Source organism: Streptomyces sp. NPDC093071, assembly GCF_044754545.1.
Taxonomy (GTDB): Bacteria; Actinomycetota; Actinomycetes; order Streptomycetales; family Streptomycetaceae; genus Streptomyces.
Genome location: NZ_JBIVPH010000008.1, coordinates 171,479 through 226,661, shown reverse-complemented (window position 1 = coordinate 226,661; position 55,183 = coordinate 171,479). Strand labels below are relative to the sequence as shown.

Sequence of the window (55,183 nt, the reverse complement as noted above, 5' to 3'; positions counted from 1 at the left end):
TCGGGCGGATGCAGCGGCAGCAGAAGTTCGTGGCGGCGCTGGTGGAGCGGGTGACGAGCGGCGGGGTGCTGTTCAACCCGGTGCGGTTCCGGGCGGTGGCCACCGGCATGTTGAGCTCCGTACGGGCCGACGAGGGGTTCGGCACGGACCAGATGCTGTCGCTCTCCAAGGCGATGCGCGGCTTCACGCCGGCGTCGTCGGAGTTCGTGTCCGTGCCGGTCGGGGACATGAGCTTCCCGGTGAAGGGCATCGGCTCGACGGTGAAGTGGGACGCGGCGAAGGCGCAGCAGCTCTTCCAGGCGCTGCGGGAGGACCGGCCGATCGCCGCGCGGAAGGAGGCGACCTCGGCGAAGGCGCCGAAGGACGTCGTGGTGGACGTGGCGCCGGACACGGTCCGGGTGCAGGTCTACAACGGGACCCGGACGGACGGCCTCGGCCGGAAGGTCGACGACGCGCTGCGCGGGACCGGCTTCGCCACCACCCGGACGCCGAGGACGGCGGAGGGGGCGGAGCGGGAGCGCACGGTCGTGGAGTACGACCCGCGCTGGGACCGCTCGGCGAAGTCCCTGGCGGCGGCCCTGCCGGGCGCGGAGCTGAAGGCGGTGGCGGGCAGGGGCGGGACGCTGCGGGTGGTCGTGGGGGCGGACTACAAGGGCGTCCGGGCGGTACGGGCGGAGGAACCGGAGAAGCCGTTCGAGGCGGTGACGGGCGACCAGGTGGTGTGCCCGTGACCCGAGGGGCGGGCGCGGGCTCCTGACCGGGGCGGGTCCGTGACCGGGGCGGGTCCGTGACCGGGGCGGGTCCGTGACCGGGGCGGGTCCGTGACCGGGGCGGGTCCGTGACCGGGGCGGAGTGCGAACGTCGACGGGGCTTGGGCCCCTGAGCGGGCCGGGGCCGGAGTCCGGCCCCGTGCGCCCCGGTCCCCGTACGTCTCAGTCCTCGTAGCCCTCCGCCACCCGCCGTTCCCGCAGTTCCTTGATCGCCTGGCGGCGGGCCAGGCGGTGGGTGCGGCGGATCTGGGCCTCCTGGTTGCGGCGCTTGTCCTTCTCCGTCTCCGGGACGACCTGCGGGACCGGGCGGGGCTTGCCCTCCGCGTCGACGGCCGCGAAGACCAGATAGGCGGAGCCGACCTGGGTGGCGGGCGTGGACTCGTTCCAGCGCTCGGCCATGACCCGGACGCCGACCTCCATGGAGGACCGGCCCGTCCAGTTGACCTGGGCCTTCACGTGGACCAGGTCGCCGACCCTGACGGGCTCCAGGAAGACCATCTCGTCCATGGAGGCGGTCACGGCGGGCCCGCCCGAGTGCCGGCCCGCGACGGCGCCCGCCGCGTCGTCCACCAGCTTCATGATCACGCCGCCGTGCACCGTGCCCAGGAGGTTGGTGTCGTGGCTGGTCATGATGTGGCTGAGGGTGGTGCGGGAGGCCGAGGTGGGCTTGCCCGGGATATCGCCCTGATCTGTCATGCCCTCCACCTTATGCCGGACCTCCGTGACGCCCCCATTCGGTCCGCTTTGCATCAGCTTGGCAACAGCACCGCCCCGATCCTCCACCCGCCCTGTCGCCGGGAAAGCCCTGCCCGGCACACTGTTCCCCATGAATGACTGGCCCGATGACGGCGGATACGGCCGCGGCCCCGCGAACCCCCAGCCCGAGGGTCCTCGCAGGATGAGCCACGTGCAGCGCCCGCAGGTTCCGCAGCAGCCGCCCCGTTACGACCAGGGCTACGACCCGAGCTTCACGCAGGCGCAGGGCACCGGCTACGACTCCGGTTACAACACGGGCCAGGTCTACGGCGGCGCCCAGGGCGGTGCTCCCCAGGGCGGCGGTGACGGCCGGGGCGGCATCCCCCCGCAGTACACCCCCCGGGGCCCGGGCGGCTCCGGGAGCGGTCCTGCCCCCGACTGGCGCAAGCGGATCAAGGTCGGCTCGATCGTCCTGGTCGTCGGCGTCCTCGCCTGGGGCATCGGCACGTACGCCTGGGCCAGCTCGCAGATGCGCAACGAGGTGGACCTCTCCAAGGTCATCGAGCGCCCGTCCGAGGGCGACTGCACCACGTACCTGATCGTCGGCTCCGACAGCCGCGAGGGCATGTCGGCCGAGGAGAAGAAGAAGCTGCACACCGGCTCCGCCGAGGGCAAGCGGACCGACTCGATGATGATCCTCGCGGCCTGCTCCAGCGGGAACACGATGGTCTCGCTGCCGCGCGACTCCTGGGTGACGATCCCCTCGTTCGTCGGCTCCGAGTCGGGCAAGAAGTACGGGGCCCGCGGCGGCTCCAAGCTGAACGCGGCGTACGCGATGGACGGCCCCGAGCTGCTCGTGCGGACCGTGGAGTACAACACCGGGCTGCGCATCGACCACTACGCGGAGATCGGCTTCGCCGGCTTCGCGAACATCGTGGACGCGCTCGGCGGCGTCGAGCTGAACATCGAGAAGGGCTTCAAGGACAAGAAGTCCGGCGCGGACTTCCAGGCCGGCACGCAGACCCTCAACGGCGAGCAGGCCCTGGCCTTCGTCCGCACCCGGTACGCCTTCGCCGAGTCGGACCTGGCGCGGACGAAGAACCAGCAGAAGTTCCTCTCCGCCCTGGCCAACCAGGCGGCGACGCCGGGCACGATCCTCAACCCGTTCGCGCTGTACCCGACGCTGGGCGCCGGTCTGGACACGCTGATCGTGGACAAGGACATGTCGCTGTACGACCTCGGCACGATGTTCTTCGCGATGAAGGGCATCAGCGGCGGCGACGGCAAGTCCATGAACATCCCGATCGCGGGCACCGCCCCGCAGGGCTCCCTGAAGTGGGACATGCCGAAGGTGAAGCAGCTGGTGGAGCAGATCAGGAACGACCAGAAGGTCACGGTCGAGTCGAACCGCTGACCCCGCGGGACGGACGGGCCGGGGCACGGCCGAGCCCCCCACCAGGGCACGGCTATGCTCGGGCAGGCATTCCGCCCGACCCCTCTGGAGTACCGCATGGCCCTCAAGATCACCGTGATCGGCACCGGCTACCTCGGCGCCACCCACGCCGCGGCCATGGCGGAACTCGGATTCGAGGTCCTCGGCCTCGACGTCGTCCCCGAGAAGATCGAGCTGCTGTCCTCCGGCCGGGTCCCGATGTACGAGCCGGGGCTCGAAGAGCTGCTCGCGAAGCACGTCGCCGGCATCGAGGGATCGAGCGGCCGGCTGCGGTTCACCACCTCCTGGGAGGAGGTGGGCGCCTTCGGCGACGTGCACTTCGTCTGCGTGAACACCCCGCAGAAGCACGGCGAGTACGCCTGTGACATGAGTTACGTGGACGCCGCCTTCACCTCCCTCGCCGGGGTCGTACGGGAAGGGGCCCTGGTCGTCGGCAAGTCGACCGTGCCGGTCGGCTCGGCCGAGCGGCTCGCGGCCCTGCTCCCGGCGGGCGTCGAGCTCGCCTGGAACCCCGAGTTCCTGCGGGAGGGCTTCGCCGTCGGCGACACCCTGCACCCGGACCGGATCGTGGTCGGCGTGCGCGGCGAGCGGGCCGAGAAGCTGCTGCGCGAGGTGTACGCGGTGCCGGTCGGGGAGGGCTCGCCGTTCGTGGTGACCGACTTCCCGACGGCGGAGCTGGTGAAGACCGCCGCGAACTCCTTCCTCGCCACCAAGATCTCCTTCATCAACGCGATGGCGGAGGTCTGCGAGGCCGCCGACGGCGACGTCGCCAAGCTGGCGGAGGCCATCGGGCACGACGAGCGGATCGGCTCCAAGTTCCTGCGGGCCGGCATCGGCTTCGGCGGCGGCTGCCTGCCGAAGGACATCCGGGCGTTCATGGCCCGGGCGGGCGAGCTGGGCGCCGACCAGGCGCTGACCTTCCTGCGCGAGATCGACTCGATCAACATGCGGCGGCGCGGCCAGATGGTGGAGATGACCCGCGAGGTCCTGGGCGGGAGCTCCTTCCTGGGCCGCCGGGTCGCCGTCCTCGGCGCCACCTTCAAGCCGGACTCGGACGACGTCCGCGACTCCCCCGCCCTGAACGTGGCCGGGCAGATACACCTCCAGGGCGGTCAGGTCACCGTCTACGACCCGAAGGGCATGGAGAACGCCCGCCGGCTCTTCCCGACCCTGGGGTACGCGGACTCGGCCCTGGAGGCCGTGCGCGGGGCGGACGTGGTGCTGCACCTGACGGAGTGGCGCGAGTTCCGCGAGCTGGACCCGGCGGAGCTGGGCGAGGCGGTGTCCGCCCGGATCGTCCTCGACGGCCGCAACGCGCTCGACGCGGCGCGGTGGCGCGGGGCGGGCTGGACGTACCGGGCGATGGGACGTCCGCGGGCGTAGGGCCCGGGGACCCGGGGGGAAGAACGGCGCATGAGCACCACCATGGGCGGATTCGTGCGGACGATGGCCGCCGTGGCCGTCGGAGCGGTGCTCGTCACCGGATGCGGCGGCGGGTCGGAGGGCGGCGCGAAGGGCCCGGCCGCCTTCGGGAGGGAGGCCGCCCGGGCGGACCTGGACGCGGCCGGCGAGGCCGCCGGGCTGCCCGGCGAAGCGAAGCCGGAGTCCCCGGAGCCGGAGGACCCGTCCGACGGTCCGGCCACCGAGGAGGAGCGGAAGCGGAAGGACGTGGCGGACCGGATGGCGGCCTGCTCGACCGCCTGGTCGGCCCGCGACCCGAAGCCCGCCGAGGCGGAGCGGCAGTTCCGGGACGTCCTCGCGGCCCTCGCGGAACGCGGCTGGAAGGAGCACAAGCCCGTCGAGCGGGTGACGCTCGACGAGGACGGCTTCGTGCTGACGGCCCAGTACAAGAAGCAGGGGTGGACCCTCTTCGCCCGGCACACCGACGCGGACGTCTTCCGCATGACCACGATCACGGCCACGGAGGACGCCTGCGCGGCCCGGTTCACGGACGCGGAACTGGAGCTCCTGGAGGGCTAGCCGGGGCCTTGCCGGGCGTCGGAGTGGGTAGGCGGGACAGAAGAACACTCCCGCTTCCGCGGAATCCGCGCGGAGCCCCCGCGAAAGAGGAGAGCCATGCCCGTCGCCACCCTGCGGTCCGTCGTCCTGGACTGTCCCGACCCGCTGTCCCTCGCCACCTTCTACGCCGGGATCCTCGGCGGCTCCCCGCAGGTCTCGGAGGATTCCGAGGAAGGGGACTCCTGGGTGGTCCTCTCCGGGCACGACGGCACGCGGCTCGCCTTCCAGGAGGTCGCTGGGTACGTCGCGCCGCGCTGGCCCGAGGAGGACGGCGGGCAGCAGTTCCACCTGGACCTGACCGTGGACGACCTCGACCGGGGCGAGGAGCAGGTGCTCGCGCTCGGCGCCAAGCTGCTCGACGCGGGCGGACCCGACCGCGACTTCCGCGTGTACGCGGACCCGGTCGGGCACCCGTTCTGCCTCTGCGTGGACCTGTAGGCCGCCCGACCGTGACACGGACACGCCCGCGACCCGCTCCGGCGGGGGCGGGCGTCCGCGCGTCGGGCTTCCCCGTCGTCGCTTCCGGCGGCTAGGAACCGTCCCGGAGGCTGATGGTGCCTCGCCTGCGGTTCGGGCCCTCGTCGAACAGCGAGCGGTCCACCACGGGCCGGGGCGCGGGCCGTGCGGCGAGCAGTCTGATCGTGTCCCGCCCGGCCAGCGCGACGCGCCACTGCCCCAGGTCCGGCCTGGTGCCGTACGCACCGCCCGCGAGACCCCACAGACGGCGCACGGCCGTCTCCCGCCGCTCGTCGAGCACCCCGCCGACCGGTGTCAGCTCGTGCTCCGGGGTCAGATAAGGCTCTTGGGCGAGGACCCGGCCGATCATCAGGGCGGCCTTGTAACGATCGCTGTCGACGCTCACCGTCCCGGGCGGCGCCTTCGGGTCGAGCCAGTCCGGAGTGTCCGCCTGGGCGAGTACGGGGGCCCGGCCCGTGATGCGCACGCCGTCACAGTCCAGCAGGTGCACGGCCGGATCCGGATCGAGCGACCACAGGACGTTCGCCTGCGAGAGGTCACCGATCACGAGCCCCATCGTGTGCAGTCGGTCGACCAGCTCCACCAGGCCCACCACCAGGGCGTACCGCTCGGCAGGTGTGGGCTGCCGAAGAGTCCGGGTGCCGGCCTTCGGCGCCCGGAGCAGGAACTGCAGCTCGGTCAGCTTGACGTCGCCCTTGGCCGAACGCCAGGTCATCGAGTCGGGTGCCCGGCGCATGAGGAAGCCCACCACCCGGCCGCCGTCCAGCACCCGGCACAGCGGCCATGCGGCGCTGCGGTCGAGCTGCTGTCGGTCGGCCGGAGCGAGCCCCAGACGCAGGGCGACGAGAGCGGCGAGAGCGGTTCCGTCGGCCTTGTGCGGCTCCAGGTACCTCTTGAAGAGAAGCCGCCCCGGCCCGCCGACCTCGTGCACCCGCCCCTGGCCGCCGGTAGCGAGCTCCTTCCCCAGCGCGAGCCGTGTCTGCTCGACGTCCAGACCGTCGTCCGCCGTCACTGCAGCGTCTCCCAGAGCACGACCGCGGTGCGGTCGTCGTCGTACGACTTCACCCGGTACTGGAACTGCCAGAGGAAGTCCACGGGCCCGGGCACGACGTCACCGCCCCAGGCGGCGCCGAGGAACTCCCGCATCTCGGGCTCGCCCGCCAGCGGCGAGGAGAGGCCGTCGGTGGAGAGGACCAGGACGTCGCCGGGCCGGGTGGTCAGCAGTCGCGTCACGGGAGTGCGGGTCAGGGGGAGCGCGGCGGTCCGGGTGTCGATGATCCCGTCGTCCGTCTCCCTGACGGTCCCGCCGGGCGCCAGGTCCCACTTCCCGTCCCGGAGCAGGGCGGTGCCGCCGTCCCCGATCGTGACGAGGCCGCGGGTGCGGACCTCCGGATCGAGCGGGACGAGGAGCACCCGGAGCGTGGTGGAGTACGCGGCGGGGTCGGTCTCGCTTCCCACGGCGATCTGCTGCAAGCGGGCCGCGATCCGGGTCGTCGTCTCTTCCGCCACGTCGGCGAAGCGGTCCGCCCGGCCGGCGGCCAGGGCCTCGTACATCTCGCGGGCCCGTAGATCGAAGGCCCAGACCGCGAGCCGGCACGCCTTGTACGCCCCGACGTGGGAGAGGCGCTGCGAGCCGACCCCGTCGGCCACGGCCAGCATCAGCAGTTCGCCCCCGGCCTCCTCCCCGAGCAGGGCCATGATGACCGAGTCCTGCCGGGGCTCGCCCGTATAGCGGTGGGAGTCGCCCCGCACCGAGGCCGCGCGCACGGTCAGCGCGCCGAAGGCGGCGCCGTCCAGCACGATGTCCGGAAGGATCGCGGCGGCCTTTCCGTCCGACACCCGCTTGCGGCCCTGGGGCACCGACGGATAACTCGGTGGTCTGCGGCCGCTGTGCGCGGGGGCCCCGAGGAGCGGAAGGTCCGGGACGGCCGGGTCGGCCCGCCTCCCGGGTTCGGGCGAGGTGTCCGGGGCGGGGCCGGACGGAACGTCCCGGGGTGTCGGGTCCGCTGGGACGGCAGTCGCCACCGACGCGTCTTCGGCCACCGGTCCGTGGAACGGCACGGGCTCCGCTCGGTTCTCGTGTTCCATCGCGTCGTCCGTCCTCAGAGCTTGTCGAGCGACACGGTCGCGAAGCCGGGCACGGTCTCCTCCACGGAGAGCGTGAAGTCGGAGTTGCCGTCGGAGGCGATGCTGGTGGCCGACCGCACGATGGACTTGGTCAGGCTGGAGGCGAACTCCCGCAGGGCCGCGGCGGGGGACACGTTCTGGTCCTGCTGGATGAAGGCTCGGAAGTTCGCCACGTGGGCGATGGTGGACTTCTCGGCGTCGCCCACGCCGAAGGCGATGATCTTCGGGCAGTAGCGGGACTTCGTCAGCTCGTCGTACGCCTGCTGCCAGTCGTCGTCGGTCGGGACGCCGTCCGACATGAAGAAGGCGACCGGCCGGTACACCTCGTGTCCCTCGGCCTTCAGCGCGGCGACGTCCGTCTCGATGCAGCGCAGCAGGGTACGGAAGGCGTTTCCGAACGAGGTGAGGCCGCCGGCCGCCAGGGCGGGGACCTCGTCGATGTCGCTCAGGTCGACCAGGGGCTGGAGCACGTTGGCCTCGGTGGAGAAGCCGATGAGGCAGAACCGGGTCTTGTCGGCCACGGTGGGGTTGGTGCTGATCTCGTCGTGCAGCTTGGGCAGTGCTTCGTTGAGGGCGTCGACGTTGGAACCCGCCATCGAGCCCGACTCGTCGCACAGCAGGTAGAACGGGAGTATCTGCATGGGTGCTTCCCTCCGGTGAGGCGGTCGGTGGCCGCTCAGTACGTGTAGAAGTAGATTTCGAGGTCGGCGTGCCCGCCCGAGGGGGCGCCCTTCCAGAAGTCGCGCGTGGTGGCACCCCTGAACATGTCCGGGCGGGCCTTGGCCAGCTGCGAGTTGACGTCCGTGGCGTAGTCCCCGCCGAGGCCCGGTTCGGGGTGGTGGCCGAAGGTGAGGACGAAGGCCGCCTGGCGTCCTTCGTACCGCGCGGTGATCTTTCGGAGCTGTTCCCGCATGGTCGCCCGGTCCCCGGGCGGTGCGTCGAGGGAGACCTTCACCGGAGTGCGGGTCACCGCACGCGGTCCCTTGGGCGCGGGGGTCTTGGACGGGCCGGGCTTCGGACTCGTGGTCGCCTTGGGGCCGGTGGGCGCCTCGGCCGCCAGCGGGTCGCCCTGGTCTCCCATGGCGACCAGGGCGAGGACGAGCAGCATGTCCGCGAAGAGCCAGCCCGCCAAGTGCAGCGGATTGAACCGGGGGGCTCTCACCGGACCTCGGCCCGGCCCGGCGGGACGTCCTGTCGCCGCGGTCCGGGCAGGGCGTCCCCGGGGGCGAGCCGTGCGAGTGCCTCCGCCAGGGTGTCCGAGGCTCTCCCGAGCCGCTCGGCGACCCCGGTCAGGACGTCCGCCTGATCGGCGAACCTGCCGAGCAGGGCGTGGGTGTCCGCGCTGTTGCGGGCCGAGGCGGTCACGATCTCGGTGAGCCGGTCGAGCACCTGGCCCGACAGGTCCCCGGAGACCTCGATCCCCGTGGTGAAGGCACGCTGTGCCGCGGCCAGCATCAGGACGGAGTCCTCCACCCGGGTTCCGGCCTTCTCCAGGACGTCCCGCACCTCGCCGCTCATTCCCCGTACGTCCTCCAGAGCCTTGCGCACCATGACTCCGTTGCCGCTGACCGAGGCCTCGACCTCCTTGCCGCTCCCCCTCACCGCGTCCTCGATGCGGTTCGCGGCGGTCTCCAGCGGGCGTACGGCGGTGTCCACGCCGGCCAGCCGCTGCTGCGCCTTGTCGAGGGACTCGCCGACGAGCGCGGCCGCCAGGGCGATTTCCTGCTGGGTCTTCGCCGCCCGCGTGCCGAGCCGGTTGAGGGTGGCGGCGGACTTCGTGAGCTCTTCGGCGAACCGCACGGGAGAGGAGAGCCGGTGGGCGTTGAGGCAGAGCTGGGCCCGCGTCAGAACGGGCACCATCCTGCGCAGCAGGTCCTCGACGCGCCGTTCGCCCTCCTTCTCCCTGCGGGCGGTCTCGGTGCGCCGCCACCCGTGCACCAGGGCCAGGACGAGGAGGACGAGGATCGCGCCGGTCGCGAAGCCGGCCACGTGACCGAAGGTGAAGAAGCCGGTCAAGCGGCCCTCGAAGCCTGACTGCCACAGTTGGAGGAAGGGCCGGGTGGCCGCCTTCGGGTCCGTGCCCGTCAGGGCCTCATAGGCACTGGACGCCCGGGTGAGCCCCAGCCAGGTCAGTGCGAGCGGGACGAAGACGAGGCCGCCGAGAAGCGTTTCGAGCCAGCCCCAGGCCGGGTGCTCCCGCGCGGGGAAACCGACGGTCAGGCTTTCCGGGCGAGCGAACGCGTCGAGAAGATCGATTTCCGCCCACGGTTCGAGCGGACGGGGATCGGTACTCGCGGAGCGCAACGCCCCGGAGAGATCCAGCAGTTCCTCGGCGCGGGAGGCCAGTTCGGCCTCACGGGAAAGATCTTCGATCTCTTTTGCTACTTTTCGATGATTCGCCGAAGAATCGACGGCCATGTCCACCCCACACATGAGAGACCAGGGGTTTCGCCACGGTGCCGCGTGCTCCCCAGCACGCCCTGAGGCACCCGCCATCCCCCGGATTTGGGCAGATCCTAGCCCACCCGTCGGTACTCTGCTGTCCGGAGATTGATATCCGCCAGGGGGGCAGGAATGGGATCGGATCGTCCGCGTGGTGTCGTTCGGCTCAAGCCGAAATCGGTGGAATACGAAGCGGCGCGAGAGACCGCGGCGGTACGCGAGGAAACGGGCCGGCGGGATGCGGAGACCCTGCTGACCAAGGCGACGCCCCGTGGGCTTGTGGCCGGCCGGGGAATGCTCCAGGCCAATCTGAACTGGTCGGCGTCGACGGGGGCGGACCTGGATCTCGGTTGTCTGATCGAGCTCGCCGACGGATCGGTGCACGTCGTCCAGGCGCTCGGGAACACGTTCGGCGCACTCGATGCGCCTCCCTACGTCCGGCTCGACCAGGACGACCGGACCGGTGCCTCCTCGGACGGGGAGACGGTACGGATGAATCTGGAGTACCGGGCCCGGGTGCGCCGGACGCTCGTCTACACCTTCGTCTACGAAGGCGCCGTGGACTTCCGGAGCCTGGGTGGCGTCGTGACGGTCACGGCCCCTTCGGGCGGCCTGCGCATCCTCCTGGACGACGCGCCGACCGGAGCGACGGCCTGCGCGATCGCTTCGATCACGTCGGGCCGGGAAGGAACGGTGGTACGGCGCGAGGTGCGCTGGTTCACCGCGACGCAGTGGCAGAGCAACCAGCAGCTGATCGACCAGGCTTACGGTTTCGGGGTCGACTGGGTGTGGGCCACCAAGGACTGAGGAGCCGCTCCGTCCCTCTCCCACCCGACCGGTAGGCCGCTCGGCGCGTCCGGGGTGCACCGAAGTGGCCCCGGACGTCCGGGCGTCAGGCGCCCCGGCCGTCCAGGGACTCGATCGTCGCGTTCGACGGGGCCGTGCGGTCCCTCAGGTCGCGGGAGACGTCCTCCGCGTCGCGCAGGACGCGGACCGCGTTGGACCAGGTCAGTTTGGCCAGGTCCGGGTGCGACCAGCCGCGGTGGAGGAGCTCCGCCACCAGGTTCGGGTAGCCGGCGACGTCGTCCAGGCCCGACGGGGTGAAGGCCGTGCCGTCGTAGTCGCCGCCGATGCCGATGTGGCCGATGCCGGCGGCCTCGCGCATGTGGTCGAGGTGGTCGGCGACGGTGGCGGCGGTGGCGACCGGGCGCGGGTTCGCCTCCTCGAAGGCGCGGTGCAGCGCCATCGCCTCGGCGGTGGTGTCGAGGTGGTCGAAGCCGTGCTCCCGCAGGTTCTCGTCCGCCCGCGCGGTCCACTCGACGGCCGCCGGGAGGATGAACTTCGGCACGAAGGTCGCCATCGCCACGCCGCCGTTGGCGGGCAGCCGCTCCAGGACGTCGTCCGGGACGTTGCGCGGGTGGTCGCAGACCGCGCGGGACGAGGAGTGCGAGAAGATCACCGGCGCGGCGGTGGCGTCGAGGGCGTCCCGCATGGTCGTGGCGGCCACGTGCGAGAGGTCGACCAGCATGCCGGAGCGGTTCATCTCGCGGACGACCTGCCGGCCGAAGGCGGAGAGCCCGCCGACGCCGGGGTCGTCGGTCGCCGAGTCCGCCCAGTCGTTGTTGTCGTTGTGGGTGAGCGTCATGTAGCGCACGCCCAGGGCGTGCAGCGCGCGCAGGGTGGCGAGGGAGTTGTTGATCGAGTGGCCGCCCTCGGCCCCCTTGAGGGAGGCGATGCGGCCCTGCTTCCGGGCCGCCTCCATGTCGTCCGCCGTCAGCGCGGGCGCCAGGTCGGCGGCGTACCGCTCCAGGAGCTGGTCGACCACGTCGATCTGCTCCAGGGTGGCGCTGACGGCGTCGTCCCCGGTGAACCGGCAGGGCACGTACACCGACCAGAACTGGGCGCCGACGCCGCCGGCCCGCAGCCGGGCCAGGTCGGTGTGGAGCGCGCCGGTCTGGTCGGCCGCGATGTCCATGCGGTCCAGGTCGTAGCGGACGTGCTCGCGGAGGGCCCACGGCAGGTCGTTGTGGCCGTCCACCACCGGGTGGCCGGCGAGCAGCTCGCGCGCCTCGGCGAGGCGGTCGGCGGCGGTCACCGGGCGAAGCCGAAGGACTCGGCGCCCTCGACCTTGGCGCGCAGCCGCTTGCCCTTCTCGGTGGCCTGGTCGTTCAGCTCCCGCTGGAAGGCGCGCATCCGGTCGAGCAGGGCCGGGTCGTGCGCGGCCAGGATGCGGGCCGCGAGGAGGCCCGCGTTGCGGGCGCCGCCGACGGAGACCGTGGCGACCGGGACGCCGGCCGGCATCTGCACGATGGAGAGCAGCGAGTCCATGCCGTCGAGGTACTTCAGCGGCACCGGCACGCCGATGACCGGCAGCGGGGTGACGGAGGCGAGCATCCCCGGCAGGTGGGCGGCGCCGCCCGCGCCCGCGACGATCGCCTTGAGCCCGCGCCCGGCGGCCTCCTCGCCGTACGCGATCATCTCGCGCGGCATCCGGTGCGCGGAGACGACGTCGACCTCGTACGGGATCTCGAACTCGTCCAGGGCCTGGGCGGCGGCCTCCATGACGGGCCAGTCGGAGTCCGAACCCATGACGATGCCGACGACGGGGCTGGTGCTCATTCGGTGATCGTCCCTCGCAGGTAGCCGGCGGCGTGGCGGGCGCGCTCCAGCACGTCGTCCAGGTCGTCGCCGTAGGTGTTGACGTGGCCCACCTTGCGGCCGGGCTTCACGTCCTTTCCGTACATGTGGATCTTGAGCTGCGGGTCCCTGGCCATGCAGTGCAGGTACGCGGAGTACATGTCCGGGTAGTCGCCGCCCAGGACATTGCACATCACGGTCCACCGCGCGCGGGGGCGCGGATCGCCGAGGGGCAGGTCGAGGACCGCCCGGACGTGGTTGGCGAACTGCGAGGTGATCGCGCCGTCCTGGGTCCAGTGGCCGGAGTTGTGCGGGCGCATCGCCAGCTCGTTGACGAGGATGCGGCCGTCCGTGGTCTCGAAGAGCTCCACGGCGAGGTGGCCGACGACGCCCAGCTCGCGGGCGATCCGCAGCGCCAGCTCCTGGGCCTGTCCGGACAGCTCCTCGGACAGGTCGGGGGCGGGGGCGATCACGGTGTCGCAGACGCCGTCGACCTGGCGGGACTCCACGACCGGGTAGGCGACGGCCTGGCCGTGCGGGGAGCGGACGATGTTCGCCGCCAGCTCGCGCGCGAAGTCGACCTTCTCCTCCGCGAGGACCGGGACGCCGGCCAGGAAGGGGTCGCGGGCGTCCTCGGGGGAACGCACGAACCAGACGCCCTTGCCGTCGTAGCCGCCGCGCACGGTCTTGAGGATGATCGGGAAGCCCCCGACCTCCGCCGCGAAGGCCTCCGCGTCCGCCGGGTCCGCGACGATGCGGTGGCGGGGGCTCGGCGCGCCGATCTCGTCGAGCCGGGCGCGCATCACCCCCTTGTCCTGCGCGTGCACCAGCGCGTCGGGCCCCGGCCGGACGGGGATGCCGTCCGCCTCCAGGGCCCGCAGGTGCTCGGTGGGGACGTGCTCGTGATCGAAGGTGATCACGTCGCATCCGCGCGCGAAGTCACGCAGCGTGTCCAGGTCGCGATAGTCGCCGACGACGACCTCGCTCACCACCTGGGCCGCGGAGTCCTGCGGGGTGTCACTGAGGAGCTTGAACTTGATGCCGAGGGGGATGCCCGCCTCGTGGGTCATTCGGGCGAGCTGACCGCCACCGACCATGCCGACTACCGGAAACGTCACCCTCTTAGGGTATCCGCACCATCGGGGAACACTCGTCCGGCTGTGTTTTGTCACAAGAGGGGCGCCCCCGACGGGTGCGGCGGGGGTGAGGTTCGGCCATGGTTCACGCGGTACACCGGCATGTGCCAGAGGCCCTGGTTAGCATGGACTGGTTGACGTCACCCGGGCGTCACCCGGACGGACGGGACAGAGCCATCACCATGAGTGAACCCGGCGCGCTGCGCGCGCGACTCGACCGGCTCTTCCGCGAGGTCGCGAAGTTCGGCGCCGTGGGGGCCGTGGGGGTCCTGGTGGACCTCGGGGTCTTCAACCTCGTGCGCCACTTCACGGACCTGCCCGTCGTGCGGGCGAGCGTCATCGCCACCGTGGTCGCGATCGCGTTCAACTACGTCGGCTTCCGGTACTTCACCTACCGGGACCGGGACAAGAGCAGCCGCACCAAGGAGATGTCCCTCTTCCTGGTCTTCAGCCTGATCGGCCTGGTGATCCAGAACGGTCTGCTCTACGCGGCGACGTACGGCTTCGGCTGGGACGGCCCGCTGGCCAGCAACTTCTTCAAGTTCTTCGGGATCGGGGTCGCGACCCTGTTCCGCTTCTGGTCGTACCGCACCTGGGTCTTCCGCGCCCTGCCGGCGAAGGAGGCCGTGCAGACCGCCGAATCGTTCCTGGAGCAGGCGCCGCCGCGGCAGGCGACCCGCCGCCAGCCCGACCGGGTCTGACCGGGATTCCTCAGCGTACGGGCCGGTCCGACGGCCGGTCCGAGACGCTCCTGGCCTCGCGGCCCAGGAAGAGCGCGAAGACCGGCGGCTGCTGCTGGAGGAGCTCCAGGCGGCCGCCGTCCGCCTCCGCGAGGTCGCGGGCGACCGCCAGGCCGATGCCGGTGGAGCTGCGGCCGCTGACGGCCCGCTCGAAGATCCGCGCGCCGAGGTCGGCCGGGACGCCCGGCCCCTCGTCGGTGACCTCGATCACGGACTGGTTGCCGGTGACCCGGGTCCGCAGGGCGACCGTGCCGCCGCCGTGCATGAGCGAGTTCTCGATCAGGGCGGCGAGGACCTGGGCGACCGCGCCCGGGGTGCCCACGGCCCGCATCCCCTGCTTGCCGGAGTGCACGATGGCCCGCCCCGCGCTGCGGTAGGCCGGCCGCCACTCCTCGATCTGCTGCTTGACGACCTCGTCCAGGTCGAAGGCGACGGCGGAGCCGGTCCGGGGGTCGCGGGAGTTGGTGAGGAGCCGCTCCACGACGTCGGTGAGCCGCTCGACCTGGGTGAGCGCGATCGTCGCCTCCTCCTTGACCGTGTCCAGGTCGTCGGCGAGGGCGACCTCCTCCAGGCGCATGGAGAGCGCGGTGAGGGGGGTGCGGAGCTGGTGGGAGGCGTCGGCGGCGAGCCGGCGCTCGGCGGTGAGCATCCGGGCGATCCGCTCGGCGGAGGCGTCGAGGACGTCCGCGACCCGGTCCAGCTCGGGCACCCCGTACCGCTTGTGCCGGGGGCGCGGGTCGCCGGAGCCGAGGCGCTCGGCGGTCTCCGCGAGGTCGGTGAGCGGGGAGGCGAGCCGGTTGGCCTGCCGTACGGCGAGGAGGACGGCGGCGACGACGGCGAGCAGGGCCACCGCGCCGATGATCAGGAGGGTGCGGCCGACCTCGGCGGTGACGGCCGAGCGGGACTCCTCGACGATCACGGTCTCGCCGCGCTCGCCCTCGGCGCTGCCCCGGATGACCTCGCCCTCGGGGCGCTCCCCGATCGAGATGGGGTCGCGGCCGGGGATGAGGATCTGCGCGTACCGCTTGGCGCCGCTCTGCTCGGCGAGGATGTCCGGGTTGACCGGCTCGCCGCCGATGAGCCGGCTGTCCACGATGGAGACGATCCGCAGCGCCTCCGAGTCCACGCTCTCCTGGGCGCTGCCGGCGATCGTGCGGGTCTCGACGATGACGAGGGAGACGCCGAAGACGGCGATGACGACGAGCACCACGGCGAGCGTGGAGTTGATCAGACGGCGGCGCACGGAGGCTCTTTCGCTGGGGGGCTAGCTCTTCTCGAAGCGGAAGCCGACGCCGCGCACGGTGGCGATGTAGCGCGGGTTCGCCGCGTCGTCGCCGAGCTTCTTGCGCAGCCAGGAGATGTGCATGTCGAGGGTCTTGGTGGAGGACCACCAGGTGGTGTCCCAGACCTCGCGCATCAGCTGGTCGCGGGTGACGACCCGGCCGGCGTCCCGGACGAGGACCCGGAGCAGGTCGAACTCCTTGGCGGTGAGCTGGAGCTCCTCGTCGCCCATCCAGGCGCGGTGCGACTCGACGTCGATCCGCACGCCGTGGGTGGAGGGGGCGACGACGGGCTCGGCGGCGCCGCGCCGGAGCAGGGCCCGGACCCGGGCGAGGAGCTCGGCGAGCCGGAAGGGCTTGGTGACGTAGTCGTCGGCGCCCGCGTCGAGCCCGACGACGGTGTCGACCTCGTCGGCGCGGGCGGTGAGCACCAGGATGGGGATCGCGTGTCCCTCGGCGCGCAGCCGCCGGGCGACCTCCAGGCCGTCCATGCCGGGGAGTCCCAGGTCGAGCACGACCAGGTCGACGCCGCCCTGGAGGCCGGCGTCGAGCGCGGTGGGGCCGTCCTCGCGGACCTCGACCTCGTACCCCTCCCTCCGCAGGGCGCGGGCCAGCGGTTCCGAGATGGACGCGTCGTCCTCGGCGAGCAGTACACGGGTCATGGGGTGATGGTAGTCCGCACGGCACCCGGGCCGGGGTGCGATCCGCCCGGCGCGGGGGGACCCTGCGGATCTTGTGGGCATCTTGTGTGTGACCTTCGAATGACCCTGTACGGTTGCATCCTCACCTGTGATCCATCTCTCAAGTCCTTCCATATCCGGCACTGTCGTGTCGTATGGTGTTGAGGCGTCTGTAGCGGTATTCGGGGACCTTTGGCCGACTTGGTGGGTCGGGGTCCTCTTTTCTGCGTGAGGTCGGCCCCGCCGCCCTCGATGACGCCGAATGACCTGTGGGCCGGGTTCCGGGACGTGAAGACGCGTCTCCCGGGGCGTGGATCCCGGCGGAGTTCCACGATTCCGCCGGTGCCGGCCTCCCCCACCGGGCGCACCCCGCTCACAAGGCGAGCGTCCCGACAGAGCAAGGATCGACATGGCGTCCAGCCTGACGGCGTCCTCCACCGGGATTCCCGAGTACGAGAAGACGTTCCTCGGCCACCCCCGGGGCCTGGCCACCCTCTTCATGACCGAGATGTGGGAGCGCTTCTCCTACTACGGCATGAGGGCCCTCCTGGTCCTGTACCTGGTCTCCGGCGGCGTGGACGCCGCCACGGGCAGCCAGGGCGGCGGTCTCGCGATGACCGCGGCGACGGCGACGGCGATCTACTCCGTCTACGTCTCGATGGTCTACCTCATGGCCATGCCCGGCGGCTGGTTCGGCGACCGCGTCTGGGGTGCCCGCAAGACGGTCGCGATAGCCGCGTCCGTGATCATGCTCGGCCACGTCGCGCTGGCCGTCCCCGGCCAGGCGATGTTCTTCGTCGGCCTCGCGCTCGTCGCGGTCGGCTCCGGTCTGCTGAAGGCCAACATCTCGACGATGGTCGGCCACCTGTACAAGGACGCGGACGACCCGCGCCGCGACGGCGGCTTCACGCTCTTCTACGTCGGCATCAACCTGGGCGCGTTCTTCGCCCCGCTGGTGATCGGCACCGTCGGTGAGAAGGTCAACTGGCACCTGGGCTTCGCCCTGGCCGCCGTCGGCATGGGCCTGGGCCTGGCCGTCTTCCTGGCCTTCGCCAAGACGCTGAACCCGAAGAGCAGCGAGGTCCCGAACCCGCTGTCCCCGGAGGAGCGCAAGGCCGTCCTCACGAAGACCGCCGTCGTCGTCGCCGTGGCCGCCGTGTTCTACGGCACCGTGGTCGCCCTCGGCATGTACACCCTGAACTGGGCGATGGTCCCGATCACCCTCGCGGGTCTGATCATCCCGGTCGCCGTCCTGGCGCGCATCAAGCGCGACAAGGACCTGAGCTCCGGCGAGCAGTCCCGGGTGACCGGCTACATCTGGTTCTTCGTGGCCGCCGCCATCTTCTGGATGATCTACGACCAGGGCGGCTCGACGCTGTCGCTGTTCGCGGACGACAAGACCGCGAGCACCATCTTCGGCCTCGGCTTCCCGGCCACCTGGTACCAGTCGCTGAACCCGCTGTTCGTGATGGCGCTCGCCCCGGTCTTCGCCTGGCTGTGGCTGTGGCTGGCCCGCAAGAACCAGGAGCCGAACACCATCGTGAAGTTCGCGATGGGCCTGGTCCTGGTCGGCGCCTCCTTCTTCGTCTTCATCGTCCCGATGAACATGGCGGGCGACGGCACCAAGGTCTCCCCGATGTGGCTGGTCACGATCTACATGATCCAGACCATCGGCGAGCTGTGCCTCTCCCCGGTCGGCCTCTCCGTCACCACGAAGATGGCGCCGCAGAAGTACGCCTCCCAGATGATGGGCGTGTGGTTCCTCGCGGTCACCGCCGGTGACTGCACCACCGGTCTGCTGTCGATCGCGGGCGTCGACCTCAACGGGACGGGGATCATCGCGATGGAGGCGTCCCTGGCGGTCCTGGCCGGATTCGCGATCTGGATGTACCGCAAGAAGGTCCAGAACCTCATGGGCGACGTCCACTGACGCTCCCCGCCGCTCCACGCGCGAGGCCGCCGCACCGATCCGGTGCGGCGGCCTTCGCCGTTCTCGGGGCTCGCGGCGGCCCGTCGGTCGCCGGGGGGGGCGGGACGGCCCGTCAGTCGCCGGGGGCGGAGAGTTCGGCCCAGACGGTCTTGCCGGGGGCCCCGGGGGTGCGCTCGATGCCCCAGTCGCGGCAGAGGCGCTGCACGATGAACATGCCGTGGCCGCCGGGGCGGCCGGCGCGGTGCGGGGTGCGCGGGGCGGGCTGGCCGGCGCCGCGGTCGGTGACTTCGAGGCGCAGCACCTTGGGCAGCCGCAGGACGCGCAGGCTCTCGGGCCCGTCGGCGTGCAGGCAGGCGTTGGTGACCAGCTCGGAGACGACCAGGAGGACGTCCTCGGCGGCGGCCCTGCGGTCGGCGGTGTCGGCGGGCAGCCAGCCCCACTCGTGGAGCGCCGTCCGCGTGAAGTCGCGGGCGAGCGGCACCGTGCCGCTGGTCTCGCCGAGGGCGAGCGTACGGACGTCGGAAGCTTGGTCCATCAGCGCTTCACCTCACCGATCGACAGGACGGGGACAGGACGTGCGGAGCCGGGGCGCGGCGGGCCGGAGGCCCAGCGGGCCCGGGGCCCCGGGAGCGGCGGGCCCGTGCGGGCCCGGCCCCCTCGGGCCCCGCTCACTCGGGCAGCGCGGTCGCGAGCGTCTCGTGGACGGTGAAGACGGTGTCCGCGCCCGTGATGTGGAACACCCGGGCCACCGCGGGCCGCATCCCCACCAGGTGCACCGCGCCACCGGCGGCGTCCGCCCGCAGCCGGGCACCGAGCAGGACGTTGAGTCCGGTCGAGTCGCAGAACTCCAGACCGGAGCAGTCGACGACGAGCCGGGAACGGCCCGCGTCCAGTGCCCCGTCCAGGGGTTCGCGCAGGAGTTCGGCGGTGTGATGGTCGAGTTCGCCCACCGGGGTGAGGACTTCGCTCTCCCCCACGGTCCGCGTCTCGACCCGCAGCCGCGCGGGCAGTGCGCTGCCGATGTGTTCGCGGTCCATGGCCGTGCCTCTTCTCGCTCTCGCGGATGCCGACTGACGTGCCTCGAACACTACAAGCGGGGCGGCCTCCGATGCACACGAGGTCCATCTCATAACCAGACAAACGGGATTATTGGCACTTGCAACCTTCAGGGTCGAGCAGGTAGGGCTAGAGAGAACACCCGAAACGGCCGGCTTGGAGGCGCCGCAAACCGCTGCGAGAAGAACCCGAAGGAGACCCATGTCACCCCGGCTCGACGCCACGCGTACCCCCGACGCGCCGTCGGCAACCCTTTCCGTCGACCCCACCACCCCCCTCCCCGGCGAGCTCGCCGACCGGCTGCTCGACCGGCCCCTCGACCGGATCGGTCCGGTCGACGCGCGCGCCCTGTCGAAGGACCTCTTCGCCCGCCTCGCGGAGCTGGAGGAGGGCACCCACGACCACGCGTACGTCCGCAACACCCTCGTCGAACTGAACCTCGCCCTCGTCCGCTTCGCCGCCGCCCGGTTCGGCACCCGCAGCGAGCCGATGGAGGACATCGTCCAGGTCGGCACCATCGGCCTCATCAAGGCGATCGACCGCTTCGAGCTCTCCCGCGGCGTCGAGTTCCCCACGTTCGCGATGCCGACCATCATCGGCGAGATCAAGCGCTTCTTCCGCGACACCTCCTGGTCCGTGCACGTACCCCGCCGCCTCCAGGAGCTCCGCCTCGACCTCGCCCGGGCCACGGACACCCTGTCCCAGCGCCTGGACCGCGCCCCCACCGTCGCCGAGCTCGCCGAGGAACTCGGCATCGCGCCGGAGGAGGTCGTCGAGGGCATGACGGCGAGCAACGCGTACACCGCCAGCTCGCTCGACGCCCAGCCCACCGAGGAGGACGGCGGAGGCGGCGAGGCCGCGCTCGCCGACCGGCTCGGCTACGAGGACAACGGCATCGCCGGCATCGAGTACATCGCCTCCCTCAAGCCGATGATCGCCTCGCTGCCCTCCCGCGAGCGGCAGATCCTCTCCCTGCGCTTCGTCTCCGGCATGACCCAGTCGGAGATCGGCGAGGAGCTCGGCATCTCCCAGATGCACGTCTCCCGGCTCCTGGCCCGCACCCTCACCCGGCTGCGCCAGGGCCTCACACTGGAGGAATGACCTCCGGCTCCCGCCCCGAGCCGCCACAATGGCCGCAGCCGCGAGAACGGCCGCGGAAGGGCCCGTTCACGGTCTGCCGACCCCGGACGGGCCCTTCCGCGCACCACCAGGCGTACGGCCGGGGCGCGTTGTTGACGCGCCGTCCGGAATGGGCCACATTGAGCCCGGGGGTTCAGGGGGGAATCACATGGTTTCTGCGTACGCGGAACTGGAAGGGCTGATGCGCGGCAGACTTGGGGGCAGGGAGTGCCTCTACGTGCCGTCGTGCCGCTTCGGCCTCTACCTCGCGCTGCGCCACTGGTGCGGACCCGGCGGCAGGGTCCTGATGTCACCGGTCAACGACGACGTCATCCTCTTCGTCGTCCTCGCCGCCGGCCTGCGCCCGGTGCAGGCGCCGCTCGACCCGCGCGACGGCTCCGTCGACGCGGCGGCCGTCCCCGACTCCGTCTGGAGCGGCCTGTCCGCCGTCCTCACCACCAATCTGTACGGCAACCCCGACCCGGCACCGGAGCTGCGGGAGCGCTGCGACCGGCTCGGCGTCCCGCTGATCGAGGACGCGGCCCACGCGATCGGCTCCACCGTCGGCGGACGCCCGGTCGGCACGTACGGCGAGGCGTCCGTCTTCAGCCTCTCCAAGCACGTCCACGCCAAGACGGGCGGCTTCCTCACCCTCGCCGACCCGACCCTGCGCGACGAACTGGCCGCCGCTCGCGACGCGTTGCTGCACCCGACCCGCGCCACCGCCGAACTCGCCCACCTGGCCCGGCCGTACGCGGAGGCCGCCGTGCGCGGACTGCGCCTGACCGGGGCCGCACGCGCCACCCTGCGGGCGCTCCGCCTGGAGGAGCGGGAGGAGATACGGATGCCGCTCCGCCCCGGCGCCCTGGAGCGGGCCCTCCCGGCCGCGCCCGCCCTGGACCCCTTCCACTCCTGGATACGCGTCGACATGCACGACTACCGGCTCCGGCCGGGCGCCGCCCGGCTCCGCCGCACCGGCCGCCGCCTGTCCCGGCTCGACACCGTCCTCGACGCCCACCGGACGGGCACCGCCCGCCTCCTGGCCAGCGAGTACGGCTCCGCCGGCGGCGGGCCCGGCGCGGAGCCCCAGCCCCTCTTCCGGGTGCCGCTGCTCGTCGAGGACCGGGACGCGGCCGTCGCCGCCCTCGCCCGGCGCCGGATCACCACCGGCTACCTCTACGACCCGCCGCTCGACGCCTACGCGGGCGAGCGCTTCACCGACCCCTCCCCCGCGCCGGAACGCGCCGCCTGGTTCGCCCGGCACGCCCTCCCCGTGGACCCGCGCCGCGCGGACGACGCCCTCGCCGCCCTGCGGACCGCCGGACTGCGGCCCGCCCACCCGTCGGCGGCCCTCGGCGGCGCCCGGTGACCGAGACCGTACGACTGCGGGGCACGGACCGCGCGGAGGACGAGGAGCCGCCGCGCGGGGCCCCGGAGGAGCAGGCGCCCGGAGGCTCGGGCGAGAGCTCCATGTTCCGCAACGCCTACGCCCTGATGCTCTCCACCGGCGTCTCCGCCGCCCTCGGCCTCGGCTTCTGGCTGGTCGCCGCCCGCTACTACTCGGAGGAGGCCGTCGGCCAGGGCTCCGCCGCCATCGCCGCCCAGCGGCTCCTCGCCTCCCTCACCGCGACCACGATGATCGGCGCCGTCGTCCGGTACGTGCCCCGGGCGGGCCGCGCCACCGGGCCGCTCGTGCTGCGCCTGTACCTGGTCAGCACCGTCGTCGTCACCGTGGCCTGCGGGGTCTTCCTGCTCACCCTGGACTGGTGGGGCCCCTCGTACGCCCCCCTCGGCACCCTGTCCGCCGGGCTCTTCTTCACGGCCTCCTGCGTCGGCTGGGCGCTGCTGACCCTCCAGGACGGCGTCCTCACCGGGCTGCGGCGGGCGATCTGGGTCCCCGTCGGCAACGCGGTCTTCTCGCTCGGCAAGCTGATCCTGCTCGTCGCCCTGGCCGCCGCCGTGCCCGTGCTCGGCGTCTTCGTCTCCTGGTCGGCGGCGATCGCCCTCTCGGTGGTCCCGCTGGCCTGGCTCGTCTTCCGGCGGCTCATCCCCCGGCAGGCGCACGCCGACCGGGACCGCGAACCGCCCCGGCTGCGCGAGATCGGCCGCTTCATGGCCGGGGACTCCGTCGGCGCGCTCTTCAGCCTCGCCATGATCAACCTGCTGCCGGTGATGGTCGCCGTCCGCTTCGACGCCGCCCACAACGCCTTCTTCTACACGGCGTACACCGTCGGCGGCACGATGGAGTTCATGGCCATCAACATGGCCTCCTCGCTCACCGCGCACGCCTCGCACAGCCCGGAGTCCCTCGCCGAGGGGGTCAGGGGCGCGCTGCGCCGCATGGCGCTGCTGCTCGTCCCGGTCGTCCTCGTCCTCGTCGTCTTCGCCCCGCTGATACTCGCCCCCTTCGGCGGCGACTACGCCGAGCACGGCACGACCGTGCTCCGGCTGCTGGCCGCCGCCGCGCTCCCCCGGGTCGCCGTCGAGCTGTACATCGGCGTGCTGCGCGTCCAGGGACGTACGGGGATGCTGGCCGCCGTCCAGGGCGCGATGTGCGTCCTGGTCCTCGGCAGCGCGGCCGCCCTCCTCGGCCCGTACGGCATCGGCGGCGCCGGGATCGCCGTCCTCGCCTCGATGACCGTGATGGCGGCGGTGTGCGTGCCGGGGCTCCGGGCCGTCCTGAAGGGGCGCACGCCGGTGGTGCCGCCCCGGGAGGCCGCGCGGACGAAGGCCAGGGCCGAGGACGGCTACGGCACCAACTGGGCGCGCGAGAGCGCCTATCTGCGCGGGGCGCACGACTCGGTGACGCCCGCGTTCGGCATCCCCGTCTTCGTGCCCCCGGAGCGGGCGGCGGAGGAGCGGCGACCCGCGCCCGCCCCGGCGGTGGCGGCGGACCGTCCTCCGGAGCGGTGGGCGACCCCGCTGTGGCTGCTGCTCGGCCTGGCGGCGGGGCTCTTCTGGTTCCCGCTGGCCCACTCCCACGAGCTGGACGTCGAGGAGCTGTCCGGCACCGGGCTGCTCTCCGCGCTGCCGCCCGTCACGCTCCTCGCCGGACTGCTGCTCGTCGCCCTCCAGGGCGCCGCCGCGGTCCCGCGCGCCTTCCGGCCGGGCTTCGCCGCCGCGGTCCTGCTCACCACCTTCCTCGCCCTGCACACCGCCCCGCCGCTGCTCGGCCTGCGGCCCGCCGACGCGGAGGGGCCCGGCGCCGCGCTCCTGGGCGAGGGCGTGGAGCGGGCGGTCGTCCCGATCGCGCTCCAGGCCCTGTGCCTGCTGCTGGCGGCCGTGCTGCTGCGGGTGCTCGGGGCGGGCGCCCGGGTCACGGCCGGGGTGGTGTGGGTGCTGGTCTGGGCCGGCTGGGCGGGGCAGCAGGCCTTCGCCGCCGCCCCGCTCCCGCTCTTCCTCGGCCTGGCCGGGACCACGATGGCGGTGTGCGCCTTCCGGGGCCTGGCGGGGGGCCGTCGCTGAGCCTCCGGCAGGACGTGCCCGGGGGTCAGCGGTCGGGCACGTCCTGCCGGAAGTACGGGTCCTGCCCGGCCGTCCGGTAGCCCTCAAGGCCCGGGCCCTTGTTGACGGTCAGGTCGCAGCCGGGGCCGGGAACCTCCCGGTTCCAGTGCACGTACGCGCGTGCCTCCGGCAGCGTCGGCGCCACCTCCGGGATCTTCGCGTACCAGTCGCGCTGCCGCTCGGGCCGCTCCGGGTCGGGGGCGGTGGAGAACTCGGAGAGCATGATCGGCTTGTCGGCGGAGACGTTCTTCCGCATCCAGTCGTAGCTGGGGCGCTGGCTCCGGTCGAAGTCCAGCCAGTCCGGCGACTTGTGGCAGAGGTAGTAGTTGTACTGGTCCATGCCGATCCAGTCGACGTAGTCGTCGCCGGGGTACAGCCGCTTCATCGTCTCCGCGTTGCCGAGCCAGCCGGAGACGGTCCACACCCACACGACGTTGGTGACGCCGAGCTCCTCGAAGCGGTCGCGGACGTGCCGGTAGGCGGCGACGTACTCCTCCGGGGTCCCGGCGCCCTCCGGGATGCGGAAGTCGGCCTCCTGGTCGAAGGAGAAGAAGACCCGCTTGCCGTACGCCTTGACGCGCAGCGCCTGCGGGTCGATGACGGAGGCGTCGTACGTCCCGGCGGCGATGTTCTTCCAGCCGAGCTGTCGCTCGGTCCAGTTCGCGTGGTGCTTCTCGGTCCAGACCGTGGACTCCCAGGCGAGCATGAGGAGCCGCTCGCGGCCGAGCTCGACCTCGTCGGGGGTCAGGAGCTGCCCGTCGGCCTCGCTGCCCGACATGTCGTGGTACGTGTAGACGAGGTCGAGCTTCCGGCCGATCTTCTTCTCGAAGGCGTGCACGGGCCGGGTGAGCGAGCTGTCCTCGTCGTACGGGATGTAGGCGCCCCACCAGGCCCCGCACGGCGGGGCGAGGACGGCGTCGGGGGCGCAGTCCCTCCCCTCGCCCTCGCGCAGGGCCGACCAGACGCCGATGCCCGCGGTCAGCGCGCCGACGGCCGCGAGGGCGACGGCGATCCGGGACGCGGTCCCGGAGCCCGCCTGCCGCCCGGTCATCCGCCCCCACCGGCCCCGCGTTTGCGCGGCAGCGGGACGCGGGCGCCGTCGCGCTCGACGGCCCCGCGCGTGGCGGCCGGGAGGGGCACGCCGGGCAGGACGGAGGCGACGGTCACGAAGAGCGCCAGGACCACCAGGAAGAAGGTCAGCGAGAAGGCCTGCGAGAGGAACATCGCGGTCGCGGTGAGCGTGGCGACGGAGAGGCTGACCGGCGCGGCGAGCGCCAGGGCCTCCAGGCGGGCGCCGGGGCGGAGGCCGACCGGCTGCGGGAGCAGCAGGGCGAGGCCGGGCGCGAGGGAGACGAAGGCGAGGACGGGGATCCAGCGCAGCGGGGAGCCGCCGGGGAACGCCGTCGCGGCGAGGGCGACCCAGCCGGAGGCCGCGAGGGCGGCTCTGCGCTGGACGCGCGGGGTCAGGCGTGGGTGGGCCATGGCGGGTACCTGCTCCTCGGGCTCGGGTGTGCTCTGGGGGTGGGGGTGCTCTGGGCTCGGGTGTGCTCTGGGGGTGGGGGCTCATCCGCCGCCGGCGGGCCGGTGGCGCAGGACGAGGCCGTACTCGTTCTCCTCCACGACCTCGAAGAGCGGGGAGCGCTTGAGGGCGGCCCGGAGCCGGTCGAAGCCGCCGGCCGGGAGGTAGCCCTCGCCGATGACGGCCTCGCCCTGGGTGCGGGTGAGGAGCACGTAGGCGGGCTTGCCCTCGGGGATGCCGCCGGCGAGGTAGGAGGCCGGATCCTTCAGCATCCGCAGGTTCTCGTCGACCTCCTGCTCGGTGAAGAACCAGCGCTCGTACCGGTCGTAGCGGTAGTACGCGTCGGGGAAGGCGCCGGTCGCGGCGAGGAACAGGGAGCCCTCGGGCGCCCGGTCGAAGGCGCGGCGGGTGAGCGCGGTCTCGCCGGGCGGCGCGTAGTGCATCCCCTCCTTGCCGTAGTACGAGGGCAGGAAGCCGGCCAGCATGGCGATCAGGGTGACGGGCAGGGCGACGGCGGCCACGCGGCGGGCGGCCGTGGCGGCGCGGCTCGCGGCCCCGACGGCGGGGACGAGCGCGGCGGCGGCGAAGAACGCGGAGCCGGGCAGGCCGAAGAGGTAGACGCGGAAGACCATCTCGCCGCCGTAGTCGTTGACGGCGAACATCGGCAGCGGCGCGGCGGCGGCCAGGACGAGCGGCAGGGCGCTGCGGGCCAGTTTGCGGCGGAGCAGCACGGCGGCGACGGCGAGGCCGCCGAGGGAGAGCACCATCAGGATGTTGGCGCTGCCGACGAGCTCGGGGCCGGGGCCCGTGGGGTCGCCCGCGAAGCCGGGGCGGGAGTTGGCGAGCAGGTCGCCGGCCTTCTCGCGCAGGGTGCCGAGGGTCTCCAGGAAGAGCTCCCGGCCCATGGTGAGGTTCCAGGCCAGCATGACGAGGCCGCTGGTGACGAGGAGTCCGATGTTGCGGTAGCGGCGGGTGAGGCAGAGGGCGAAGAGCGTCGCGCACAGCATGATCGGGGTCAGCTGGTGGCTGGCGTTGATGGTCGCGATCACCGGCAGCAGGATCAGGACGGCGATCGCCCGCTGCCGGGTGGTGGTGGGCGGCGGGACGGCGGAGGCGGCCGGGTCGAGCGTGCTCCGGTCGCGCAGCGGGCCCGCCGAGCCGGGCAGCACGAAGTGGCGGACGACGACGGCGAAGACGGTGAGGTAGAGCAGGTACGAGAAGCCCTGCGGGGACAGGTAGTCCTGGCCGACCCAGTTCGCCAGCTGGAAGATCCACACGCCGGTCCACACGAGCCGCCAGTCGTCGCTGAACGTGCGGTAGACGAGGATGAGGACGGGGACGGTGAGCAGGCCGAGGGCGACCGGGGCCCAGTTGATGAAGGACGCGGCGGCGTCGACGCCGAAGGCCCGGACGAGGGCGGCGTCGAGGGAGAAGAAGCCGGGCCACTGGTCGTAGGCGGACATGCCGCCGGAGAGCTCGGTCCCCGGGTGGACGGTCCCCTGGTCCAGCAGCCGGCTGATGATCGCGTCGTGCTTGGACGCCCAGGCGTACCGGACGTTGTCGTAGAGGATCGCGGGCGGCGCCTTGAGCGCGAAGAGCATCGCCGCGCAGTAGGTGGCGGGCCAGAGCGGGGCGGTGCCGGCCCGGCGCAGGGTGAGGACGAAGCCGCCGGTCAGGACGGCGAGCGAGGCGTAGAAGGTGAGCGGGAAGCGGTCGAGGAGCCCGAACTCCGCGATGTTCCGGAAGTCGATCCGGGGCAGCGCCCAGGCCCAGAGCGCGGCGGCGAGGAGGAGGGGGAGGAGGTTGAGTGCGTCGGGGGAACGGAGGGCGGTGAGGGAGGTGAGGGAGCGGGGCCCGCTGGGAGTGGGGGTGGTTCCGGTGCCGGAGGCGGTTCCGGTCCCTGAGCCGGGGGCGGTTCCGGTTCCGGTGACGGAGGCAGGGGCGGTCCCGGCGGCGGGGGCGCTCCCCGAGCCGGGAGCGGGGACGGTTCCGGCATCGGGGACGGTTCCGGTGGTGGCGGGAGCCGGGGCGGCTCCGGTAGCGGCCCCCGAGGCGGCCTCGACCCCGGTCTCGGTGCCGGTTCCGTTCTTGGCCCCCGCAGGGGCGGGCCCCTTGGGCTCAGGGGACTCCTGGGTCTCCTGGGGCTCCAAAGAGTCCCGGGACTCCGGGGATTCCCGGAAGGTCTCCTCCCCCGGTTCCTCCCCGCCCGTCGTGGAGGGTCGCGACGGCGCACCACTCCCGGTCACCGGTGCGGGCACCTGACGCTGCACGGCCTCTCCCCCCACGAACTGTCCCTTTCGGCGAAGTACGGAAGGTACTTCGGTCTCGTCGGTGCGTCCAACACCGGCCGTGAAGGCCGGGGTTGCTGATCTCCCACTGCTCTTGCGGGCGCTGCTCAGCCCGCGAACTCGGGTCCCTTGAGCAGGGCGCGGGCCCTGCGGTACATCCGCCAGCCGACGGTGGGCAGCGAGTCCGGGTAGGGCGCGGCCTTCGCGCCCCGCCCCTCCATCCACCGCTCGACGTCGGCGACGGTGTGGCTCCGGCGCAGGATGAGCCGGGCGATGCGGTAGACCTCGTCCGTGCCGGAGCTGAGCGCGTGCCGCACGGCGACCGCCGAGGCGTACCCGGCGGCCTCGGCGGCCCGCCGGACGGCCGGGCTGTTGTAGCCGTGCGGATAGGCGAGGTGCGCGACCTCGTGCCCGAGCACGTCCTCCAGGACCGTCTTCGCCTCGCGCAGTTCGCGGCGCAGGGCGTTCGGCGCGAGGGTGTCGAGCTGCGGGTGGGTGACGGTGTGGGCGCCGATCTCCATCCCGTACTGCTCCAGGCGCGGCGCCTGGGAGAGGGTCATCATCGGCGCGGGCGGCAGCAGACAGGGCCGGCCGGGGGTGATGGCGCCCGTGGTCAGGTACGCGGTGGACGGGAGGCCGCGCGAGGCGAGGGCCTCGGCGGTCGGCCCGGCCAGGTCGGCGAAGCCGTCGTCGAAGGTGAGGACGACGGGCCGGGGCGGCAGCGGGGTGCCGGTGGTGAGGTGATCGACGAGGGTGCCGACGGTGACGGCGGTGCGGCCGCAGGCGACGATCGCGTTGAGCTGGGCGGCGAACTCCTTCGGCGAGACGGTGAATTCGGCGATCCAGTCCGGCGGGTCCTCCATCACGGCGTGGTAGAGCAGGACCGGTATGAGGACCCGGGGGGCGCGGGGCGCCCGGGACCGTCCGGACGTGCGCGTCATCGGGAACCCCCCTTCCGCAGGCGGGCCTTGGCGTAGCCGAGCGGGCCGTAGAACATGCCGCGTCGCTCCAGTCGGGAGAGGCTGCGAGGCCAGGGGTGGTGGTGGGTGCCGTGCTCGCCGGGAACACCCCCGTCGGGAGCCTCCCCTCGCCGGGCGGTCATCGTACGGGCGTGCGCGAGGCCACGCGGCAGTCGGGCGAGGAGCGCGGGCAGCAGCCGGGGCCTGCGGACCAGGGTCGCGGTGAGGTACGCGGTGAGGCCGGCGCCGTAGCCGTACGCCTGGTTCCGCAGGTCCTGCCAGGTGTCGCGGTGGTGGTGCCAGACGAGGGCCCGCGCGGTGTAGCGGAGGCGGAAGCCGGCGGAGAGGACGGCGACGAAGGCGTACAGGTCGTCGCCGCCCTTCGCGGCGGTCCCCGTGCCGGTGGCGGGGTCGAAGCCGCCGGCCCGGCGCAGGGCGTCGGCGCGGAAGGCCATGTTGGCGCCGGAGCCGAAGCTGCCGGCGGTGAACGGGAAGAGGGGTTCGTCGGCGGGCGGCCGGGCCGGGTCGTACAGACGGGGGGCGAAGCCCTTGGCGAAGCCGCCGTGCGATTCGAGGAGGACCTGGGCGGGGGTGGCGAGCCGGGCGGGCAGGATCAGGCCGGTGACGCAGCCGAGGCCGGGATCGGCGGCGAAGGGCTCGGTGAGGGCGGTGAGCCAGTGCGGGTCGGCGACGACGTCGTCGTCGGTGAAGGCCACGACGGTGCCGTCGGCGGCGGCGAGCCCGGTGTTGTGGGCGACGGCGAGGCCGGGGACGTCCTCGCGGACGTACCGGACGCGGTCGGCGTACTTCCGGACGACCAGGTCCCGGGTGTCCCCGGTGCGGGGCGCGTTGTCGACGACGATCAGCTCGAAGTCCGGGTGGTCCTGGGCGAGGAGCGAGTCGAGGGCGCGGGCGAGCTGCTCGGGGCGCTCGCGGGTGGCGACGACGACGGAGGTGCGGGGCGGGGCGTCCGCGCCGCCCTCCTCCCGGCTCTCCGCGAACCGCTCGGCGAATCGCTCGGCGAACCGCTCGGCGTCGGAGAGGGGCGCGGTCCGGGCGAGCCGTTCCCGGGCGAGGGCGGCGAGCACCCCGGCGGGGTCCTCGCCGTCCGCGACGGTGCCGACGACGGTGGCGGCGGGCCGCCCCCGGAGCCGTACGAGCGCGTAGACGTCACCGGCCTTCACCTCCGGTCCGCCGGGCGCGGGCCGGAACGACAGGACGGGCCCCCCGGGCGCGGCGAGGTCGAGCTCGGCGACGGAGAGGGGACGGGGGAGGGGGGCGGGGTGGTTCAACGGGGATCTCCCGGGGACGTGACGTACGGACGGGGGCGCGGGAGGGTCAGCGCTCGCCCCGCAGGCGGGCGATCCGGTTGAGGGCGGTCCGGCCCCGGGCGGCGAGGGCGGGGCGCTCGCGGACGAAGGAGTGGAAGCGCCGGGCGGGCTCGCGTCCCACCCAGTGGAGGGCGGCGCGGACGCCGGGCCGGACGACGGCCCCCTCGTACACGGTCAGCTCCCCGGTCTTGAGGGCGTCCTTGTACTCGGCGTCGCCGCGCCCCAGGTCGAGCACGCCGATCCCGGCGGCGGCCGCGGCCTCGGCCATCCGCAGGTGGAGGACGAGGCCGGGCGAGTACTTGGCGAACTCGGGGTCGTACGCGGGGAACCAGCAGGACAGGACGGTCGCGGACCGGAGCCCGAAGTGGGCGGCGACGGGCCGCTCGCCCGCGTACAGCACGGAGAGGACGCCGGAGCAGCCGGGCGTGCGGAGGGCGTGCAGGCGGCGGACGAGGGCGGTGATCCACTCCTTGGCGAAGCGGTCGCGTCGGCCGGTCCTGCGGTACTGGGCGGACTTCCACTCCATGAGGGTGCGCAGGGCCGCCGGGTCGCGCTCGTCGAAGACGAAGCGGACCTCGCCGTCGGCCCGGCGGGCGAGCCGCCGTTCCTTGGCGAGGGTGGTCTTGAGGAACTTGGGCGACTGGACGCGCAGGAGGGCCTCGTAGGCGGCGTACCCCTCGCCGACGTCGATCACGGGCGAGGCGAAGGACTCGACGGCGGCGCCCTCGAAGACGGGCTGGCCGTCCTCCAGGTTGTCGAACTTCCAGCCGGCGAGCCCGCAGTGGCGCAGCAGGGCGCGCGCGCCGGGCCGCAGCCCGTCCCGCAGGACGGCCCCCTGGCTGTCGGAGACGCCGAACCCGATGGCCCGTCCCTGCCCCAACGGCCCCTTCTCGTACGGGAAGAACCCGACGGGCTCGTCCCCCTCCCACCAGACGGCGACCCGCGCCCGGGGCCGCACCTCGGCGACCACGCGCGTGAACTCCGGCTCCATGAAGGGATTGGCGGGCGCGCCGGACTTGGCCCGCAGCTCCCGCCACGCCTCGACCTCGCGCGCGCTCAGCTCCCCCGGCCTCACGACCCGCATGTGGACAGCGCTCACCCTGCCGACCCCCCGGTCTTCCCCCCTGAGTCCTGCCAGGACAGGACGGTACCCGTCCGCAACGCTCGGAGACAGGGATACTCGGTCTTTCCGTGACCAACCCGTGAAGGTGGGGACAGGTCGAAGTCCCCTACGGGTACGGGACCTTCCCACCCCCGCCCCGGAAACCCCGTGGCGGCGGCGCGCGGGTCCCCGGTACCGTCGGCCGCCCCTGTCCCCGCCCCGGCCCCGGAACGAAGGCACCGCCATGACCACCCCCCGCCCGACGACGACCCTCTGGCGCCCCACGGGCCCCGCGGAGCTGGCCCTCGTCCGGGAGTCGGGCTGGCGCGCCTGGCCTCCCCGCCTCCCCGAGCAGCCGATCTTCTATCCGGTCCTGAACGAGGACTACGCGATCCGGATCGCCCGCGACTGGAACGTCAAGCACGACGGCGCGGGCTTCGTCACGCGCTTCGAGGTCGACGCGGAGTTCCTGCGCAGGTACCCGGTCCAGCGGGCGGGCGGACGGACGATCCTCGAACTGTGGGTGCCGGCGGAGGAGCTGGAGGAGTTCAACGCGCATGTCGTGGGGGAGATCCGGGTGGTCCACGCGTTCCACTGAACACCGTTCCCCCTACCGAGGAGTCCCCGATGAGCGTGCGCCGCGTAGTCCCCAACCTCCGTACCGAATCCCCGCGCGAGAACAGGGACTTCTACGGTCTCCTCGGCTTCGAGCAGGTCATGGACCACGGCTGGATCGCCACCCTCGCCTCGCCGGCCGTGCCCGCCGCCCAGGTCAGCCTGATGGGCGCGGACCTGACGGCCCCCGTCTCCCCCGACCTGAGCGTGGAGGTGGAGGACGTGGACGCGGTGTACGCGGCGGTGCGGGCGGCGGGCGCGGAGGTCGTGCACCCGCTGACGGACGAGGAGTGGGGCGTCCGGCGCTTCTTCGTACGGGACCCGGACGGCCGGGTGGTCAACGTGCTCGGCCACCGGCCGAACGGGTCCTGACGGAACCGCTCCCGGAAGTGCGGACCGGCGTCCGGCTCGGGCCGGTCGACCTCGACGGCCACGGGCCGCCCGCCCCGCGACCGCGCCGGATGCACGGTCCCCGTCCCACCGGCCCCGAGCTCCCGCTCGACGGCGTATTCACCGATGCGCTCCGGCAGGCCCGGCCCCGCTTCCCTGCCTCCCCACGGGAGGACCACCTCCCCACGCGCTGCGGCCATCGGTACGACCGGTCGCTCGGGTCGCGCGGGTTTCCGGCCCCGCCCCTCAGACCACCCTCACACCCCTCCTCCACACCCCCGCCACCAGCGGCACGCCCGGCCGGTAGGCCAGGTGGACGTGGGACGGGGCGTTCAGGAGGGTGAGGTCGGCTCGGGTGCCGGGGGTGAGGCGGCCGACGTCGGTGCGGCGGAGGGCGGCCGCGCCGCCGGCCGTGGCGGACCAGAGGGCTTCGTCGGGGGTCATGCCCATGTCCCGGACCGCCAGGGCGATGCAGAAGGGGACGGAGGAGGTGAAGGAGGAGCCCGGGTTGCAGTCGGTGGAGAGGGCGACCGTGACGCCCGCGTCCAGGAGGCGGCGGGCGTCCGGCCACTCGGCGCGGGTGGAGAACTCCGCGCCCGGGAGGAGCGTGGCGACCGTGTTCCCCGAGGCCAGGGCGTCCACGTCCGCGTCCGTCAGGTGCGTGCAGTGGTCCGCGCTCGCCGCGTCCAGTTCCACCGCCAGCTGGACGCCGGGGCCGTACGAGAGCTGGTTGGCGTGGATGCGGGGGTGGAGGCCCTTCGCCCTGCCGGCGGTGAGGATCGCGCGGGCCTGGTCGCCGTCGAAGGCGCCCTTCTCGCAGAAGACGTCCACCCAGCGGGCGTACGGGGCGCAGGCGTCGAGCATCTCGCCCGTCACCAGGTCGACGTAGGCCGCCGGGTCGTCGGCGTAGTCCGGGGAGACGATGTGCGCGCCGAGGTAGGTGACCTCGTCCGTGTGCTCGGCGGCGATGCGCAGCGCGCGGGCCTCGTCCTCGACCGTCAGGCCGTAGCCGGACTTGGTCTCGAAGGTGGTCGTGCCCTGGGCGAGGGCCTCGCGCAGGTAGCGGGCGACGTTCGCCGACAGGGCCTCGTCGCTCGCCGCGCGGGTCGCCGCCACCGTCGTGCGGATGCCGCCCGCCTTGTACGGCTGCCCGGACATGCGGGCGTTGAACTCGGCCGTGCGGTCGCCCGCGAAGACCAGGTGCGAGTGGGAGTCGACGAAGCCGGGGATCACGGCCCGGCCGTCCGCGTCGAACCGGTTGTCAGTGGCGGGTGCTTTGCTGGATTCACCGACCCAGACGACGCGGTCGCCTTCGATGACGACGGCCGCGTTCTGGATCAGGCCCAGGGGGGTCCCGTCACCGAGGGAGGGGTCGTTCGTGACCAGGCTGGCGATGTTGACGATGGCGGTGGCGGGCGCCGCCACGGCGCTGTTCGCGCTCGTGGGGGCGGAGGTCGCCGCCGCGCTGTTCCTCGCCTCGGGGCCGGTGTTCATGATGAGGGGTGTCTCCTTCAGCCGCGCAGGGCGGCGATCGAGTCGGCGAGGGCCCGGGGCACGTCCGGCACGGACCGGTGGGCCCCGTCCCGTACGACGTGGCGGCCGCCCACGACCGTGTGCCGCACGTCCGCTGCCGACGCTGCGAATACCGCCGTCTCGGCTGCCAGACGCGGTGCCGGTCCCGCTGTCCTGACGGAGTCCAGGGCGATCGTCGTGAAGTCGGCGAGGGCGCCCGGCGTCAGCTCGCCCGCCTCCCGCAGGCCGAGGGCCGCGTGGCCGTCCGCCGTCGCCGCGCGGAGCAGCGCGGCCGCCGTCCAGTGGCCCCGGATGTGGGTGCGCAGGCGTTCGTTCAGCTCCATGGCCCGCGCCTCTTCGAGGATGTCGACGACCGCGTGGCTGTCGCTGCCCAGGGAGAGGGGGGAGCCGGCGCGCTGGAGGTCCACCGCCGGGCCGATGCCGTCCGCGAGGTCGCGTTCGGTCGTCGGGCACATGCAGGTGCCGGTGGAGGACGAGCCGAGGAGGGCGATGTCGCCGGGGGTGAGGTGGGTGTTGTGGACGCCCGTCGTCCGGGGGCCGAGCACGCCGTGTTCCGCCAGGAGCTGCGTGGGGGTGAGGCCGTGGGCCGCCAGGCAGGCGTCGTTCTCGGCGGTCTGCTCCGAGAGGTGGACGTGGAGGGGGGCCTCCCGGCGCCGGGCCCAGTCGGCGACCGTGGCCAGCTGGTCCGCCGGGACCGCCCGTACGGAGTGGATCGCCGCCCCGATCCGTACGCCGTCCCGCTCCTTGAGGGCCGAGACCCGCTCGGCCCAGGCGTCGGCCGTGCCGTCGGTGAAGCGGAGCTGGTGGTGCTCGGGCGGGGCGCCGAAGCCGGAGGAGAGGTAGGCGGTGTCGAGGAGGGTGATGCGGATGCCCGCCTCGGCGGCGGCCGCGATCAGGGCCTCGCCCATGGCGTTGGGGTCGGCGTACGGGGTGCCGCCGGGGGCGTGGTGGAGGTAGTGGAACTCGCCGACGGAGGTGATGCCGGCGAGCGCCATCTCCGCGTACACCGCGCGGGCGAGGGCGAAGTAGCTGTCGGGGGTGAGGCGCTGGGCGATCTTGTACATGGTGTCGCGCCAGGTCCAGAAGGTGCCGGAGCCGACCTGGACCGTGCCGCGCAGGGCGCGGTGGAAGGCGTGCGAGTGGGCGTTGGCCAGGCCCGGGACCGTCAGGCCGCGCAGGATCTCCGCGCCCGGGGGCGGGGCGTCGACGCCCGTGCGGACCGTCGCGATCCGGCCGTCTGCCACCTCCAGGGCGACGCCCGGCTCGACCACGGGGTCGATCCAGGCGTGCTCCAGCCAGTACGTGGTCGTCAGCGGCACGCCAGCTCCTCCAGTACGTCGGCGAGTGCGCGGACCCCGGCCAGGCAGTCGTCCTCGGCCGCGAACTCGGCCGGGGAGTGCGAGACGCCCGTGGGGTTCCGTACGAACAGCATGGCGGTCGGGATCGATTCGGACAAAATGCCCGCGTCGTGGCCCGCGCCGGTGCCGAGGACCGGGACCTTGCCCGAGGGCCCCGTGATACCCGTGGTGCCGGTGGCGGCGGCGTCGCCCAGGATCCGGGACAGCTCGTCGCGCAGGGCGTGCGAGAAGTCCACGACCGGGGTGAAGGACTCGCGGACGACCGTGAGGTCGATGCCGTGGCGGTCGGCATAGTCGCGGGCCGCCGTCTCGACGCCCGCGACGACCGCGTCCAGGGCGCCCTGGTCGGCGGCGCGCGCGTCGAGCCAGCCGCGCACGAGGGAGGGGATGGCGTTGACGCCGTTGGGCTCGACCGCGATCTTTCCGAAGGTGGCGACGGCGCCCGCGAGTTCGGCCTCGCGGCGGGCGGCGAGGACGGTCTCGGCGTAGGTGAGCATCGGGTCGCGGCGGTCCACGAGCCGGGTGGTGCCCGCGTGGTTGGCCTCGCCCGCGAAGTCGTACCGCCAGCGGCCGTGCGGCCAGATGGAGGAGGCGATGCCGATCGGGTCGCCGGACAGGTCCAGGGCCCGGCCCTGCTCGACGTGCAGTTCGACGAAGGCGCCGATGCGGGCGAGCCGCTCCGGGTCGGGGCCGATGGCGTCGGGGTCGTACCCGGCGGCCTCCATGGCCTGCGGGAGGCTGATCCCGTCGCCGTCGCGCAGCTCGTACGCCTGCTCCTTCGTCAGGCGTCCGGCGGTGAGCCGGGAGCCGACGCAGGCGAGGCCGAAGCGGGCGCCCTCCTCGTCGCCGAAGTTGACGATGGCGAGGGGGCGCTTGAACGAGACGCCCCGGGCGCGCAGTTCGTCGAGGGCGGCGAAGGAGGAGACGACGCCGAGGGGGCCGTCGAAGGCGCCGCCGTCGGGGACGGAGTCCAGGTGGGAGCCGGTGACGACGGCGTCGCCCGCCGTGGGGTCGCCGAGCCAGGCCCACTGGTTGCCGTTGCGGTCGGTCTCGACGTCCAGGCGGCGGGCCTCGGCCTGCATCCGGAACCAGAGGCGGCAGTCGGCGTCGGCGTCCGTCCAGGCGTAGCGGCGGTAGCCACCGGAGGCGGCGCTGCGGCCGAGGGGCCGCAGCGACCGCCACATGGCGTGGAAGGTCTCGCTCACGCGGAGCCTTCCCCGGAAACGGACGCGGAGGCGGAGGCGGACGCGGAGGCGCCGGAGCCGGAGGCCCCGGAAGCGTCGTCGCCCTCGCGCATCGGGACGCGGACGCCCTTCTCGTCCGCGATCCGCTCCGCGATGTCGTAGCCCGCGTCGACGTGCCGGATGACGCCCATGCCCGGGTCGTTCGTCAGGACGCGGCGGATCTTCTCGCCCGCGAGGGCGGTGCCGTCGGCGACCGAGACCTGGCCCGCGTGGATGGAGCGGCCCATGCCGACGCCGCCGCCGTGGTGGAGGGAGACCCAGGAGGCGCCGGAGGCGACGTTCACCATGGCGTTGAGCAGCGGCCAGTCCGCGATGGCGTCGGAGCCGTCGAGCATGGCCTCGGTCTCGCGGTACGGGGAGGCGACCGAGCCGCAGTCCAGGTGGTCGCGGCCGATGGCGAGGGGCGCGGCGAGGGTGCCGTCGGCGACCATGTCGTTGAACATGGCGCCGGCCTTGTCGCGCTCGCCCTGGCCGAGCCAGCAGATGCGGGCGGGCAGGCCCTGGAAGTGGACGCGCTCGCCGGCCATCTTGATCCAGCGGTGCAGCGACTCGTTCTCGGGGAAGAGGTCGAGGATCGCCTTGTCGGTCTTGTGGATGTCCGAGGCCTCGCCGGAGAGCGCGGCCCAGCGGAACGGCCCCTTGCCCTCGCAGAACAGCGGACGGATGTACGCCGGGACGAAGCCCGGGAAGGCGAAGGCGCGGTCGTAGCCCGCGAGCTGGGCCTCGCCCCGGATCGAGTTGCCGTAGTCGAAGACCTCGGCGCCCGCGTCCATGAAGCCGACCATGGCCTCGACGTGCCGGGCCATCGACTCGCGGGCCCGGGTGGTGAACCCGGCCGGGTCCTTCGCCGCCGCGTCGGCCATGTCCTCGAAGGCGACGCCGACGGGGAGGTAGGAGAGCGGGTCGTGGGCGGAGGTCTGGTCCGTGACGATGTCGATCGGGGCGCCCTCGGCCAGCATCCGGGGCAGCAGCTCGGCGGCGTTGCCGAGGAGGCCGATGGAGAGCGGGCGGCGCGCGTCGCGCGCCTCGGTCGCCAGGGCGAGGGCGTGCTCCAGGGAGTCGGCCTTGACGTCCAGGTAGCGGTGCTCGATGCGGCGCTCGATGGCGCGCGGGTCGACGTCGATACAGATCGCGACGCCGTCGTTCATCGTCACGGCGAGCGGCTGGGCGCCGCCCATGCCGCCGAGACCGGCGGTCAGGGTGATGGTCCCGGCGAGGGTCCCGTTGAACTTCTTGGCGGCGACGGCGGCGAAGGTCTCGTACGTGCCCTGGAGGATGCCCTGGGTGCCGATGTAGATCCAGGAGCCGGCCGTCATCTGGCCGTACATGGTGAGGCCGAGCTGCTCCAGGCGCCGGAACTCCTCCCAGTTCGCCCAGTCGCCGACCAGGTTGGAGTTGGCGATGAGGACGCGGGGGGCCCACTCGTGGGTCTGCATGACGCCGACCGGGCGGCCGGACTGGACGAGCATCGTCTCGTCCTGCTTGAGGGTGCGCAGGGTGCGGACCATCGCGTCGAAGGAGCGCCAGTCGCGGGCGGCCTTGCCGGTGCCGCCGTAGACGACGAGCTTGTCGGGGTGCTCGGCGACCTCGGGGTCCAGGTTGTTCTGGAGCATCCGGAGGGCGGCCTCCTGCTGCCATCCCAGGGCGCTCAGTTCCGTACCGCGCGGGGCCCGTACGGGGCGGGGTCCTGACATGGCGGTGCCTCCTCGAATGTCGTTCAGATATTCACATCCTGGCGGCATGAATAGTTGTAGTCAACAGGGCCCGGGGCGCGGGCCCGCCCCCTCCCGCTCCCGCACTCGATGGCCGACCATGGCCCCATGGCCCCCTCCCGTCGCGATCTCGCCGTCCGCGCCTCCGTCGACCAAGGTCTCCTCTCCGCCGCCGAACCGGTCGTCGCCCTCCTCGACACCGCCGGCATCCGCGCCTCCGCCGCCGCCCTGACCAGCGCCTTCGCCGCCGTCACCGACGCGCCCGTGCTGCACGCCTTCGCCGTGAAGGCCGCCCCGCTCGTCCCCGTCCTGCGCCTGCTCCACGAGGCCGGGATCGGGGCCGAGGTGGCGAGCCCCGGCGAGCTGGCCCTCGCCCGCGCCGCCGGGATCCCGCCCGCCGACACCGTGCTCGACTCCCCCGCCAAGACCCCGGCCGAGCTGCGCCGAGCCCTCGCGCTCGGGGTCGCGGTCAACGCCGACAACCTCCAGGAGCTGGACCGGCTCGACGCCCTCGTCGCCGCGGGCCCCACCGCCTCGCCCCTCGGCCTCCGGGTGAACCCGCAGGTCGGAGCCGGTTCCATCGACGCGCTCTCCACCGCGACGGCCACCTCGAAGTTCGGCGTGGCGCTCCGCGACGAGGGCGCCCGCAAGACCGTCGTCCAGGCCTTCCTGGACCGCCCGTGGCTGACCCGGCTGCACACCCACACCGGCTCCCAGGGCGTGCCGCTCGCCCTGATGGCGGAGGGGGTCGGGGAGGCGTACGCACTGGCCGAGGAGATCAACCGGGCCGCCGGCCGGCGGCAGGTCGACACCCTCGACATCGGCGGCGGCCTGCCGGTGAACTTCGCCTCCGACGAGGAGACGCCGACCTACGCGGAGTACGCGCGGCTGCTCGCCGCCACCGTCCCCGGCCTCTTCGACGGCCGCTACCGCCTCGTCACCGAGTTCGGGCGCTCACTTCTGGCCAAACACGGCACGGTCCTCGCCCGGGTGGAGTACACCAAGACGTCCGGGGGCCGCCCGATCGCCGTCACCCACGCGGGCGTGCAGCTCGCCACCCGTACGGTCTACGCGCCCGCCTCCTGGCCGCTGCGGATCCTCGCGTACGACTCCGAGGGTCGTCCCCACACCGGGGAAGGCGCGGTCCAGGACGTGGCAGGCCCCGCCTGCTTCGCCGGGGACCTGCTCGCCACGGGCCGCGAGCTGCCGCTGCTGCGGCCGGGGGACGTGGTGGCGGTGCCGGACACCGGCGCGTACTACTTCGCCCACCACTACGCGTACAACAGCCTGCTCAGGCCGGGGATCCACGGCTTCGCCGCGGCGGACGACGGGACGGTGACGTTCACGGCCGTCCGCAGGCCCCAGACGCTCGACGAGGTCGTCGCCGAGGCGGGCGGGGACCTGGCGGACGCGCTGGTGCGCCCGCCCGCCGCACAGGAGGCCGCGCGGAAGGCCGAGTAGAAGGCCGAGCAGAAGACCGCACGGGAGGACGCGCAGGAGGTCGAACGGAGGGTCGAACACAAAGAGGGCCGGCCGTCCGGTAGCGCCGCCCCCGCGCCCCGGCTTCCATGAAGGCATGACTGGAACGGATACGGGCACCACCTCCGTCGTCGTCGAGCGCCGGGTCGCCGCCTCCGCCGGGCGGGTCTGGGAGGCGATCACCGACCTGCCGGACCTGCCCCGCGTCCTGACCGGCGTCCAGAAGGTGGAGGTGCTCACCCCGGGCGGCTTCGACGTGGGCACGCGCTGGCGCGAGACCCGGCGGATGCTGGGCCGGGAGGCCACGGAGGAGATGACCGTCACCGCCTGCGAGCCGCCCGAGCGGTACGTCACGGCCGCCGACTCCCACGGGATGCACTACGTCTCCGAGCTCACCCTCGCGCCCGGCGGGGACGGGTCCACCGTCCTGCGGATGACCTTCTCCGCCCGGCCCGCGCACGGCCGCGCCCCCGGCCTCCTCGGCCGGCTGTTCGCCCGCTTCGGGGCGAAGGCCGTCGCCAAGGCGCTCGCGAAGGACCTGTCGGACATCGCGCACGCGGTGGAGTCCCGGGTCTGACGGCCCCACCACATCCCTCCGCCCCGGGCAAGGGATCAATTTCCGTCAGACCCGGGCATGTTCCGATGGAAAATGCCAGAACACCTCCCCCGGACCGGAACGTTCAGTAGCGTCACCGTTACTGCCGCACGTTCGCACGCCGCATCGGGAGGGGAATCCGCGTGCCCGGAATCGACGAGTGCCTGACGGAGGCCATGACCCTGCCGGGTGCCCGGGGCGCCTCCCTGGTCGACTGGACCAGCGGGCTGGCGCTGGGAACGGCGGGCGACTCCCCCGTCGGGGACCACGAGACCACGGCCGCCGAGACCGCCGAACTGGCCCGCTCGGCGGCCGAGTTCGACACCTTCCTGGCCACCGACGAGGACGCCGGAGGGGCCGGGGACGACGAGGGGCCGCCCGTCGAGGACCTGATCGTCACCACCCGGGCCGGCTACCACGTCCTCCGCTTCGTCGAGACCTCCTTCGACAGCAGCGTCTTCCTCCACCTCTGGCTCGACCGCGACACCGGCAACCTCGCCCTCGCCCGCATACGGCTCCGCGACATAGCCGAGAAGCTGGTCCTCGGATGAGCGCCGTCGCCACCCCCGTCTCCCCGATGCTGGTCCGGCTCGCCGCCGAGAAGGCGACCGGCGCCCTGCTGCGCGACCACGGCACGCTCTACCTCGTGGACGGCCGGGTCGTGCACGCCGAGAGCCCCGCCGCCCCCGGCGTCGACGTCCTCCTCACCACCGGCGGCCGGCTGCCCCGGGAGAACTGGGACGAGGCCGTCGACCGGGCCGGCGCCCACCGCGCGGTCGGCCGCTTCCTCGTCGACAGCGGCCGGCTCCAGGACGGGGAGCTGGAGATCTGCCACCTCGGCGCCGTCTTCGACGCCGCCTTCTTCGCCCTCTCCCCCACCAGCGGCCCGACCCGCTTCCGGTACGGGGTGGGGCACTGGTTCGGCACGGTGCGGCCGGTCTCGGCCGAGGCCGTCGAGCGCGAGACCGTGCGCCGCCGCGAACTCCTCGACGCCGTCTGGCCGTACCCCGCCGTGGACACCGCCCCGGTCGTCCCCCGCCCCGCCGCCCCCGGCCAGACCATGGGCTCGCGGCAGCGCGCCCTGCTCGCGGCGGCCGACGGCGAGCGGACCCCGGCGGAGCTGGCCCGGCTGCTCGGCCGCCCCGCCTTCCACACGCTCCTCGACGTGCGGCGGCTGGCCGCCGCCGGACTCGTCGAGACCCCGCTCACGCCCGGACCCGACCCCGTGCCACCGGCACCGGCGCTCTTACCCGTCCTGCCGGTGCCCGATCCCGACATCGCCCTGCTGCGCCGGCTCCGTGACGCCCTGGAGGCACACCTGTGATGAGGCGTGCCCTGCGCATACGCGCCGAGAGGAGACAGCTCATGACGGCAGAAGCCGAGGTCCTCGGCGAGCTGAGACGGCTGCGGGCGCGGCTGCCCCAGCTCACCGGAGCCCTGGCGGCCAGCGCCGACGGACTCGTCCTGGCCCACGACACCGTGGACGGCGAGGCGGAGAGCGTGGCCGCGCTGACCGCGGCGGCGCTCGGCGTCGGCCAGCGGCTGACCGACTCCACCGGCCAGGGTCGCTTCCGCGAGCTGCTCGTACGCGGCGAGAGCGGCTACGTGGCGACGTACGCGGCGGGCGGCTCGGCCGTCCTGACGCTGCTCGCGGAGCCCCGGATCAACGTGGGGCGGCTCCATCTGGAGGCCCGCAGGTCCAGCGCCCGGATAGGCGAGCTGGTCGACGGGGCCCTGGAGCGCAGGGAGCCGAACCGCCTGGGGCAGCTCCCGCCCCCGTACCCCGGGAAGCCCCCGCATCCCGGGAGTCCGCCGCTGCCCGGGCGGCCCCCGGTCCGCGAGGCCCGCCACCCGCGGAGCCCGTAGGCCCGGAAGGCCCCGGCGCCCCACGGACAGAGAAGCCACCACCCGAAAAGCCCGTCACCCCACTAGCACGTCCCCCCAGAAGGAAGAAGTACGACACCATGGCGAACACCGAGACCTCCCTCAAGGAAGCGGTTTCCATCGAAGGCGCGATCGGCGCCGCCCTCGTCGACTACACCAGCGGCATGGCGCTCGGCACGATCGGCGGCGGCAAGGAGCTCGACCTCAACGTCGCCGCGGCCGGCAACACCGACGTCGTCCGGGCCAAGGTCCGGGCGATGGAGATGCTGGGGCTCAACGACGAGATCGAGGACATCCTCATCACCCTCGGCACCCACTACCACCTGATCCGGCTGCTCAAGGGCCGCAACACCAACGGCCTCTTCCTCTACCTGGCCCTGCACAAGGACCGGGCGAACCTGGCGATGGCCCGCCACCAGCTGAAGAAGATCGAGGCCGAGCTGGAGGTCTGACGGCCGGCGGGCCCCGGCCGGCTACTCGACGAACAGGCCCCGCGCCGCCGCCTTCGCGTCGAACTCCTCCAGGCGCGCCTGCGCGTCGGGGAGTTCGTCGGCCATGGCCTCCAGGAGGACCCGGCCGAGCATCATGGGGGCGCAGGCGGTGTCGAAGGCGAGCCCCGTGCCGACGGCGGCCGGGATCAGCAGGTCGCTGTGGGCGGCGACGGGCGCGAACGCCGAGTCGGCGACGGTCACGACCGCGAGCCCGGCCGCCCGCGCGTACTCCAGGGCCTCGACGACCTCGCGCGGGTGCCGGGGCAGCGCGAAGCAGAGCAGGGCCGTGGCCCCGGCCCGTACGGCCGCGTCGACGCGGTCCGTGAGCATCGAGCCGCCCTCGTCGAGCAGCCGGACGTCCGGGTGCACCTTGGCGGCGAAGTAGGCGAAGCCGCGCGCCTGCGAGGAGGCCGCCCGCAGCCCGAGCACGGGCAGCGGGCGGGAGCGGGCGAGCAGCCGGCCGGCCCGCTCGACGGGCCCGGAGTCGGCGAGCAGCCCGGCGAGGTGCCGGAGGTTCTCGATCTCGGCGAGCACGGCCTGCTGGTACTCGTTGTGCTCCTCGCCCCCGCCGGACCCGGCTCCGGCCTCGGGGGGCGCGACCTCCCGCAGGTGGCGGCGGAGCGCCGGGTACCCGTCGAAGCCGAGGGCCACGGCGAAGCGGGTCACGGAGGGCTGGCTGACCCCGGCGAGCTCGGCCAGCTCCACGCTGGACAGGAACGGCACGTCCCCGGCCCGCCGCACCATGCAGTGCGCGATCCGCCGCTGGGTCGGCGTCAGCCGGTGCCCCTCGAAGAGGGCCTGGAGCCGGCCGGCCGGGCTGTCGCTCACGTCGCCCTCCCCTTTCACCTATTCACTCGCACGTCGGTCTGCATAAGGATATGCACGATCCGGTGCGGGCGGTCCTGGGAAGAGGATGACCGAAGGGCCCCCCGCCACCGCGGGGGGCCCTTCGGTGAAGCTTGGCGGGGACCGCCGCACCCCCGTTGCCGGGGGGCGGGACGACGGCGGTCCCCGCGAGGGACACGGGCCCGGGTCAGGGCCGGTCCGCGTCCGTGGCGTCTCTGGAGGCCCGGGAGCCGCTCCGGAAGTCCGTGACGCCGACGAGGAACAATCTGCCGGACGCGTGTTAAGCGGGTGCTGCGCGGACGTGACGCGCTCGTACCAGTTGCGCGAACTCGTCCGCGCGGACCGCTCCCGGGTCCGCCTCGCGGCGCCGTACGACCGCTTCCGGGGCTACTTCGCGTCGCCGCCCGCCAGGAAGGCGAGCAGGTCCTGGCGGCTGACGACGCCGGTCGGCTTGCCCTCGACCAGGACGATCGCCGCGTCGGCGGCCTCGCCCAGGACGGACATCAGGTCGGCCACGGGCTCGCCGGAGCCGACCTGCGGCAGCGGCGCGCTCATGTGGCGCTCCAGCGGGTCCTCCAGGGAGGCCCGCTTGGTGAAGAGGGCGTCGAGCAGCTCGCGCTCGACGACCGAGCCGACGACCTCGGCGGCCATGACGTCGGGGTGGCCGGCGCCGGGCTTCACGATGGGCATCTGGGAGACGCCGTACTCGCGCAGCACCTCGATGGCCTGGCCGACGGTCTCGTCCGGGTGCATGTGGACGAGGGAGGGCAGGCCGCCCTCCTTGTGGCGCAGGACGTCCGCGACGGTGGCGGAGGAGGTGTGCTCCAGGAAGCCGTAGTCGGCCATCCACTCGTCGCTGAAGATCTTGGACATGTAGCCGCGGCCGGAGTCCGGCAGCAGCACGACCACGACGTCGTCGGGGCCGAGGCCGCGGGCGACCTCCAGGGCCGCGACGACGGCCATGCCGCAGGAGCCGCCGACGAGGAGGCCCTCCTCCTTGGCGAGGCGGCGGGTCATCTGGAAGGAGTCCTTGTCGGACACGGCCACGATCCCGTCGGCGACCTTCCGGTCGTACGCGCTGGGCCAGAAGTCCTCGCCGACGCCCTCGACCAGGTACGGACGGCCCGAGCCGCCCGAGTAGACGGAGCCCTCGGGGTCGGCGCCGATGACCTTGACGGCGCCGCCGCTGGCCTCCTTGAGGTAGTTGCCGGTGCCGGAGATGGTGCCGCCGGTGCCGACGCCCGCGACGAAGTGGGTGATCTTCCCGTCCGTCTGCTCCCACAGCTCGGGACCGGTGGTCTCGTAGTGCGAGCGCGGGTTGTTCGGGTTGGAGTACTGGTCCGGCTTCCAGGCGTTCGGCGTCTCGCGGACGAGCCGGTCGGAGACGTTGTAGTACGAGTCCGGGTGCTCGGGGTCGACGGCCGTGGGGCAGACCACGACCTCGGCGCCGTACGCGCGCAGCACGTTGATCTTGTCCAGGGACACCTTGTCCGGGCAGACGAAGACGCACTTGTAGCCCTTCTGCTGGGCCACGATCGCCAGGCCGACGCCGGTGTTGCCCGACGTGGGCTCGACGATGGTGCCGCCGGGCTTCAGCTCGCCGCTGCGCTCGGCCGCCTCGATCATCCGCAGGGCGATCCGGTCCTTGACCGAGCCGCCGGGGTTGAAGTACTCGACCTTGGCCAGGACGGTCGCCTGGATGCCCGCTGTGACGTGGTTGAGCTTCACCAGCGGGGTGTTGCCGACGAGGCTGATCATCGAGTCGTGGAATTGCACCGTAATCTCCGGGGTCTCCGTAATGGTGTGGCCAGCGTATGCGTAGTCGGAGCGGGTTACGGGGCAGTTACACCGTGAACGGCTTGAAGGAGGTGACGGCCCCATGTCGAGGGCGAGGGTGGCGCGGCGGATCGCGGCGGGTGCGGCGTACGGCGGCGGGAGCATCGGACTCCTCGGGGTCGCGGCGGTGGGGGTCCTGCTCGCCGAGGCGCACATCGCGAAGCGGACCGTGGGCGGCGGGGCGGCTCCGATGCCGCCCGCGGCGGACGGGCTCTACGGCCGGGCGTTCGGGACGGAGGCCCCGCTGCGACTGGCCCTTCTGGGTGATTCCACGGCGGCGGGCCAGGGGGTGCGCCGCACCGGCCAGACCCCGGGGGCGCTGCTCGCCTCGGGGCTCGCGGCGGTGGCGGAGCGGCCGGTGCTGCTGCGGAACGCGGCCCTGTCGGGGGCGCGCTCGGACGATCTGGAGCGGCAGGTGTCACTGCTGCTGGCGCAGCCCCTGGGGCCGCCGGACGTGTGCGTGATCATGATCGGGGCGAACGACGTGACGCACCGGATGCCGCCGACGGAGTCGGTGCGGCTCCTGGCGGCGGCGGTGCGGCGGCTGCGGACGGCGGGCTCGGAGGTGGTCGTCGGCACCTGCCCGGATCTGGGCACGATCGAGCCGGTCTACCAGCCGCTGCGCTGGCTGGCCCGGCGGGCGTCGCGGCAGCTGGCGGCGGCGCAGACGATCGTGGTGGTGGAGCAGGGCGGGCGGACGGTGTCGCTCGGCGACCTGCTCGGTCCGGAGTTCGCGGCGAACCCGCGCGAGATGTTCGGGGTGGACAGCTTCCACCCGTCGGCCGAGGGGTACGCGACGGCGGCGATGGCCGTCCTGCCGACGCTCTGCGCGGTGCTCGGCGTGTGGCCCGAGGCGGACCGGCTGGAGCCGGCGCGCCGGGAGAACATGCTGCCGGTGGCGAAGGCGGCGGCCGAGGCGGCACGGGAGGCGGGCACCGAGGTCACCGGCGCCCGGGCGCCGTGGGCCCTGCTCAAGCACCGCCGCCGGCGCCGCCTCCCGGTCGCGGTCCCCCCGGAGGAGACGGACGGCTCCGCCGGGACCGGAGGGACACCGACGGACACCGTCGCTCCTACGGAGACTCCGGCGGGGTGAGGGACGGCCGGGGCCGGGCTCCGGTCGGCGGGCGCCCCTGGCGGGGGCTTCCGCCGGAAGCCGGGTCCCGGGCGGCACCCCCGGTGGAGTCCCCGCCGGGGGCCCGGATTCCGGCCGACGCCCCCCGGCGGAATGCCTGGCCGCAGCCGGGCCCCGACCGCCACCACCCCCGCCGACTGAGCGCCCGCTTAGAAAAGAGGTCCGCATCACACGCCCGTCCCGGTGACCTGTGCGGTACGTACGGGTAACTTCCTTTTCAGTCCGCCCACTCCGCACCCTCATGGAGCCGTGATGCCCGAAGCCGTGATCGTCTCGACCGCCCGTTCCCCGATCGGCCGGGCCTTCAAGGGCTCCCTGAAGGACCTGCGTCCGGACGACCTGACCGCGACCATCGTCCAGGCCGCCCTGGCCAAGGTGCCCGAGCTGGACCCGCGCGACATCGACGACCTGATGCTGGGCTGCGGTCTGCCCGGCGGCGAGCAGGGCAACAACCTGGGCCGGATCGTGGCCGTGCAGATGGGCATGGACCACCTGCCGGGCTGCACGATCACCCGTTACTGCTCCTCCTCGCTCCAGACGTCCCGGATGGCGCTGCACGCGATCAAGGCGGGCGAGGGCGACGTCTTCGTCTCGGCCGGCGTCGAGATGGTGTCCAGCTTCACCAAGGGCAACTCGGACTCGCTGCCCGACACGCACAACCCGCTCTTCGCCGAGGCCGAGGCCCGCACCGCCGAGGTCGCCGCCTCCGAGGGCTCCACCTGGCACGACCCGCGCGAGGACGGCCTCGTCCCCGACGCGTACATCGCGATGGGCCAGACCGCCGAGAACCTGGCCCGCCTCAAGGGCATCAGCCGCCGGGAGATGGACGAGTTCGGCGTACGGTCGCAGAACCTCGCCGAGCAGGCCATCAAGAACGGCTTCTGGGAGCGCGAGATCACCCCGGTGACGCTGCCGGACGGCACGGTCGTCTCGGCGGACGACGGCCCGCGCGCGGGCGTCACCCTGGAGGGCGTGCAGGGCCTCAAGCCGGTCTTCCGCCCCGACGGCCTGGTCACCGCCGGCAACTGCTGCCCGCTCAACGACGGCGCCGCCGCCCTGGTGATCATGTCCGACACCAAGGCCCGCGAGCTGGGCCTGACCCCGCTGGCCCGGATCGTCTCCACCGGCGTCTCCGGCCTCTCCCCCGAGATCATGGGCCTCGGCCCGGTCGAGGCGTCGAAGCAGGCCCTGAAGCGCGCCGGCCTCACCATCGGCGACATCGACCTGGCCGAGATCAACGAGGCCTTCGCCGCCCAGGTCATCCCGTCCTACCAGGAGCTGGGCCTCGACTTGGACAAGGTGAACGTCAACGGCGGCGCCATCGCCGTCGGCCACCCCTTCGGCATGACCGGCGCCCGCATCACCGGCACCCTGATCAACAGCCTCCAGTTCCACGACAAGCAGTTCGGCCTGGAGACCATGTGCGTCGGCGGCGGCCAGGGCATGGCGATGGTCATCGAGCGACTGAGCTGAGCTGAGCCCGCTCCCCTCGCAAGCGGCGGCCAACCACGTCGCGTCCCAGCCGTGACCGAATCTCCCCCAGGATGTGACCTACGTCCCGGGGGAGTTCGTTTTCCCAGGTCAGAGCGGTTTCGGGACTAAACGCCTGGTAGAAATACCTGTCCAATTCGTGACGTAATGCACTGACAGCGGCCCCCACCTCACGACAAGCTGAGGTAGGAAGTCGGGGGATCGACTCGGAATCGGGAGTACGTCAGTGAGCGCCATGCCTCTTGCCCTGCTGCTGACCACGGCCGCCGCCACGGCCGTGGGCGCTGCCGCCCTGCACGCCGTCCACGGTCTCCGCAAGCAGGTCACCGCCCTGCGGCGCGAGCTGGCCGCCGGGCACGGCGTCACGGTTCCCGCGGCCCGCGCCACGCCCGCCGCCGAGATACGGGCCGCGGTCGCGGAGGCCCTGGCCGAGGAGCGCGAGCGGGAGCTCGCCGAGGCGCGGGCCTTCTGGGCCGCGCAGGAGGCCCGGGACGCGGCCGACGCCCCGTCCCTGCTGGGCGGCCTCGGCGGCCCGGCCGAGGACGGCTCCTTCTTCGTGCCGCGCCAGGCGGACTTCGTGGGCCTGGAGGCGATGGCCCTGGAGGCCATGGAGGCCGAGGCGGCGGCGCTGGACGGCGCGGCGGCGGAGCCGCTGGACGAGTTCCCCGAGGACTCCCCCGAGCTGGCCGCGGCCCGGCGCCGGCACCCCTCGCACCCGGACTTCGTGCCGGTGCAGACCCCGGTCGTCACCGACCACGAGCGGACGGTGGCACGCCTGGAGGAGCTGGCCGACACGCGCACGGCCCTGACCGACGTCCGCCCGGGCCCGCTCGGCACCCTGGACGTGTACGTCTTCGCGGACGGCACCACGCTCTGTATGACCCCGGGGCACCGCGAGACCGCGGAGCGCCTCGCGGAGGCCCTGCGCGCGGGCCGCACCCCGGTCCTGCTCGGCGGCTCGGGCGTCTCGGGCGCCTTCGCCCTGACCTTCTCGTACGGCGACACGGACGAGGAGAACGTCTACATCCTCGCGGACCGCGTGATCGCCTCCCTGTAGGGCGGCGGAAGGCCCTACAGGCCCGAGCGCTCCGCCGCCTCCCGTACGAGCCCCACGGCCTCGTCCAGCTCCCCCGCGCGGGGGCCGGCCGGGGCCGTTCGCAGTGCCTCGGCCAGGTCGCTGCCGGCCACCACGAGCTGGTCGGCGACCGCGAAGACCCCGGCGTCCGGCATGGTCCTCGGCTCCCGGTCCGGGTCCTCGGCGCGCTGTGCGCGCACCGCGAGCTCCCGGGCGAGGGCGAGCCCCTCGGCCGCCGCGCCCCGCTGGAGGCGGCTCTGCGGGGCGGCCCGCAGCCGGTCGGCGAACCGCTCCACGGCGGCGGTCAGGTCACTCGTATCAAGCATCCCGCGACCCTACGCGCCGCCCGGGGCCTCCCGCCAACGGGCCGGGGAACGCGGAAGGGCCCGCCCGGCACGCAGCCGGACGGGCCCTTCCCCCCGAGTCAGGGGGTCGTGCGTCAGTCGTCGCCCTGGAGGATCGACAGCAGACGCAGCATCTCCAGGTAGATCCACACCAGGGTCATGGTGAGACCGAAGGCGGCCAGCCAGGCCTCCTCGCGCGGCGCGCCGTAGTTCACACCGTCCTCGACCTGCTTGAAGTCGAGGGCGAGGAAGCAGGCGCCGAGGATGATGCCGATGACGCCGAACAGGATGCCGAGGCCACCGCTGCGGAAGCCGAGGCCGTCACCGCCGGCGAAGACGGCGAACAGCAGGTTGGTCACCATGAGGAGCATGAAGCCCATCGCGGCGGCCATCACGAAGCCGTAGAAGCGCCGGTTGACCCGGATCCAGCCCATCTTGTAGGCGATGAGCACGCCGGCGAAGACCGCCATGGTGCCCAGGACCGCCTGGATGACGACGCCGTCGGCGATGTACGTCGAGACGGCGGCCGAGATCACTCCGAGGAAGACGCCCTCGAAGGCGGCGTATCCCAGGATCAGCGCGGGCGACGGCTTGCGCTTGAAGGACTGCACGAGCGACAGGACGAGGGCGACCAGGGCGGCGCCGATGGCGATGCCGTAGGACTTGCCCAGGTTCGCCGGGTCGACCGGCAGCAGCAGCCAGGACAGGACGGCGGTGAGCACGACCGTGCCGAGCGTCATGGCCGTGCGGCTCACGACGTCGTCGATCGTCATCACGTTGCCGCGGGCCTGCTGCGGGGCGCCGAGCTGCGTGTCCTGCGGGGCGTACGGGTTGGTCGCGTACGGGTTCGTCGCGCCCTCGGCGTACGGGTTGCCCGTGGCGTACGGGTTGGTTCCGACGGCGGGGCCCCCGGCCTGCGGCTGCTGCGCGTTGAAGCCCGCGTAGCCGTTGTCGCGGCTGAACCCCCGTCGCGAGAAGACCGGGTTGCTGCTCCTCATCTCACTCCTCCATGGCAGACCGCACGGCGCGGCCTTGCGTCAAGGGTAATGCGTAGGCAAAAGAAACTCCCTAGTGCTCGGGGAGGATCTTTCCCTCATCTTCCCGCTCTTCCTCTCCCGGGGCGCGGGGTGTACGCACCCCGTGCCGGAGGACCGGTCCTCAGGGCCGTCCGCCGGGGCCGTCGACCCGCTCCAGCAGGGAGATCCCGCTGCGGCGCTCGACGAGCCGGTAGCCGGGGACGTCCGGGGCGCCGGATTCCAGGGACTTCCCGGTGGCGCATTCCGGATCGGACGGATCGGCGTTGTCGTAGACCATCCAGCGGGGCGGTTCCTTCGGCGCGAAGGAACGCGGGAAGAGACACACTTCGCTGACGGTGGTCCGGTACGCGAGCTGGGCCGCGAGGCGATTGGACGCGGCCACCGTGGCGCCGTCGGGGATCTTCCCGAGGATTTCACCGGTCACGCGCACGTGCTCGGACGCGACCCATGTCCGCGACAGTACGAGTTCGTGGAACGGGGAGGTGAAGAAGGTGACGCCGGTGGCGACCGCCCCGATCACGGCGGCGTGCAGGAGCCTGCGGGTGATCATCCGTCCCGAGGCGACGGCGTGGACCGCCGCGGCGAAGGCGACCGGCATCAGGATCGCGCTGTAGTGGAAGTCCATTCCCCAGTAGTTGGGGAAATCCGAGGTGAAGCGCCAGCCGAGGGTGGGGAGCATGACGATCAGGAGCGGGGAGCGGACCGCCAGGAATCCGGTGGGGGCGACGAGCATGAGCAGCGTGAGCCATTTGACCGGCGGCCAGAAGGTCGCCGCGGCCTTCACCAGGAGGCCCTTCTCCTCGGGTTCCGCGGGCGGCCAGTAGGCGAACTCGCCGAGCGGATTGACGGAGGGGAGGACGACGAACATGGCGAGGGCCGTCGCCACGATCCCGAAGAGCGCCAGCAGGATCCCCGTGCGCCGGGGCCCCTTCCAGGCGACGTACGCGCCGACCGCCGCCACCGTGAGCCCGAGGTCCTCCTTGACCAGGACCAGGGGGATCGCCCAGAGGACGGCCGGGCGCCACCTCTCGCGGCCGGCCGCGCACACGGAGAACGCGAGCAGCGGCACCGCGAAGGCCACTTCGTGGAAGTCGAACTGGACGAGTTCCGCGATCCCCCAGGAAGCGCCGTAGGAGATTCCGATCCAGTAGGCGAATTTCCGGCCCCTGACCTCCTGGGCCCACCGCGTGATCGGAATGACGGACACCGCGACCAGGGCCGCCTGGCAGACCAGGAGCGTATAGCTCGACGGGAACGCCTTGTACACGGGACCGAGCAGCGCGAGGATCGGGTGGAAATGGTCCCCGAGCGCGTTGTATCCGGTTCCCTTGAGAGGGGCGTACGGGGCCGTGAACTCCGAGTAGGACTTCGCTATCTGGGTGAAGATTCCCAGGTCGTATCCGGTCGTGAGATGTATCGCGTGCCGCCGTGCGGACAACGCCAGATAGACCAGGAAGAAAATTCCGGAAAGGAGAAGGGCGGGCTTCCTCGAATGGTGCTCCGCCGGTTTCGGCACATTCCCCGCGGGTGCCGCGCCACCCCCTTCCGGTGCGCGCCGCTGGGAGGGCACTACCGAAAGGTTCAGGATATTCATGTCGGCATGAGAACCTAACAGGAGGCGGAGGGGACCTCAGGGTAACAGGGGCGATCGACGGCCCCCGGGGGCGCTGCGGGCGTCCGGACGGGCGGGCGCGCGAGCAGGAGGAACGGCCCCGTCGAGGGGGAGGAACGGAACGGTGGGCGGGGGGAACGGAACGGTCCGCTCCGTACGCGCGGAGCGTCCGGGACACGTCCCCCGCCTCCCGGGAGGCCCGGAGGGGACCGGCGGAGAACGGGCGGCCCCGCCGGTCGGCGGCACGGTCGTCGATGGTGCCCGGAACCGGACTCGAACCGGTACGGCCCGAAGGCCAGCGAGGTTTAAGCTCGCCGTGTCTGCATTCCACCATCCGGGCGTCGCGAAGCTCCGCGTTGGCACATGAGCCTATCGGGGCGCTTCCCTCGTTCAGCGGAACATCGCCCCTGATGTTGTCTTATTTTATTGAGGCCTGAGGGTGCGTCAGTGCAGGTGGGGGCCTTTTCCCCTAAGTGTGACGGGGGTCGCAGGCGCAAACCCGCACCCCGGGGAATGACGAAAAGTCGTCGCATTTGTGTCACCTCGGCCCGGGGCCCCCGGCCCGGCGGCTCTCGGGGGCCCGGTCATACCTCAGGAGGAGACCCCGGCACTCCGGTCCGACTCCAGACTGCCCCGGGAACGGGCACGTGGACGGACGTCCCGGGCCGGAACGCTCGACACGATGGAGGGGTTCCCGAAACAGCCCCGCAGTGACAGGAGTCCTCCTCGTGACCACCTCCCCCACCGTGTCCCGCGCCACCGCGGTGGCCGCCCGCGCCACGGACCTCTCGAAGGTGTACGGCCACGGCGAGACCCAGGTGGTCGCGCTCGACCACGTCACCGTGGACTTCCGGCAGGGCGAGTTCACCGCCATCATGGGCCCCTCCGGCTCCGGCAAGTCGACGCTCATGCACTGCGTCGCCGGCCTGGACTCCTTCTCCTCCGGCTCGGTGCGGATCGGCGAGACCGAGCTGTCCACCCTCAAGGACAAGCACCTCACCCAGCTGCGCCGCGACAAGATCGGCTTCATCTTCCAGGCGTTCAACCTGCTGCCGACCCTGACGGCCATGGAGAACATCACGCTGCCGATGGACATCGCGGGCCGCAAGCCCGACAAGCAGTGGGTCCAGCAGGTCATCGACATGCTCGGCCTCTCCGGCCGGCTCGGCCACCGTCCCACCGAGCTCTCCGGCGGCCAGCAGCAGCGCGTGGCCGTGGCCCGCGCGCTCGCCTCGCGCCCCGAGATCATCTTCGGCGACGAGCCGACCGGAAACCTGGACTCCCGCTCGGGCGCCGAGGTCCTCGGCTTCCTGCGCAACTCGGTGCGGGAGCTGGGCCAGACCGTCGTCATGGTCACCCACGACCCCGTCGCCGCCTCCTACGCGGACCGCGTGATCTTCCTCGCCGACGGCCGGATCGTCGACGAGATGCTGAACCCGACGGCGGACGGCGTGCTCGACCGCATGAAGGCCTTCGACGCCAAGGGCCGTACGAGCTGACGCACGGGAGCCGGAACCGGACTCGAACCGGTACGGCCCCGCAGCGCGGCCCCCGCGCCCCCCGACCTCCGTCCGCCCCACCCCTTCCGTTCAGGACACCCCATGTTCCGTACCGCCCTGCGCAACGTGCTCGCGCACAAGGCGAGACTGCTGATGACCGTCCTCGCCGTGATGCTCGGCGTGGCCTTCGTCTCCGGCACCCTCGTCTTCACCGACACCCTCTCCCAGGCCTTCCGCAACCAGTCGGCGAAGAGCTACGACGACGTCGCCGTCGCCGTCGAGATGTACCCGGACCCCGAGGACGCCCGGCAGGCGCCCGGCCTCTCCCAGAAGGACGTCGACGAGGTCGCCGGGGTCGCCGGGGTCGCCTCCGTCGCCCCGCGCGTCGGCGGCTTCGCCGGCGTGCCCGACAAGGACGGCAAGCTGATCGGCGTCGGCTGGTCCAACAAGGGCACCAACTTCGCCCCCGGCAAGGACGGCAAGGACCGCGCGTACGCCTTCACCGCGGGCGACGGGCCGACCCGCGACGGCGAGATCGCCCTCGACCGGGCCTCCGCCGACAAGGGCGGCTACAAGGTCGGCGACACCGTCCGCGTGGCCACCAACGGCCCGGTGAAGGAGTACGTCCTCTCCGGCGTCTTCACCACCGAGGACGGCGCCGTCAACGCCGGCGGCAGCCTGGTCCTCTTCGACACCTCCGTGGCCCAGAAGCTCTACCTGAAGCCCGGGTACTTCCAGGACATGACCGTCACGGCCGCCCCCGGCGCGCAGGCGGACAAGCTGCTCGACGAGGTCCTGAAGGTGGTTCCGAAGGCGGCCACCGCCCAGACCGGGCAGGCCCTCGCCGACAAGCAGGCCGAGGACATCGAGGCCGGGCTCGGCGCGCTCAACCAGGTGCTCCTGGGCTTCGCGGGCATCGCGCTCTTCGTCGGCGTCTTCCTGATCGCCAACACCTTCACGATGCTGGTCGCCCAGCGCACCAAGGAACTGGCCCTGATGCGCGCGGTCGGCGCCTCGCGCAAGCAGATCACCCGCTCCGTCCTCGCCGAGGCCGGTCTGGTCGGCCTGGTCGCCTCGACCGTCGGCCTCGTCCTGGGCGTCGGCCTCGCGGTCGCGCTCCGGTCGGCCATGAACGCCTTCGACCTGAAGATCCCGGCCGGCGGCCTGGTCATCGGCGCCGCGCCCGTCGTCTCCGCGTTCGCCGTCGGCGTCCTGATCACCATGCTCGCCGCCTGGCTGCCCGGCCGACGCGCCGCGAAGATCCCGCCGGTCGCCGCCATGAACAGCGTGCACGCCTCCGCGAGCACCAAGTCGCTCGTCCTGCGGAACTCCGTCGGTGCCGCGTTCACCGCGCTCGGCGTCGTCCTGATCGTGCTCGGCGCGGGCCAGGGCGGGGACGAGGGCCGGATGCTCATCGCGGGCGGCGCGTTCCTCACCCTCATCGGCGTGATCGTGCTGATCCCGATGCTGTCGCGGCCCGTGATCGCCCTGATCCGCCCGCTGTTCGTCGGCCTCTTCGGGATCTCCGGCAAGCTCGCCGGCCTGAACGCGGTCCGCAACCCGCGCCGCACCGGCGCCACCGCCTCCGCGCTCGCCATCGGCCTGACCCTGGTCACCGGCCTGTCGGTGCTCGGCGCGACCGTCGGCGCGGCCATCGACAAGATGACCGTCGACCAGATCAAGGCCGACTACATGGTGGTCATGGCCAGCGGCGACAGCCTGGGCGAGGAGGCCATCACCGCCCT

Annotated in this window: 52 protein-coding genes and 1 tRNA gene (2 of these 53 cut by a window edge); 24 read left to right on the top strand and 29 right to left on the bottom strand. The window is 72.9% G+C overall.

The annotated features are described in order from the left end of the window. A protein-coding gene (locus ACIQD7_RS26805; protein ID WP_121829845.1) for an LCP family protein crosses the window boundary here: on the top strand, nt 1-731 show its 3' portion. It extends 643 nt beyond the left edge of the window; only the last 731 of its 1,374 coding nucleotides appear in the window; its start codon lies off the left edge, out of view; it ends in the stop codon at nt 729-731. A gap of 201 nt (nt 732-932) precedes the next feature. Here ACIQD7_RS26805 and ACIQD7_RS26800 read toward each other — a convergent pair whose 3' ends face one another. Continuing rightward, nucleotides 933-1,466 (bottom strand): acyl-CoA thioesterase, encoded by a 534-nt coding sequence (locus ACIQD7_RS26800; RefSeq protein WP_121829844.1) that lies wholly within the window; start codon nt 1,464-1,466, stop codon nt 933-935. A 130-nt stretch (nt 1,467-1,596) separates the two neighbouring features. Here ACIQD7_RS26800 and ACIQD7_RS26795 point away from each other — a divergent pair, with 130 nt between their 5' ends. The 4 genes from ACIQD7_RS26795 to ACIQD7_RS26780 all read left to right on the top strand — a co-directional run bounded on the left by ACIQD7_RS26795 (nt 1,597) and on the right by ACIQD7_RS26780 (nt 5,376). Then, entirely contained in the window at nt 1,597-2,880 is a 1,284-nt protein-coding gene (locus tag ACIQD7_RS26795) for an LCP family protein (RefSeq protein ID WP_402444869.1), read from the top strand. Between the two features lie 96 nt (nt 2,881-2,976). After that, entirely contained in the window at nt 2,977-4,302 is a 1,326-nt protein-coding gene (locus tag ACIQD7_RS26790) for a UDP-glucose/GDP-mannose dehydrogenase family protein (protein ID WP_121829842.1), read from the top strand. Between the two features lie 30 nt (nt 4,303-4,332). After that, on the top strand, nt 4,333-4,899 hold the full coding sequence (locus ACIQD7_RS26785) for a hypothetical protein (RefSeq protein WP_402444867.1): 567 nt from the start codon (nt 4,333-4,335) through the stop codon (nt 4,897-4,899). Nucleotides 4,900-4,995: 96 nt separating this feature from the next. Further along, nucleotides 4,996-5,376, top strand: coding sequence for a VOC family protein (locus tag ACIQD7_RS26780; protein WP_121829840.1), 381 nt, complete (start codon nt 4,996-4,998; stop codon nt 5,374-5,376). 91 nt (nt 5,377-5,467) lie between these two features. On the opposite strand, the gene ACIQD7_RS26775 is transcribed toward ACIQD7_RS26780, so the two are convergent. From ACIQD7_RS26775 to ACIQD7_RS26755, 5 genes are all read right to left on the bottom strand, one after another. Further along, the gene (locus ACIQD7_RS26775; protein ID WP_402444865.1) at nt 5,468-6,427 is read right to left on the bottom strand and encodes a hypothetical protein; all 960 of its coding nucleotides are present in this window, start codon (nt 6,425-6,427) and stop codon (nt 5,468-5,470) included. Further along, nucleotides 6,424-7,254, bottom strand: coding sequence for a protein phosphatase 2C domain-containing protein (locus ACIQD7_RS26770; RefSeq protein ID WP_402444863.1), 831 nt, complete (start codon nt 7,252-7,254; stop codon nt 6,424-6,426). Before ACIQD7_RS26770 ends, ACIQD7_RS26775 begins: the two co-directional genes overlap by 4 nt. A 263-nt stretch (nt 7,255-7,517) precedes the next feature. Beyond that, nucleotides 7,518-8,183 carry a VWA domain-containing protein gene (locus ACIQD7_RS26765; protein ID WP_402444860.1) on the bottom strand — a complete coding sequence of 222 codons (666 nt, stop codon included), beginning with the start codon at nt 8,181-8,183 and terminating at the stop codon, nt 7,518-7,520. A 35-nt stretch (nt 8,184-8,218) separates the two neighbouring features. Then, nucleotides 8,219-8,704, bottom strand: a complete 486-nt coding sequence (locus ACIQD7_RS26760; protein ID WP_402444859.1) for a hypothetical protein — start codon at nt 8,702-8,704, stop codon at nt 8,219-8,221. Then, nucleotides 8,701-9,960, bottom strand: a complete 1,260-nt coding sequence (locus tag ACIQD7_RS26755; protein WP_402444857.1) for a methyl-accepting chemotaxis protein — start codon at nt 9,958-9,960, stop codon at nt 8,701-8,703. Before ACIQD7_RS26755 ends, ACIQD7_RS26760 begins: the two co-directional genes overlap by 4 nt. A gap of 156 nt (nt 9,961-10,116) precedes the next feature. Here ACIQD7_RS26755 and ACIQD7_RS26750 point away from each other — a divergent pair, with 156 nt between their 5' ends. Then, a complete protein-coding gene (locus tag ACIQD7_RS26750; protein ID WP_402444855.1) occupies nt 10,117-10,791 on the top strand; it encodes a tellurium resistance protein in 675 nt (224 codons plus the stop codon). A gap of 85 nt (nt 10,792-10,876) precedes the next feature. Here ACIQD7_RS26750 and ACIQD7_RS26745 read toward each other — a convergent pair whose 3' ends face one another. The 3 genes from ACIQD7_RS26745 to ACIQD7_RS26735 are packed head-to-tail and all read right to left on the bottom strand — an operon-like array spanning nt 10,877 to nt 13,718. Beyond that, nucleotides 10,877-12,079 carry a dipeptidase gene (locus ACIQD7_RS26745; RefSeq protein ID WP_402444853.1) on the bottom strand — a complete coding sequence of 401 codons (1,203 nt, stop codon included), beginning with the start codon at nt 12,077-12,079 and terminating at the stop codon, nt 10,877-10,879. After that, on the bottom strand, nt 12,076-12,603 hold the full coding sequence (purE, locus tag ACIQD7_RS26740) for a 5-(carboxyamino)imidazole ribonucleotide mutase (RefSeq protein ID WP_161371643.1): 528 nt from the start codon (nt 12,601-12,603) through the stop codon (nt 12,076-12,078). The genes ACIQD7_RS26745 and purE overlap by 4 nt, the downstream gene beginning before the upstream one ends. Continuing rightward, the gene (locus ACIQD7_RS26735) at nt 12,600-13,718 is read right to left on the bottom strand and encodes a 5-(carboxyamino)imidazole ribonucleotide synthase (RefSeq protein ID WP_202526887.1); all 1,119 of its coding nucleotides are present in this window, start codon (nt 13,716-13,718) and stop codon (nt 12,600-12,602) included. The genes purE and ACIQD7_RS26735 overlap by 4 nt, the downstream gene beginning before the upstream one ends. 221 nt (nt 13,719-13,939) lie before the next feature. Between ACIQD7_RS26735 and ACIQD7_RS26730 the strand changes: the two genes are divergently transcribed. Continuing rightward, a complete protein-coding gene (locus tag ACIQD7_RS26730) occupies nt 13,940-14,458 on the top strand; it encodes a GtrA family protein (protein ID WP_402444851.1) in 519 nt (172 codons plus the stop codon). A gap of 10 nt (nt 14,459-14,468) precedes the next feature. Here the strand turns inward: ACIQD7_RS26730 and ACIQD7_RS26725 are convergent, their stop codons facing one another. Both ACIQD7_RS26725 and ACIQD7_RS26720 read right to left on the bottom strand, forming a co-directional pair. After that, the gene (locus tag ACIQD7_RS26725; protein WP_121829835.1) at nt 14,469-15,740 is read right to left on the bottom strand and encodes an ATP-binding protein; all 1,272 of its coding nucleotides are present in this window, start codon (nt 15,738-15,740) and stop codon (nt 14,469-14,471) included. Between the two features lie 21 nt (nt 15,741-15,761). Continuing rightward, nucleotides 15,762-16,439, bottom strand: coding sequence for a response regulator transcription factor (locus ACIQD7_RS26720; RefSeq protein ID WP_121829834.1), 678 nt, complete (start codon nt 16,437-16,439; stop codon nt 15,762-15,764). Between the two features lie 427 nt (nt 16,440-16,866). Here ACIQD7_RS26720 and ACIQD7_RS26715 point away from each other — a divergent pair, with 427 nt between their 5' ends. Beyond that, nucleotides 16,867-18,387: a peptide MFS transporter gene (locus ACIQD7_RS26715; RefSeq protein WP_121829833.1), complete on the top strand. Its 1,521-nt coding sequence runs from the start codon at nt 16,867-16,869 to the stop codon at nt 18,385-18,387. A 112-nt stretch (nt 18,388-18,499) separates the two neighbouring features. Here ACIQD7_RS26715 and ACIQD7_RS26710 read toward each other — a convergent pair whose 3' ends face one another. Both ACIQD7_RS26710 and ACIQD7_RS26705 read right to left on the bottom strand, forming a co-directional pair. Further along, a complete protein-coding gene (locus tag ACIQD7_RS26710) occupies nt 18,500-18,922 on the bottom strand; it encodes an ATP-binding protein (RefSeq protein WP_121829832.1) in 423 nt (140 codons plus the stop codon). Nucleotides 18,923-19,055: 133 nt separating this feature from the next. Then, on the bottom strand, nt 19,056-19,424 hold the full coding sequence (locus ACIQD7_RS26705) for an STAS domain-containing protein (RefSeq protein WP_121829831.1): 369 nt from the start codon (nt 19,422-19,424) through the stop codon (nt 19,056-19,058). Between the two features lie 220 nt (nt 19,425-19,644). Here ACIQD7_RS26705 and ACIQD7_RS26700 point away from each other — a divergent pair, with 220 nt between their 5' ends. The 3 genes from ACIQD7_RS26700 (at nt 19,645) to ACIQD7_RS26690 (ending at nt 24,027) form a co-directional block, all read left to right on the top strand. Next, on the top strand, nt 19,645-20,544 hold the full coding sequence (locus ACIQD7_RS26700) for an RNA polymerase sigma factor SigF (protein WP_402444848.1): 900 nt from the start codon (nt 19,645-19,647) through the stop codon (nt 20,542-20,544). Between the two features lie 220 nt (nt 20,545-20,764). Next, the gene (locus ACIQD7_RS26695; RefSeq protein WP_402444913.1) at nt 20,765-21,931 is read left to right on the top strand and encodes a DegT/DnrJ/EryC1/StrS family aminotransferase; all 1,167 of its coding nucleotides are present in this window, start codon (nt 20,765-20,767) and stop codon (nt 21,929-21,931) included. Then, complete coding sequence (locus ACIQD7_RS26690) at nt 21,928-24,027, top strand: lipopolysaccharide biosynthesis protein (RefSeq protein WP_402444846.1); 2,100 nt, start codon at nt 21,928-21,930, stop codon at nt 24,025-24,027. Before ACIQD7_RS26695 ends, ACIQD7_RS26690 begins: the two co-directional genes overlap by 4 nt. 25 nt (nt 24,028-24,052) lie before the next feature. Here the strand turns inward: ACIQD7_RS26690 and ACIQD7_RS26685 are convergent, their stop codons facing one another. From ACIQD7_RS26685 to ACIQD7_RS26660, 6 genes are all read right to left on the bottom strand, one after another. Further along, nucleotides 24,053-25,117 carry a glycosyl hydrolase gene (locus ACIQD7_RS26685; RefSeq protein WP_402444845.1) on the bottom strand — a complete coding sequence of 355 codons (1,065 nt, stop codon included), beginning with the start codon at nt 25,115-25,117 and terminating at the stop codon, nt 24,053-24,055. Further along, entirely contained in the window at nt 25,114-25,548 is a 435-nt protein-coding gene (locus tag ACIQD7_RS26680; protein WP_383411459.1) for a hypothetical protein, read from the bottom strand. The genes ACIQD7_RS26685 and ACIQD7_RS26680 overlap by 4 nt, the downstream gene beginning before the upstream one ends. 81 nt (nt 25,549-25,629) lie before the next feature. Beyond that, nucleotides 25,630-27,735: a hypothetical protein gene (locus ACIQD7_RS26675; protein ID WP_402444842.1), complete on the bottom strand. Its 2,106-nt coding sequence runs from the start codon at nt 27,733-27,735 to the stop codon at nt 25,630-25,632. A 245-nt stretch (nt 27,736-27,980) separates the two neighbouring features. Further along, the gene (locus ACIQD7_RS26670) at nt 27,981-28,814 is read right to left on the bottom strand and encodes a polysaccharide deacetylase family protein (protein ID WP_402444841.1); all 834 of its coding nucleotides are present in this window, start codon (nt 28,812-28,814) and stop codon (nt 27,981-27,983) included. Continuing rightward, nucleotides 28,811-30,124: a glycosyltransferase gene (locus tag ACIQD7_RS26665; RefSeq protein WP_402444839.1), complete on the bottom strand. Its 1,314-nt coding sequence runs from the start codon at nt 30,122-30,124 to the stop codon at nt 28,811-28,813. Before ACIQD7_RS26665 ends, ACIQD7_RS26670 begins: the two co-directional genes overlap by 4 nt. A 46-nt stretch (nt 30,125-30,170) precedes the next feature. Further along, on the bottom strand, nt 30,171-31,247 hold the full coding sequence (locus ACIQD7_RS26660) for a GNAT family N-acetyltransferase (RefSeq protein ID WP_402444911.1): 1,077 nt from the start codon (nt 31,245-31,247) through the stop codon (nt 30,171-30,173). A gap of 262 nt (nt 31,248-31,509) precedes the next feature. Here ACIQD7_RS26660 and ACIQD7_RS26655 point away from each other — a divergent pair, with 262 nt between their 5' ends. Together ACIQD7_RS26655 and ACIQD7_RS26650 are read left to right on the top strand one after the other, a co-directional pair. Further along, on the top strand, nt 31,510-31,863 hold the full coding sequence (locus ACIQD7_RS26655) for a hypothetical protein (RefSeq protein WP_402444837.1): 354 nt from the start codon (nt 31,510-31,512) through the stop codon (nt 31,861-31,863). A 29-nt stretch (nt 31,864-31,892) separates the two neighbouring features. Continuing rightward, complete coding sequence (locus tag ACIQD7_RS26650; protein WP_402444835.1) at nt 31,893-32,252, top strand: VOC family protein; 360 nt, start codon at nt 31,893-31,895, stop codon at nt 32,250-32,252. 264 nt (nt 32,253-32,516) lie between these two features. On the opposite strand, the gene hutI is transcribed toward ACIQD7_RS26650, so the two are convergent. From hutI to hutU, 4 genes are read right to left on the bottom strand one after another with little or no spacing between them, the layout of a single operon-like run. Then, nucleotides 32,517-33,764, bottom strand: a complete 1,248-nt coding sequence (gene hutI / locus ACIQD7_RS26645) for an imidazolonepropionase (protein ID WP_402444833.1) — start codon at nt 33,762-33,764, stop codon at nt 32,517-32,519. 17 nt (nt 33,765-33,781) lie between these two features. Further along, entirely contained in the window at nt 33,782-35,122 is a 1,341-nt protein-coding gene (locus ACIQD7_RS26640) for a formimidoylglutamate deiminase (RefSeq protein ID WP_402444832.1), read from the bottom strand. Then, complete coding sequence (locus ACIQD7_RS26635; RefSeq protein ID WP_402444909.1) at nt 35,113-36,345, bottom strand: allantoate amidohydrolase; 1,233 nt, start codon at nt 36,343-36,345, stop codon at nt 35,113-35,115. Before ACIQD7_RS26635 ends, ACIQD7_RS26640 begins: the two co-directional genes overlap by 10 nt. A gap of 17 nt (nt 36,346-36,362) precedes the next feature. Next, the gene (hutU, locus tag ACIQD7_RS26630) at nt 36,363-38,099 is read right to left on the bottom strand and encodes a urocanate hydratase (RefSeq protein ID WP_402444830.1); all 1,737 of its coding nucleotides are present in this window, start codon (nt 38,097-38,099) and stop codon (nt 36,363-36,365) included. A gap of 126 nt (nt 38,100-38,225) precedes the next feature. On the opposite strand from hutU, the gene ACIQD7_RS26625 reads away from it, so the two are divergent. From ACIQD7_RS26625 to ACIQD7_RS26600, 6 genes are all read left to right on the top strand, one after another. Beyond that, nucleotides 38,226-39,578: a diaminopimelate decarboxylase gene (locus ACIQD7_RS26625; protein ID WP_402444829.1), complete on the top strand. Its 1,353-nt coding sequence runs from the start codon at nt 38,226-38,228 to the stop codon at nt 39,576-39,578. Nucleotides 39,579-39,693: 115 nt separating this feature from the next. Further along, complete coding sequence (locus ACIQD7_RS26620) at nt 39,694-40,173, top strand: SRPBCC family protein (RefSeq protein ID WP_402444827.1); 480 nt, start codon at nt 39,694-39,696, stop codon at nt 40,171-40,173. Nucleotides 40,174-40,334: 161 nt separating this feature from the next. Beyond that, the gene (locus tag ACIQD7_RS26615; protein ID WP_121829815.1) at nt 40,335-40,742 is read left to right on the top strand and encodes a hypothetical protein; all 408 of its coding nucleotides are present in this window, start codon (nt 40,335-40,337) and stop codon (nt 40,740-40,742) included. Further along, complete coding sequence (locus ACIQD7_RS26610; protein ID WP_121829814.1) at nt 40,739-41,515, top strand: transcriptional regulator; 777 nt, start codon at nt 40,739-40,741, stop codon at nt 41,513-41,515. The genes ACIQD7_RS26615 and ACIQD7_RS26610 overlap by 4 nt, the downstream gene beginning before the upstream one ends. 41 nt (nt 41,516-41,556) lie before the next feature. After that, nucleotides 41,557-42,057: a roadblock/LC7 domain-containing protein gene (locus tag ACIQD7_RS26605; RefSeq protein ID WP_161371897.1), complete on the top strand. Its 501-nt coding sequence runs from the start codon at nt 41,557-41,559 to the stop codon at nt 42,055-42,057. A 98-nt stretch (nt 42,058-42,155) separates the two neighbouring features. Continuing rightward, nucleotides 42,156-42,527 (top strand): hypothetical protein, encoded by a 372-nt coding sequence (locus tag ACIQD7_RS26600; RefSeq protein WP_121829812.1) that lies wholly within the window; start codon nt 42,156-42,158, stop codon nt 42,525-42,527. 21 nt (nt 42,528-42,548) lie between these two features. Here the strand turns inward: ACIQD7_RS26600 and ACIQD7_RS26595 are convergent, their stop codons facing one another. Further along, nucleotides 42,549-43,394 (bottom strand): MurR/RpiR family transcriptional regulator, encoded by an 846-nt coding sequence (locus tag ACIQD7_RS26595; protein ID WP_402444824.1) that lies wholly within the window; start codon nt 43,392-43,394, stop codon nt 42,549-42,551. A gap of 405 nt (nt 43,395-43,799) precedes the next feature. Beyond that, nucleotides 43,800-45,188, bottom strand: a complete 1,389-nt coding sequence (locus ACIQD7_RS26590; RefSeq protein WP_402444823.1) for a cystathionine beta-synthase — start codon at nt 45,186-45,188, stop codon at nt 43,800-43,802. A 103-nt stretch (nt 45,189-45,291) separates the two neighbouring features. Between ACIQD7_RS26590 and ACIQD7_RS26585 the strand changes: the two genes are divergently transcribed. The 3 genes from ACIQD7_RS26585 to ACIQD7_RS26575 all read left to right on the top strand — a co-directional run bounded on the left by ACIQD7_RS26585 (nt 45,292) and on the right by ACIQD7_RS26575 (nt 48,928). Beyond that, entirely contained in the window at nt 45,292-46,341 is a 1,050-nt protein-coding gene (locus ACIQD7_RS26585; protein WP_402444821.1) for an SGNH/GDSL hydrolase family protein, read from the top strand. Nucleotides 46,342-46,632: 291 nt separating this feature from the next. After that, the gene (locus ACIQD7_RS26580; protein WP_121833336.1) at nt 46,633-47,853 is read left to right on the top strand and encodes an acetyl-CoA C-acetyltransferase; all 1,221 of its coding nucleotides are present in this window, start codon (nt 46,633-46,635) and stop codon (nt 47,851-47,853) included. Between the two features lie 253 nt (nt 47,854-48,106). Then, nucleotides 48,107-48,928 carry a hypothetical protein gene (locus tag ACIQD7_RS26575; RefSeq protein WP_402444907.1) on the top strand — a complete coding sequence of 274 codons (822 nt, stop codon included), beginning with the start codon at nt 48,107-48,109 and terminating at the stop codon, nt 48,926-48,928. Between the two features lie 14 nt (nt 48,929-48,942). On the opposite strand, the gene ACIQD7_RS26570 is transcribed toward ACIQD7_RS26575, so the two are convergent. The 4 genes from ACIQD7_RS26570 to ACIQD7_RS26555 all read right to left on the bottom strand — a co-directional run bounded on the left by ACIQD7_RS26570 (nt 48,943) and on the right by ACIQD7_RS26555 (nt 52,279). Beyond that, a complete protein-coding gene (locus tag ACIQD7_RS26570) occupies nt 48,943-49,272 on the bottom strand; it encodes a hypothetical protein (protein WP_161371898.1) in 330 nt (109 codons plus the stop codon). Nucleotides 49,273-49,385: 113 nt separating this feature from the next. Then, nucleotides 49,386-50,288: a Bax inhibitor-1/YccA family protein gene (locus ACIQD7_RS26565; RefSeq protein ID WP_121833333.1), complete on the bottom strand. Its 903-nt coding sequence runs from the start codon at nt 50,286-50,288 to the stop codon at nt 49,386-49,388. A 160-nt stretch (nt 50,289-50,448) separates the two neighbouring features. After that, nucleotides 50,449-51,765, bottom strand: coding sequence for a DUF2079 domain-containing protein (locus tag ACIQD7_RS26560; protein ID WP_402444819.1), 1,317 nt, complete (start codon nt 51,763-51,765; stop codon nt 50,449-50,451). Nucleotides 51,766-52,194: 429 nt separating this feature from the next. After that, nucleotides 52,195-52,279, bottom strand: a tRNA-Leu gene (locus ACIQD7_RS26555). Nucleotides 52,280-52,667: 388 nt separating this feature from the next. On the opposite strand from ACIQD7_RS26555, the gene ACIQD7_RS26550 reads away from it, so the two are divergent. Next, nucleotides 52,668-53,438, top strand: a complete 771-nt coding sequence (locus ACIQD7_RS26550) for an ABC transporter ATP-binding protein (protein WP_402444817.1) — start codon at nt 52,668-52,670, stop codon at nt 53,436-53,438. A 102-nt stretch (nt 53,439-53,540) separates the two neighbouring features. Beyond that, a protein-coding gene (locus ACIQD7_RS26545; RefSeq protein ID WP_402444815.1) for an ABC transporter permease crosses the window boundary here: on the top strand, nt 53,541-55,183 show its 5' portion. It continues 889 nt past the right edge of the window; only the first 1,643 of its 2,532 coding nucleotides appear in the window; its start codon is at nt 53,541-53,543; the stop codon falls past the right edge of the window.

What these genes read in the sequence shown, in the direction of transcription:
- ACIQD7_RS26800 (WP_121829844.1), bottom strand. Translation starts at nt 1,466, where the DNA reads ATGACAGATCAGGGCGATATCCCGGGCAAGCCCACCTCGGCCTCCCGC.
- ACIQD7_RS26795 (WP_402444869.1), top strand. Translation starts at nt 1,597, where the DNA reads ATGAATGACTGGCCCGATGACGGCGGATACGGCCGCGGCCCCGCGAAC.
- ACIQD7_RS26790 (WP_121829842.1), top strand. Translation starts at nt 2,977, where the DNA reads ATGGCCCTCAAGATCACCGTGATCGGCACCGGCTACCTCGGCGCCACC.
- ACIQD7_RS26785 (WP_402444867.1), top strand. Translation starts at nt 4,333, where the DNA reads ATGAGCACCACCATGGGCGGATTCGTGCGGACGATGGCCGCCGTGGCC.
- ACIQD7_RS26780 (WP_121829840.1), top strand. Translation starts at nt 4,996, where the DNA reads ATGCCCGTCGCCACCCTGCGGTCCGTCGTCCTGGACTGTCCCGACCCG.
- ACIQD7_RS26765 (WP_402444860.1), bottom strand. Translation starts at nt 8,183, where the DNA reads ATGCAGATACTCCCGTTCTACCTGCTGTGCGACGAGTCGGGCTCGATG.
- ACIQD7_RS26755 (WP_402444857.1), bottom strand. Translation starts at nt 9,960, where the DNA reads ATGGCCGTCGATTCTTCGGCGAATCATCGAAAAGTAGCAAAAGAGATC.
- ACIQD7_RS26750 (WP_402444855.1), top strand. Translation starts at nt 10,117, where the DNA reads ATGGGATCGGATCGTCCGCGTGGTGTCGTTCGGCTCAAGCCGAAATCG.
- purE (WP_161371643.1), bottom strand. Translation starts at nt 12,603, where the DNA reads ATGAGCACCAGCCCCGTCGTCGGCATCGTCATGGGTTCGGACTCCGAC.
- ACIQD7_RS26735 (WP_202526887.1), bottom strand. Translation starts at nt 13,718, where the DNA reads ATGGTCGGTGGCGGTCAGCTCGCCCGAATGACCCACGAGGCGGGCATC.
- ACIQD7_RS26730 (WP_402444851.1), top strand. Translation starts at nt 13,940, where the DNA reads ATGAGTGAACCCGGCGCGCTGCGCGCGCGACTCGACCGGCTCTTCCGC.
- ACIQD7_RS26720 (WP_121829834.1), bottom strand. Translation starts at nt 16,439, where the DNA reads ATGACCCGTGTACTGCTCGCCGAGGACGACGCGTCCATCTCGGAACCG.
- ACIQD7_RS26715 (WP_121829833.1), top strand. Translation starts at nt 16,867, where the DNA reads ATGGCGTCCAGCCTGACGGCGTCCTCCACCGGGATTCCCGAGTACGAG.
- ACIQD7_RS26710 (WP_121829832.1), bottom strand. Translation starts at nt 18,922, where the DNA reads ATGGACCAAGCTTCCGACGTCCGTACGCTCGCCCTCGGCGAGACCAGC.
- ACIQD7_RS26705 (WP_121829831.1), bottom strand. Translation starts at nt 19,424, where the DNA reads ATGGACCGCGAACACATCGGCAGCGCACTGCCCGCGCGGCTGCGGGTC.
- ACIQD7_RS26700 (WP_402444848.1), top strand. Translation starts at nt 19,645, where the DNA reads ATGTCACCCCGGCTCGACGCCACGCGTACCCCCGACGCGCCGTCGGCA.
- ACIQD7_RS26695 (WP_402444913.1), top strand. Translation starts at nt 20,765, where the DNA reads ATGCGCGGCAGACTTGGGGGCAGGGAGTGCCTCTACGTGCCGTCGTGC.
- ACIQD7_RS26685 (WP_402444845.1), bottom strand. Translation starts at nt 25,117, where the DNA reads ATGACCGGGCGGCAGGCGGGCTCCGGGACCGCGTCCCGGATCGCCGTC.
- ACIQD7_RS26680 (WP_383411459.1), bottom strand. Translation starts at nt 25,548, where the DNA reads ATGGCCCACCCACGCCTGACCCCGCGCGTCCAGCGCAGAGCCGCCCTC.
- ACIQD7_RS26670 (WP_402444841.1), bottom strand. Translation starts at nt 28,814, where the DNA reads ATGACGCGCACGTCCGGACGGTCCCGGGCGCCCCGCGCCCCCCGGGTC.
- ACIQD7_RS26660 (WP_402444911.1), bottom strand. Translation starts at nt 31,247, where the DNA reads ATGCGGGTCGTGAGGCCGGGGGAGCTGAGCGCGCGCGAGGTCGAGGCG.
- ACIQD7_RS26655 (WP_402444837.1), top strand. Translation starts at nt 31,510, where the DNA reads ATGACCACCCCCCGCCCGACGACGACCCTCTGGCGCCCCACGGGCCCC.
- ACIQD7_RS26650 (WP_402444835.1), top strand. Translation starts at nt 31,893, where the DNA reads ATGAGCGTGCGCCGCGTAGTCCCCAACCTCCGTACCGAATCCCCGCGC.
- hutI (WP_402444833.1), bottom strand. Translation starts at nt 33,764, where the DNA reads ATGAACACCGGCCCCGAGGCGAGGAACAGCGCGGCGGCGACCTCCGCC.
- ACIQD7_RS26635 (WP_402444909.1), bottom strand. Translation starts at nt 36,345, where the DNA reads ATGTGGCGGTCGCTGCGGCCCCTCGGCCGCAGCGCCGCCTCCGGTGGC.
- hutU (WP_402444830.1), bottom strand. Translation starts at nt 38,099, where the DNA reads ATGTCAGGACCCCGCCCCGTACGGGCCCCGCGCGGTACGGAACTGAGC.
- ACIQD7_RS26625 (WP_402444829.1), top strand. Translation starts at nt 38,226, where the DNA reads ATGGCCCCCTCCCGTCGCGATCTCGCCGTCCGCGCCTCCGTCGACCAA.
- ACIQD7_RS26620 (WP_402444827.1), top strand. Translation starts at nt 39,694, where the DNA reads ATGACTGGAACGGATACGGGCACCACCTCCGTCGTCGTCGAGCGCCGG.
- ACIQD7_RS26610 (WP_121829814.1), top strand. Translation starts at nt 40,739, where the DNA reads ATGAGCGCCGTCGCCACCCCCGTCTCCCCGATGCTGGTCCGGCTCGCC.
- ACIQD7_RS26605 (WP_161371897.1), top strand. Translation starts at nt 41,557, where the DNA reads ATGACGGCAGAAGCCGAGGTCCTCGGCGAGCTGAGACGGCTGCGGGCG.
- ACIQD7_RS26600 (WP_121829812.1), top strand. Translation starts at nt 42,156, where the DNA reads ATGGCGAACACCGAGACCTCCCTCAAGGAAGCGGTTTCCATCGAAGGC.
- ACIQD7_RS26585 (WP_402444821.1), top strand. Translation starts at nt 45,292, where the DNA reads ATGTCGAGGGCGAGGGTGGCGCGGCGGATCGCGGCGGGTGCGGCGTAC.
- ACIQD7_RS26580 (WP_121833336.1), top strand. Translation starts at nt 46,633, where the DNA reads ATGCCCGAAGCCGTGATCGTCTCGACCGCCCGTTCCCCGATCGGCCGG.
- ACIQD7_RS26575 (WP_402444907.1), top strand. Translation starts at nt 48,107, where the DNA reads ATGCCTCTTGCCCTGCTGCTGACCACGGCCGCCGCCACGGCCGTGGGC.
- ACIQD7_RS26570 (WP_161371898.1), bottom strand. Translation starts at nt 49,272, where the DNA reads ATGCTTGATACGAGTGACCTGACCGCCGCCGTGGAGCGGTTCGCCGAC.
- ACIQD7_RS26565 (WP_121833333.1), bottom strand. Translation starts at nt 50,288, where the DNA reads ATGAGGAGCAGCAACCCGGTCTTCTCGCGACGGGGGTTCAGCCGCGAC.